Here is a 56,359-nt window from a genome sequence, read left to right as displayed (position 1 = left end):
GCCGTCTCGCTGCCGGTTTCGATCAGCGAACCGAGCCCGGCACCGAGCACGAAAAGAAACAGAAAGGGCTGCGCCAACGAGGCGATCATCCGCGCCGGATCGCGCCGGAACCGGATCAGTTCGCGCAGCCAGACGGTCATGACCGCCCGCATTTCGTGCCCGAGGCCGCCGCGCGGCACCCGCACGGAAGAGATTTCTGTGGCGCTCATCATCGTCTCCTTATCGGGGGAAATCCGGCATGGACCGGCCGGCCCTTGCCGCGTTCGGCATCGCGCAGCGTGGTGCCCGCATGGGCCAAAAACACATCGTCAAGGCTCGGGCGATGCACGCTCACCGAGCGGATCGGCACGCCCAACCGCTCGAAGAGCTGAGGCACGAACCCCGCCCCCTCCGGCACCGAGATCGTCACCTGGCCGTCGCGCATCTGCGCCTCGAGCCCGAACTCAGATTTGAGCGCCGCCATGGCCGCCTGATCGTCGTCGGTCGAAAGCTGCACCCGGTCCTTGCCAACCGCGGCCTTGAGCGCCTCGGGTGTGTCGAGCGCCACGATCTGGCCCTCATTCATGATCGCGATCCGGTCGCAATGCTCGGCCTCGTCCATGTAATGGGTGGTTACGAACACCGTGATGTCCTCGGTCTCGTGCAGTTGCGCGATATAGTCCCAGATCGAGGCACGGGTCTGCGGATCGAGCCCGATGGTCGGCTCGTCCAGGAACAGGACGCGTGGCGAGTGCAGCAAACCGCGCGCAATCTCGAGCCGCCGCCGCATGCCGCCCGAAAAGGTCTGCACCAGATCATGCCGCCGCTCATAGAGCCCGACCATGTCGAGCACCTGCTTGCGCCGCTCCGCCGCCCCCGCCCGGTCGACCCCATAGAGTTCGCCGTGAAATTTGAGGTTTTGTTCGGCGCTCAGGTACCCGTCGAGCGTCGGTTCCTGGAACACGAGCCCGATATGCCGCCGCACTGCATCGCGCTCGGTGGCGACATTGAACCCGGCCACATAGGCCGTGCCCGAACTTGCCGGCACCAGCGTGCACAGGATCTTGATGGTCGTCGATTTGCCAGCCCCGTTCGGCCCGAGGAACCGAAAGTCTCCCCGGCCTTCACGGTCAGGTCGATGCCGCGTACCGCCTCGACATTCTTGTAGCTCTTGGTGAGACCGCGGACCTTCACCGCATCCGCCTGTTCTGGTGCCGCCCCTGGCGAAGACATGGCTGACCGGCGCTCGTCCCGAGATAGTCCGTCCATTGTTCGCTCGTCCTCAGATCGCTCTTTCTCTAACACTGTTAGAGATGCTATACTCTAACAGTGTTAGAGATGCAAGGGAGCCCGTTCGCCCATGGCGCTGACGCGCGACGAAGTGGTGGCTAAGGCCATTGAATTGCTGGATGAAGACGGGCTCGACGCGCTCACCTTGCGGCGCCTTGCCAAGGCTCTCGGCGTGTCCGCGCCCACCCTCTACTGGCACGTCAAGGACAAGCGTCAGCTGCTCGACCAGATGGCCGAATGCATGATCGCACTGCAGCGGGCCAAGGAGCCGCCCCTGCCCAAGGATGGCGAGTGGAAGGACATGATTGCCGAGATGTTCCGCCGCCAGTACCGCACCCTGATCTCCTATCGCGATGCGGCCCGCGTCATGGCCGGCAATCGCCCCACCGATCTGGGCCTGCCCCACATCGAGCGCTGGCTGGGCATGTGGACAGATGCCGGGTTCTCGCCGGGCGAAGCGCTGACCCTGATCATGAGCGTGGGGAACTACGTCATGGGGTCGGCGCTCGAATACCAGGCCGAGGCCGAGCGGGCCCGCTTAAAGGATTCGACCAAGCGCGGCGGCGACCGGCACGACCCGCCCGACCCGGCCCTCTACCCGAACCTCACCGCGGCGGTCATGCAGCGCCGCAGCGGCCTCAACGACCCGCATGACGCCTTCGAAGCCGGTCTCTCGCTGATTCTGTCGGGCCTTGAAGCTCGCCGCCGGGAGATCGTGGAAAGGCGCTGACGCCAAACACAAAGAGGCCGGGCGTTGGCCCGGCCTTTTCAAAACTCGATATGTGACAACCTGCTATTCGGCGGCGGCGGGCTCGTCATCCTTGCCGGCGCCCAGCGGTTCAATGCTGGGCTGCGGTGCACCGGCCAGATCGCCTTGATCGGACGTTGCGGTGCGGCGCGGGCGGCGGGCGCGGCGCTTGGGCGCTTCGGCCTCAACGGCGTCATCGCCGGCTTGGCCATTGGCCTCCCCGGATACACCGCTATCCGCAGCTTGCTTGCCGGAAACGTCCTTGCCGGAAACGTCTTTGCCCGCATCGGCCTTGCCTGCATCGGCCTTTTCAGAGGCAGGCTTGCCGGAAACCTCTTTGCCCGAAGCGTCTTTGCCGGACGCATCACCCTGTCCGTCTTCGGCAGTGTCGCGTTGACGGCGCCGGCGGCCCCGGCCGGACTCGCGATCATCGCCACCGGCCTCGCCGCGATCTTCATTGTCCGCGCCATTGGCAGCGGCGCGGCGGCCATTGCCATTGTCGTTGGACTGATCGTCGGAACCGCCGTCGTCCTGATCGCCATTGTCGGACTGATTGTCCTGCTGGCGCTGCTGATTTTGCGCCTGAGCCGCGGAGATGATGCGGAAATAATGCTCGGCGTGTTGGAAGTAGTTCTCGGCCATTACCGAGTCGCCAGAGGCGGCCGCGTCGCGTGCGAGCTGGACATATTTGTCCGCGATATGCGCCGCGTTGCCGCGCACCTTCACGTCAGGTCCATTGCTCTCGTAGTTGCGCGTCAGCGGATTGACATTCTTGCGGTTGTTACGGCCGCGCGAACGCTTGTTCTGCTGTCCAGGTCTCATGGATCGTTTGTTACTTCACTCTTGTGCGGCGAACCCAAGGGGGTCGGCCAATTCGGTTAACATCACCAGTCGCACCGCGCGGAATGGAGCTATTATGCTCCCACCGTAGCTGCCGCTGCTACCGTTCCGTCACAAAGATTGGGTCGTGCCTTGGTTTGCTGCCCGCCTGCCCCAAAGGGCATCGCCAGAATATAGCTTGCGGGATTGGTGAGGTGCCGTCAAAGCACCCCTTCAGCGGCTCGGACCCTAACCGCTTCGCTTGCCATTTCCAAGCGAAAAATGCGGACATCCCCCAATTCCCGGGCAATCGCGCCTTACGGCAAACGGGCGCTGACCACACGATCGAGACCGGCGAGGTCCTTGGCGACGAGAATATCGGCGAAACCTTTATCTTTCATGAGCGCACCGACCGCCCCGGCCTGGGTCGCTCCGATCTCCAGCGCGAGCATGCCGCCGGGGTTGAGGAACCGGTCCGCTGCCCCGATGATCTCGCGATAGGCATCGAGCCCGTCCGCCCCGCCATCGAGCGCCAGCAACGGATCGTGGCGGCTGACTTCGGGCGCCAGCCCCGGGATGGCCCCGCTCTCGATATAGGGCGGGTTGGAAACGATGAGATCGAAACGGGTCTCCGCCGGCAGCGGGGCAAACCATTGCCCGCACACCACCCCGACCCGGCCCTCGAGCCCGTAAAGCGCCAGATTGGCATTGGCCATGGCGAGCGCGCCGGCGCTGATATCCGTCGCCACTACCTCGGCATTTGGATGGTGCATGGCGATGGCAATCGCAACGCAACCGCTGCCCGTGCCGAGATCCAGGACGCGGGGATGGTCGTGCCCGGCGATCTGACCGAGCCCGGTCTCCACCAGCACCTCGGTATCGGGACGCGGCACCAGCGTGTCGTCATTGAGCCCGATCACAAGCCCGTAAAATTCCTTTTCCCCGATGATCCGGGCCACCGGTTCGCCATCGAGCCGGCGATCCGCCAGTCCTTCGGCATCGGCGATGACATCGGGAGAGACCGCCTCGTGCTCGCGCACGATCAGCCCCGCATCGCCAAGCCCGGCGGCATGGGCCACCAGCAAACGCGCGTCGAGCGGCGCTGTGTCGATACCGGACGCTTCAAAGCGCTGGCGGAGCCGCCGCGCCAATTGTCCGAAACTGATATGCGCTTCTTCGCTCATCGGGTTTCCTGCCGGCTTACGCGTCCTCGTCGAGAGCGGCGAGCTTGGCCGCCTGATCCTCGGTGATCAACGCGTCGATGATCTCGTCAAGCGCTTCACCGGCGATCACCTTGTCGAGCTTGTACAACGTCAGGTTGATGCGGTGATCGGTGACCCGCCCTTGCGGAAAATTATAGGTGCGGATGCGCTCGGACCGGTCGCCCGACCCGACCATGCCCTTGCGGGCTTCGGCGCGGGCACTGTCGCGCTCGACCTTCTGCATTTCGAACAGGCGCGCCCGCAGGACCTTCATCGCGGTGGCGCGGTTCTGGTGCTGGGATTTCTCCGAGGCGGTCACCACGGTGCCTGTCGGGATATGGGTGATGCGTACCGCCGAATCGGTAGTGTTCACATGCTGCCCGCCGGCGCCCGAGGCACGCATGGTGTCGATGCGCAGATCCTCGGGGCGGATTTCGATATCGATGTCCTCGACTTCCGGCAAAACGGCAACCGTTGCCGCCGAAGTGTGGATCCGCCCGCCCGATTCGGTCTCGGGCACACGCTGAACCCGGTGAACCCCCGATTCATACTTCATCCGGGCATAGACCCCGGTGCCAGCGATCTGCGCGGTGATTTCCTTATAACCACCGACATCGCCCTCGCTGGCCTCGAGGATGCTCATCTTCCAGCCGGCCAGTTCGGCGTGGCGCTGATACATGCGGAACAGATCCCCTGCGAACAGCGCCGCCTCGTCTCCGCCGGTGCCGCCGCGGATTTCGAGAATCGCCGAACGGTTGTCATCGGCGTCCTTGGGCAGCAGCAGCAGCCTGATTTCGTGGGTCAGCCCTTCGATGGTCTCGCGCAGCTCGTCGCGTTCCTCATAGGCAAGATCGACCAGCTCCTGATCGCCCCCCGCCTCGATGATCTCGAGCGTGCCCTGGAGTTCAGCGTCGGCACGACGATAGGCGCGGATCTTCTCGACCACCGGCTGAAGCTCGGCATATTCCTTGGACAGCCGCACAAAGGTTTCCGGATCCGGATTGGCCGCCAGATCGCTTTCCAGCGAGACGAATTTCTTCTCGAGAGCCTCCAGCTTGTCAGCCGGTAGTTGCGCCATCTGATGTCCTCTTAGGGGTTGGGCCCGGATTAACGAAGGCGAACCGCATGCGCCCGGGCGCCGGACAATCCGGCACGGGCCCGGTTCATAGCCGGAATTGCGCTAGACCGGCAATGCCTGGCGCGCCGCCAGTTCCTTGATGAGATCGCGCATCGACAGGAACGGATCTTCATTGCCGAGCGCGGCCAGCACTTCCTCGCGGATCGGAGCGAGATTGACCGCCCGCACCAGCTCCTTGATCGGGCCGATTGAAGACGCCGCCATCGACAGCCGGGTAATGCCGATGGCCATCAGCGCCAGCGCCTCGACCGGATGCCCGGCCAGCTCCCCGCACATGGTGAGGGGCTTGCCGTGGTTTTCCGCCGCCTCCGCGATCAGCCGCAGTGCCCTCAGGCGCGGCAGGGCGATGGGGTCATAGCTGCGCGACACCCGCGGATTGGTGCGGTCCGCTGCAGTCAGAAACTGAACCAGATCGTTCGAACCGATCGAGATGAAATCGCTCATCGGCAGCAATCTGTCGAGCTCGAACAGAAGCGAAGGCACCTCGATCATCGCCCCGATCTGGATGCTTTCAGGCGGGGTCTGCCCGTTGCGGACGAGCCGCTCATGCTCTTTTTCGATCACATTCTTGGCCTGCCGGAACTCGAGCGATTCGGTGACCATCGGCACCAGGATCTTGAGCGGCTTGGCCTCGGCCGCCTGCAGCAAGGCCCTGACCTGGGTCCGCAACAGGCCTTGCCGGTCGAGCGCCAGCCGCAAGGAGCGCCAGCCCATCGCGGGATTCTGTTCCGCGGCCGAGCGGATATAGGGCACGACCTTGTCGCCGCCGATATCGAGCAGGCGGAAAACGATCGGCTTGTCGCCGCATGCCGCGATCGCTTCCTTGTACAGCTCGACCTGTTCGCCGAGCCTTGGCAGCTTCGAGGCGATCATGAATTGCAGTTCGGTCCGGAACAGCCCGACCCCGTCGGCCCCGGTCTCCTCGAGCGCATCGAGATCGGCGATCAGGCCCGAATTGTGGAACAGCGCAATTTCCTGCCCGTCCTTGGTGATGGAAGGCTTGTCCCTGAGCGCCGCGAACCGTGCCTGGCGCTTGGCCGAAAGCCGCACCTTGTCGGCATAGGTCGCCTCGACATCGGGGGGCGGACGAAGCTGCACGGTGCCGGTTGTTGCATCGACGATGATGTCGTCCCCGGTCTCCGACAGCGAGACGATGTTGTCGACCTGCCCGACCGCCACAAGGCCCAGCGAGCGCGCGACAATGGCCACATGCGAGGTATTGCCGCCTTCTTCGAGCACCACGCCGCGCAGCCGCGAGCGGTCATATTCGAGCAGTTCCGCCGGCCCCATATTCCGGGCGACAAGAACCGCATTGTCCGGCAGTTCCCGCGCCCCGAACACCTTGAGGTCCCCAGTCAGCACCCGCAGCAGCCGGTTGGCGAGATCATCGAGATCGTGCAACCGGTCGCGGATATAGGGGTCGGACTGGCGCTGCATGCGGGCGCGGGTGTCGTTCTGCACCCTTTCAACCGCAGCTTCCGCGGTCAGCCCGGCGGCCACCGCCTCGCGCATGCGCCGGACCCAGCCCCGGTCATAGGCAAACATCCGGTAGCTCTCGAGAATATCCCGATGCTCGGATTTCATCTGCATGTCGCCATGATTGAACATGTCGTCGATCGAGACACGCAAAGTGCGAATGGCGCGTTCGAGCCGTTCGGATTCGGCGTCCGTGTCCTCGGCGACGAAATTGGTAACGACCACACGCGGGTCGTGCAGTACCACCTGCCCGAGCGCAATGCCTTCGGACAGCACCTGCCCCTCGATCATGCGCGGGCGGCGCAATTCGATATCGGAGCCCGGCTTGATCAGATTGTCGAATTCGGCGGTCGAGACCATCTCCGCCAGCAAGGTGGCGACGGTCAGCAAAACCTCGGTTTCGTCCTCGCGATAGACCCGTGTCTCCGCGTTCTGGACAACCAGCACACCGAGGATCTGCCCGGCCCGCAAAACCGGCACACCGAGAAACGCCACATAGGGGTCTTCCCCGGTTTCCGGGCGATAGGCAAAGGCAGGATGGCTCGGAGCATCTGACAGAGACAGCGGCTCGGCCTCGGCCGCGATCCGCCCGACAAGGCCTTCGCCCAGCCGCAGCGAAGTCATGTGCACCGCTTCGGATTTGAGGCCGTGGGTTGCGAACAGTTCCAGCGCGCCGTCGTCACGCAGGACATAGAACGAGCACACATCGGCCCGCATGTTGTCCGCGATCAGTTTAACGATCTTGTCGAGCCGATCCTGTGCACCCATGGCGTCCGCCATGGTCTGCCGCAGTTCGCGCAGCAAGCCGCGCGGTCCGGCAACCGTTATCGCCATGTTGTTCGGCAGCTTGGTCCGCCGCCCCTCCCCGGATCGGCCCGGTCGATCCCGCTCAGGCCTGTTGGCTATCGAGACCGTAATAAGTGTGCAGTGCCCTCACCGCAAGGTCGGCGAACTCTTCATCGATCAGAACCGAGGTCTTGATTTCCGAAGTCGTGATCAGCTGGATGTTGATTCCATTGTCCGCCAGCGCCCGGAACATCGAGGACGCAACGCCCGCATGCGAGCGCATGCCGACCCCGATCACCGAGACCTTGGCGCCACCCTTGGAGCCCGACAACTCGTCATATTCGAGCCCCTTGGCGTTTTCGAGCACGCGGCTCGCCTTGTCGAATTCGCTGTCCGGCACGGTGAAGGTAATGTCGGTGGACAACCCGTCTTCGGAAATATTCTGCACGATCATGTCGACAACGATCTGTTCGTCGGCCAGCGCGCCGAACACGGCGGCGGCGACGCCGGGATGATCCTTGACCCCGCGCAGCGTGACCTTGGCTTCCGCCTTGGCGCAGGTAACCCCCGAAACGATCTGCTTTTCCACGATCTCATCCTCATCGCAAACGAGCGTGCCCGGGCCCGCCCAATCCTTGCCGCCGCCCGATGCCGGCACGCCGTCCGGGTCATCGAAGCTCGAACGCACTGACAACCGGACCTTCTTGGCCATCGCCAGTTCGACCGAACGGGTTTGTAGCACCTTGGCCCCCAATGAGGCCATTTCGAGCATTTCCTCGAAGCTCACCTTGTCGAGCCGAGCCGCCTGCGGCACCACCCGCGGATCGGCGGTATAGACCCCGTCGACATCGGTATAGATATCGCAGCGATCGGCTTCGACCGCCGCCGCCACCGCGACGGCAGACGTATCCGAGCCGCCGCGCCCGAGCGTGGTGATCCGGCCCTGCGGCGAGATCCCCTGGAATCCGGTGATCACGCAGACCTGCCCGTCGCCCATGCGATCGTTGAGGGTGCGCGCATTGATCGAGGTGATCCGCGCCGCGCCGTGCACGTCATTGGTCAGGATCGGCACCTGCCAGCCGGCAAAGGAGCGTGCCGGCACCCCCATATCCTGCAAGACAATGGCCATCAGCCCGGCGGTGACCTGTTCGCCCGAGGCGACGACGGCGTCATATTCGCGTGCATCGTGCAGCGGCGAGGCTTCGCGGGTCCAACCCACAAGCTCATTGGTCTTGCCGGCCATGGCCGAAACGACGACGCAAATCTGGTGGCCGGCATCGGCCTCCCGTTTGACGTGACGAGCCGCGTGTCTGATGCGCTCGATATCGGCGACGGAGGTCCCGCCGAACTTCATCACGATCCTGGCCATAGGACAGAGGCTTCCCAATTGCGCAGCCTGCAGACCGTTGGCGCAAGGCGACCATTGCTGCGGCGGCTCCCAATGCCACATTCACCGCGCGCGTTCAACACTCACGCGCGGCCCCCGCACATCTGCCGCAGCCCAACCCGCTTGACTTGACCGCGCCTGATGGCCGAACCATACCCGCGTTCTTTGCCCGATGAGCCAGGTCACCATGTCCGACACCACGATCAACCCCGCCGAAATCGACCGTTTCAACGCCATGGCCGACGAGTGGTGGGACCCCACGGGCAAGTTCAGGCCACTGCACAAATTCAATCCCGTGCGCCTCGCCTATATCCGCGAAAAGGTCATCGGCCATTTCGGGCTCGACGGGCTCGCCCGCGAACCCTTCAAGGGTCTCTCCATTCTCGATGTCGGCTGTGGCGGAGGGCTCCTGTGCGAGCCCATGGCACGGCTCGGCGCGACGGTCACCGGCATCGATCCCGGCGACAAGAACGTCAAGATCGCCGCGCTCCATGCCGAGCGTTCGGGGCTTGAGATCGACTATCGCGCCGTGACGGCCGAGAGCCTTGTCGAAAAGGGCGAGCAGTTCGACGTCGTCCTCAATATGGAAGTCGTCGAGCACGTTGCCGATGTCGATCTGTACCTTTCGAGCTGCGCCAAATTGGTCAAGCCCGGCGGGCTGATGTTCGTTGCCACCATCAACCGCACAGCCCGCGCTTTCGCACTCGCCATTGTCGGGGCCGAATATGTGCTGAAATGGTTGCCCCGCGGCACGCACCAATACTCGAAATTCGTCACCCCCGAAGAGATCACCTCGGTCCTCAAGCGCTCGAAAATGACCATCGCCGACCGCTGCGGTGTCTCCTATGCCCCGCTCGAGGACCGCTGGCGCAAATCCCGCGACATGGGCGTCAACTACATGATCCTCGCCGCCAAGCCCCGCGGCAACTGAGGCGCCAGAGCACCGGTTGATCAAGGTCAAGGCACAACAGCGCCCGACCCGTTGGAATGGACTGAAGGCGATCCCCGCCGTGATGAGGTCCGTCCGTGAGCCGTCTGCATACCCATACCGAACGCCACCAGGTTTCAAGGATCGGCTGGTTGCGCGCTGCCGTTCTCGGCGCCAATGACGGCATCGTCTCGACCGCCAGTCTGATTATCGGGGTGGCCGCCGCAGCCTCGGGCCGCAGCGAAGTGTTGATCGCGGGCATTGCCGGTCTGGTGGCGGGTGCCATGTCGATGGCCGCCGGCGAATATGTGTCCGTAAGTTCCCAGTCAGACGCCGAAAACGCAGACCTGGCCCGCGAGCGGGCAGAACTCGAAACCCAGCCGGAGTTCGAACATCAGGAGCTGACGCAAATCTATGTGGAACGCGGCCTCGATCCCGAGCTTGCCGATCAGGTCGCAACCCAGCTCGCCAGGCACGACAATCTGGGCACCCATGCGCGCGACGAACTCGGCATTTCCGAAATCACCGCTGCGCGCCCGGTTCTGGCTGCCGTCGCCTCGGCGCTGGCTTTTGCGGTTGGCGCAGCGCTCCCCCTCGGCGTCGCAATTCTCACCCCTGTCTCCGCGCTGGTCATCACCACGGCGTTGGCATCGCTCGTCTTTCTCGCCGCTCTGGGCATGGTCGGCGCGGCGGCGGGCGGCGCACCGGTTCTCAAACCGACGCTGCGGGTCACCTTCTGGGGCGCCGCCGCCATGATCCTGTCGGCCGCCATCGGCGCGCTGTTCGGGACTGTGGTTTGATCTCAGTTGGAGATGAGGTCCCGATTCAGGCCCGGACCGCATGGCGAATGGAGCGGACTGGTTCGGGACCCTCTGCCGGGATAGGATCAACCCGTTATTGTCGCCAACTGTACTGTACTTGAATGGCAAGGGCCGCTTCGATGTCTAACGCAAATGTCGACGGTTCCCAATCGGCTCCAACAAGAGCTTTGATGTTGGTTTTCTTTCTTGTCGTCGCACCATTCGCGATATCCCAAGACAGCGGCGACTCCTTGCATCAGCAGATGCATGCCGCAATCCGTAGTTCTGACCGCGGTTTTGAATTTCCGACGGAGCTCGTAGAAAAGCATGTCCGTATCGGAATGCCGCGAGACTCCGTGAGATGGTTCATGCGAATTTCCGGCTACCGCCTTCAAGAAATCGGAAATGATGTGGGCGGGGAGCTCAGTCCACGGCAGCAAAACATAGACTCTTTTGTTCGCACCGACGGGTTCTTGTTTGCAACTGTTTACCACATCAACGTGGGTTATCTCGATGGTCGGGTCGATGGTGTATTCGCGAGAGTTGCAGCAAGACCATTTTTGTAGTCGTCATTGCATCACAGCTGAGGGAATTGAGAACCTCAGCAACAGCCGTCACCCCGGCGAAGGCCGGGGTCCAGTAACCAATGAGTTTATAAGCAGAACAAGTGCCGGTTTCACGCCGCGAGCCCCGGGGGTACTGGTTTCCGGCTTTCGCCGGAATAACGGGAGTGTGCGGGGCAGGGCCTGAACCCGATCTCCGACCTCATCCTGAGCTTGTCGAAGGATGGGCCGCCCGGTTTGTCCATTCCGCCCTCGCCCTTCGACAAGCTCAGGGTGAGGGCCTCAGCCAAACCCCAGCCGTCATTCCCGTGAAAACGGGAATCCAGCGGCGGATGTTTCACAGGAGGGATGGCCGCGATTGAAACGCTCTCGCGCCACCAGTGCCGGGTTCCAGCTCAGTTGGATTCCCGCCTCCGCGGGAATGACAATGAGATTCTGGCTTGTGCCACTCCACAACGTACCGTCACCACCCGGCTTGTCCGGGTGGTCCAGATCAGCTTCGGCAAGCCTCAACAGGCCTCAGTTATGCTCTTCGGGGAGATTGGGCAGCGGCATGAACTCGATGCCGTCTTCGAGAAGGCTCGAGACCTCCTCATTGGTGGCCTCGCCATAGATGCCGCGGGCTTCCGCTTCCTGCAGATGGATCTTGCGCGCTTCGTCGGCAAAACGGTCGCCGACATACTCGGCTTCGCTCGTCAGCTTCTGGCGCAGCTTGCGGATTTCTTCGCGGATCTTGGCCTGTTCCGGATGCCCGGACGAAAGCGCCACGCGCTCGGTCTTTTCCTCGCTGCGCAGTTCGGCTTCCTTCGACGCCGCAACCGCCGGCGCCATCAGCGCCTTGTGAATGTCGGCGGAGCCGCAGATCGGGCATTCGAGCGTACCCTGCCGCGCCTGCTCCTCATAGGCTGCCGCGGAGCGGAACCAGCCTTCAAATCCATGTTCGTTCTCGCACACAAGCGCGTACTGAATCACGTCGAGGGTCCTCGTGTTTGCCCTTCAGGATGACAGATCGTGGTTAACGGATAGCGAAAAGCCCCGCATGTTCGCAAGGCTCGGCACGCGCTGGCGCGTCTCGGCGACCACTTCGGGGTCCATATCCGCCACAATCACGTCTTCGCCGTCTATCGCACTTTCGGCCAATACCCGCCCCCAGGGATCGATGATCATCGAATGCCCATAGGTGTTGCGACCATTCTCATGCGTGCCGGCCTGCGCGGCGGCCACCACATAGGCGCCATTCTCGATCGCCCGCGCCCGCAACAGCACCGACCAGTGGGCTTCGCCCGTCGGCACGGTGAAGGCGGAGGGAATGGCGAACAGATCGGCACCCGCTGCCGCCATGCGCGAATAGAGCCCGGCAAAACGCACATCATAGCAGATGCTCATACCGAGCCGCGCTTCGGGGAGGCGCAGCACCACGGCTTCATCGCCCGCGCGATAGGTCGCGCTTTCGCCATAGGCGTCGTCCCCGGCGATATCGGCATCGAACAGGTGAATCTTGTCATACTGGCCGACAATCCGCCCGTCCGGTCCGAACAGGATTGAGCGATTGGCGAACCGCCCGCCTTCGACCGGCACCGCCATCGAGCCGAGATGGAAAAAGATCGAGCGCGCCCGCGCCAGCGCGGCGAGGCGCTTTTGCGCAGCGGCAACCGCTTCGGCGGTGTTCTCGGCTTTGAGGGTTTCGCGGTTCTCCGCAAAGCTGACCGACATCTCCGGGCTCAGCACATAGCGCGCCCCGGCCTCGACCGCGCGTTCGGTCAGCGCCTCGAGCCGGTCGAGATTGGCGCCGGACGACACGCCGGCAGTCATTTGAAGGGCAGCTAGGCGCAAGAGCTTCTCCGTCAGTCCCAGGGATTGGCGCTGGCCCCGCCGGCCAGAAGACCGTCGAGCGCGCCGCGTCGTTCAAGCGCCGCCATGTCGTCGAAACCGCCGACATGCAGATCATCGATGAAAATCTGGGGCACGGTGAACCGGCCCTGTGCACGGGACGTCATGCGCTGACGGCCCTCGGGATCGCCATCCACGGAGATCTCAGTGAATTCGATCTTCTTGCTCGAAAGAAGGTCCTTGGCGGCCATGCAATAGGGGCAGGCCATAGTGGTATAGATCTCGACTTTCGCCATTTCTCACTCTCCACGCTGTTCCCCTATACGGGGTTGCGCGATGGCCGGTCAATTTACTCCCGGTTAATCATCAGCCATTCGCGGGGGAACTGGTGGAAAAATGGGGTCAGTCCCCTTGCCGGACAACCCGGGCGAGGGAAATGACGTCAATGTGATCGACCCCGGCCCGCCTCAGCGCCCGGGCGGCTGCATTGGCCGTGGCCCCGGTGGTGACGACATCGTCGACCAGCACAACCCGCCTGCCTCCGAGCCTTTCGAGCAGCCGCGGCGACACCGCGAATGCCCCGGCGACATTGCGCGCCCGCGCATCGCCTGACAACCCGACCTGCTGGCGGGTATGGCGCACCCGCCGCAACCCGCCGCCCATCGCCGCAAGCCCGGTGCGCCGGCCGATCTCGCGCGCCAGCAGCACCGACTGGTTGAACCGGCGCATGGCCTGACGGCGCCAGTGCAGCGGTACCGGCATCAGCACCGGCGCCTCGCCCCAGAACTCGTGCCCGGCCTGGGCCATCAGCCGCCCGCACAAGGTTGCGAGGTCCGTGCGGTCCCCATATTTGAGCTGTGCCACGAGCGCCCGGGCGAGATCGTTATAGACCAGCGCCGCCCGCGACCGGTCGAATACCGGCGGGTCGGCAATGGCTTCGGCGCTCAACGCACCGGGGCCCAGTTCGATGGCAAAAGGAATGCCGAGCCGGGGACACATCGGCGCGCTGATGAAGCGCAATTGCCCCCAGCATGACGGACACAGCGCATCGGGCTCCGCCAGCGGTGCGCCACAAACCCCGCAGCCCGGTGGAAAGGCGAAATCGGCTGCCCGGCCACCCACTAGGCGCGCACTCCGCACCAACCTTGCCTTGAGCCCATGTTGCCAAGGACGGCGCATCGCATCGCCTTCGGTTTTGACTTCCGTCTCGCCCCTGTTCATAACCGCGACCATAATCCGGCGCTTCGGCCGGCAAATGCGCAATTCCCGCAGTGCTGCGGCAATTCCAACGCCGATCAGGATGATCCCGTGACTGCCACCCCGCCCAGACTTTTCGACCGCGACCTGATGGCCTGGCGTCTCAAGCAGGCCGCGGCGGAGGCCGATTTCGTCACCGAACTGGCGGTCAACGACCTGATGGACCGGCTGGCCCCGATCAAGCGGCGTTTCGAAAAGGCCCTGGTCATGGCGCCCCGCGCAGAAGGGCTGCCCAAGACCGCCGCCACCGCGGACGGCCCGATCAGTTTCGAGACGGCGGCCACCCTGGCCCCCGGCACGGCCCGGCAGGTTGACCCCGAAGCACTCGACCTCGGCGCAACCGATTACGATCTCATCGTTTCGCTGTTCGACCTTTCAACCGTCAACGACGTGCCAGGCTTTCTGGTGCGGTTACGGCAGCATTTGCGGCCAGACGGGCTGTTGATCGCGGCCACGCTGGGCGGCAATTCGCTCACCGAGCTGCGTCGCGCCTGGCTGGCGGCGGATGCCGAAACCGTCGGCGGCGCCGCGCCCCGCATTGCGCCGATGATCGAGGTCAGGGATGCTGGCGCCCTTCTCCAGCGGGCAGGCTTTGCCCTGCCGGTCACCGATGTCGAAACCCATCGGGTGCGCTATGCCGATCCGATCGCACTGATGCGGGAGCTGAAATCGCTGGGCGCGGCCAATCCCCTCGCCGAACGGCCAAAGGGCCTTGTGACCCCCAACCGGCTGGTCGCCGCGGCCCGGCACTATGCCGAGATCGCCGGAGACCCGGACGGCCGCGTCGGTGCAACGCTTGAAATCATCTGGATGTCGGGATGGGCACCGGACGAAAGCCAGCAGAAACCGCTGGCGCCGGGCAGTGCCAAGGCGTCGCTCAGAGACGTGCTGGGCGACAAATCGGATTAGGGGCCGAAATCAGATCTTGTCGGCGGCGCCGTCGATCTGGTCGCCCGCGCCGGTGCCGAACAGGGCCACGAGCCCTTCACCGGCAGCCGAGAAGGCCACGATACACCCCACCGCGATCAGGGCCGCCAGCAGACCGTATTCGATCAGGCTCGCACCGCTGTCTTCCCGTGCAAACCGCTTGACCAGTTTGATGCCATTGCGCATGGCCTGTCCTTTCACCCTCAGAGCAGATCGCAAAGCGTGGCGATCAACGGCTCATCTGCCGGAGGCATGGGATAGTCGCGAAGATCGCGCGGACGGACCCATTTGAGGGCCTGATGCTCGATGGCGCGTGGCGTCCCCTGCCAGCGGCGGCAGACGAAGACTGGCATCAGAAGGTGAAATTTTTCGTAAGAAAACGAGGCAAAGCTAAGCGGCGCAAGGCAGGCATTCTGGGTCGAAACGCCCAATTCTTCCTCAAGTTCGCGGATGATCGCCGCCTCGGGTGTCTCGCCCGGCTCGATCTTGCCGCCAGGGAACTCCCACAGCCCGCCCATCGCCTTCTCCTCGGGCCGCTGGGCGATCAACACGCGCCTGTCGGCATCGACCAGCGCGCAAGCGGCCACCAGAACCAGATTCATGCCGAGACGCCCTCCCCGGGCAGACGATAATGATAGTCATAGCGCGGTTCGAAACCGAGCGCTGTGTAAAGCCCGATGGCCGGTTCGTTGCCCGCAACCACCTGGATCGCGGCATGGTCCGCGCCCTGTTCTTTCGCCCAGTCGAGCGCGGCCACCATCACCTGACGTCCAAGGCCCTGCCCGCGCAAAGGGCCGGCCACCACCACATTGACGAAAATCGCGATCCCGCCCGAGACGGTGGCGAGCGCGGCAGCGACCGGCGCACCGTCACGCCAGACCAGAAGGCCCGAAGCCGCACACGGGATCTGGGTCAACACCGCGCCAAGACTGTCGCGGGTCTGATTGTCATAGCCCGCCAGCGCGGCTTGCGCTTCGAGCCAGGCCGGGTCGGCAGGCGGGTGCAGCGTCACCTTTTCGCTGACAGCGCCCGTCGCGCCGGTCATCTCCGGGTTCACCAGATTCATGGCCAGAACATGCGAGGTTTCGATCCGCACCCAGCCCCGGGCATCGAGAACCGCCGAGACGGCAGGGCTGGCAAGCGGGGTAACCCGGAACACGGGCGCAATCCCGTGCCGGGTTGAAAGGGCGGTCAGCCGGTCGAGGCGCTTGTCGATATCCGCATCGTCATTCGGGTCGAGCGCATTGATCGAATTGGCCCGCTTGGTGTAGCCGCGCGCCCAGCGCCAGACCCAGGACCGGTCATGCACGACCCTGAGCGCCGGCCAGCCCGTCAGGGCCGCCGCCTCAATGTCGAGAATGCCTGGCAGTAAAGACCCGCTCAGCTTCTGTAGTCTCCGTTGATCGAGATATAGCCATGGGTCAGATCGCAGGTATAGGCGGTGAACTGCCCGTCCCCGAGCCCCAATTCGACCCCGATCTCGAGCTCTTCGCCCTTCATGTATTCGCTGGCGACCGCCTCGTCATAATCTTCGGCGCGCTCCCCGTCGCGGGCCAGCACATGCGGGCCGAAGCGTATGGTGAGCCGGTCACGGTCGGCCGGCTCGCCGGCCTTGCCGACAGCCATCACCACCCGGCCCCAATTGGCGTCTTCCCCCGCAATCGCGGTCTTGACGAGCGGCGAATTGGCAATCGCCTTGGCGATCACGGCGGCGCTGGTGTCCGATTGCGCGCCCGAAACGGTGATGGCGACGAACTTGCTCGCCCCTTCCCCGTCGCGCACGATCTGCATGGCGAGGTCGAACAGCACCTCATGCAGCGCCTCCCCGAACAGCGCCGCGCGCGGATCCGTCGGCGCCTCGATGGCGGCCAGGCCCTTGTCCGCCGCCTTGCCGGTCGCAAAGGCGAGGCAGGTATCCGAGGTGGATGTGTCGCTATCGACCGTCACCGCGTTGAAGCTCGTGCCGACCCGGCTCGACAGCAGCGCCTGCAAAACAGGCGCGGCTACCGGCGCATCGGTGAAGATGAAACCGAGCATGGTTGCCATATCCGGTGCGATCATGCCCGATCCCTTGGCGATACCGGCAATGCTCACCTCGACGCCATCGAGAGTGAGCGTGCGGAATGCCTGTTTGGGAAAGGTATCGGTGGTCATGATCGCCTTGGCGGCATCGATCCACGGGCCTTCCGCCATGCGTCCCGCCGTCTCCTCGAGCACACCCGAGAACTTCTCGGCCGGCAGCGGCTCCCCGATCACCCCGGTTGAGGCCAGCATGATCTCCGAGGTCGCACAGCCAAGCGCCTTGGCCGCGATATCCGCGGTCAGCTCGACCGCCACCTTGCCCTTCTTGCCGGTGAAGGCATTGGCATTGCCCGAATTGACCACCAACCCGCGCACCCGGCCACCACCGATATGCGCCTTGCACCAGTCAACCGGCGCCGAAGCGCATTTCGATTGGGTGAAGACGCCCGCAACCTGCGTACCCGCGGCGAATTCGGCCAGCAGCACATCGGTTCGGCCCTTATATTTAAGCCCGGCCTGGGCGGTCGCGAACCTGACCCCGTCAATCGCGGGCAGCTCGGGCTGGGATTTCGGGGCAAGCGGCGAAACGGCAAGCGTTTTCATGATGATTCCCTGAGGGCAAGACAGTGCATTCCGGTTTGCAACAAGCCGCAACGCTGCGCAAGGGGGCGTAAGGGGGCGCGTCAGTCGGCTTGAGGTGTTTGATCCATTCGCGCCGCCCTCGCCCTTCGTGGTTTGACGAGCTCAGGGTGAGGGTGTGGGTAGCTCTTGGCACTGCGCATCTCCACCCACCTCGTCACCCTCGGACTTGATCCGAGGGTCCATGAGGCGCCGCAGGGTGTGCTGCGGTCGTGAACGATCCATACCGTTTGCCGAATGGCACCTCATCATGGATTCTCGGGTCAAGCCCGAGAATGACGAGGGAGATTGTGGCAGCGCACTCGCTTCAGTCTCAAACCTCATCCTGAGCCCGTCGAAGGATGGGCCACTCGGGCCACCTTCGCCCTTCGTGGTTCGACGAGCTCACCATGAGGGCTCAGGGTGAGGGCTTGAGGGCTGCAACCTCCCGGGCGGCCCCGGATGCCTTTTGCCTCGCACCCGGCACCGAATGAAGAGCCGGCCCGCAAAAAAGGGCGGCCCAAGGACCGCCCTTCAAATCATCAATGGCGAAGCGGTTATTCCGCCGCTTCTTCGCCCTCAGCCGCAGTGTCTTCCGCACCCACAATCTCGATCGTGGTTTCAGACCGCAGCTGGCCGACGATCTCCTCGAATTTCTCGTAGAGCATCTGCTGGCGCAGGCCCTGCTCGACTTCCTCGAACGCAGGCGGGGCGGACTCTTTCTTGTCTTCGAGCTTGATCACGTGCCAGCCGAACTGGGTCTCGACCGGTTCGGAGATCTGGCCCGGCTCGAGCGCAAACGCGGCTTCTGCGAATGGCGGCACCATGCGGTCCTTGGTGAAATAGCCGAGGTCACCGCCATTCGGGCCGGTGGGGCCGGTCGACTTTTCCTTGGCCAGCTCGGCGAAATCGCGCCCGGCCTCGAGTTCGGCGATCACCGCCTTCGCATCATCCTCGCTGCCCAGAAGAATATGGCGGGCCCTTACTTCCTGTTCCGGCTCGAAGCCCTGAACGAATTCGTCATAGGCGGCCTGCACATCCTCGTCGGTCACCGAGGTCTGGATCACCTGCTCGAGATAGGCACGCCGCAGCGCCCGCTCCTCGAGATAGTCCTTGCGGGCCTGGTAGGCCTCGGTCTGGTCCATCTCGGCCTCGCGGGCCGCGCGGGCCATCACCTTCATATCGATGAGCATGTTGAGCAGGAAATCCCGCTGCTGGGCCGGCGGCATATTGGCGAGCTGAGAGCCCATTTCCTCGATCGCGAAGCGGAAATCGTCTTCGGTCACCACGTCCTCGCCAACCCGGGCAAGCACGGTCGGGCCGGTCTCGGCGGCAGCGCCGTCCTCCTGAGCCAGGGCAGGAACGCTCGCCACAAGCGGCGCGGCTCCGGCAAGGCCGGCAGCCACCATCAGCGCGGCCAGCGTCTGTCGGGCCCCCGGGCGGGTGCGGCGGAAAGTCTTGCGCGTCATATCAAAGTTCCCTGAAATCTGGTGTTGCGGCCCCAAGCGCGGGCAGGTTTGCGTCATTTGCGTGCCGTTGACAAGCCATGCCGCCACACTTACATCTGCCCACGCCGTGCAATGGACAGGGGCGGTTATCTGCCGCAAAAGAGCCCGAAACATGGCACATGCCGGCCCTTGCGGCCAAGCCCGGGGCCGCTCCGGCTCCCGTTGAATTCAGGGAATACTAGGAATGGCAATAGGCACCTTCGCCCGAAAGCTTTTCGGTTCGGCCAATGATCGCCGGATCAAGCGGTACCAGCCGAAAGTCGACGCCATCAATGCTCTCGAGCCCGAGCTCGAAGCCCTGAGTGACGAAGAATTGAAGGCCCGTACGGCCGAATTCAAGAAACAATACGCCGAAGGCAAGCATCTCGACGATCTGCTCGTCCCCGCCTTCGCCACCGTCCGCGAGGCCGCCAAGCGAACGCTGGGTCAGCGCCACTACGATGTGCAGCTGATCGGCGGCATGGTGCTCAACGACAATTCCATCGCCGAAATGCGCACCGGTGAAGGCAAGACCCTGGTCTCCACCCTCGCCGCTTATCTCAACGCGCTCACCGGCAAAGGTGTCCACATCATCACGGTGAACGACTATCTGGCGCATCGTGACGCCGAGTGGATGGGCCAGATCTACCGGTTCTTGGGCATGACCGTGGGCACCGTGCTGCACGAAAGCTCGGACCTCGACCGCCGCTCTGCCTATGGCTCCGACATTACCTATGGCACCAACAACCAGTTCGGTTTCGACTATCTGCGCGACAATATGAAGTATTCGCGCCAGGACATGGTCCAGCGCGGCCATATCTTCGCCATCGTCGACGAAGTGGACTCGATCCTGGTCGACGAAGCGCGCACGCCGCTGATCATTTCCGGCCCCGCCGAAGACCGCTCGGACCTCTACGAGCAGATCGACACCTATATCCCCGCCCTGACCGATGCCGATTACGAGATCGACGAAAAGCAGCGCGCGGTGACCTTCACCGACGAAGGCGTCGAAAAGATCGAGGAAATGCTCGAAAAGGACGGGCTGCTGAAAGGCGGCGCGCTCTATGACACCGAGAACGTCTCGGTCGTGCACCACCTCAATTCGGCCCTGCGCGCTCACAAGCTGTTCACCCGCGACAAGGACTATATCGTCCGCAACGACGAAGTGGTGATCATCGACGAGTTCACCGGCCGCATGATGCCGGGCCGCCGCTATTCGGAAGGACTGCACCAGGCCATCGAGGCCAAGGAGCACGTCAAGATCCAGCCTGAAAACCAGACCATGGCGTCGATCACCTTCCAGAATTATTTCAGGCTCTACGACAAGCTGTCGGGCATGACCGGCACCGCCTCGACCGAAGCTGAAGAATTTGCCGACATCTACAAGCTCGATGTCGTCACCATCCCGACCAACCGCCCCGTCGCCCGTAAGGACGAGGAAGACGAGGTCTATCGCTCGGTCGCGGAGAAATACAATGCTCTGGCCGAAGACGTGCTCGAATGCCAGGAGCGCGGACAGCCGGTGCTGGTGGGCACCACCTCGATCGAGAAATCCGAGGTGCTGGCGGACCTTTTGACCAAGAAAAAGGTCAAGAACATCAAGGTGCTCAACGCCCGCCACCACGAGCAGGAAGCCCAGATCATCGCCGATGCGGGCGTACCCGGCGCGGTGACCATCGCCACCAACATGGCCGGCCGCGGGACCGACATTCAGCTCGGCGGCAATCTCGAAATGCGGGTCGAGACCGAATGCGAGGGTCTTGAAGGCGAAGCCCGCGACAAGAAGATCGCCGACATCAAGGCCCAGATCGCTGCCGACGCCGAAAAGGCAAAGGCCGCCGGCGGGCTTTATGTGATCGGCACCGAGCGGCATGAATCCCGCCGCATCGACAATCAGCTGCGCGGCCGTTCAGGCCGTCAGGGCGACCCCGGCCGCTCGAAATTCTACGTGTCGCTTCAGGACGACCTGATGCGCATCTTCACCCCCGATCGCATGGAAGCCACGCTGACCAAGCTCGGGCTCGAAGAAGGCGAAGCCATTGCCCACCCCTGGGTGACAAAGGCACTCGAACGTGCCCAGGCCAAGGTCGAGGCGCGCAACTTCGATATCCGCAAGAACATCCTCAAATTCGATGATGTGATGAACGATCAGCGCAAGGTGATCTTCGAACAGCGTCTCGAATTGATGGACGACGACAATGTCGCCGACACCCTCAAGGACATGCGCATCGACCTCGTCGAAAAGGTCGTACGCGACGCCATCCCGCCGCGCTCCTATCCCGAACAATGGAATGCGGAGGGCCTCGCGCAGGCCACCAAGCAGTTCTTCAATGTCGAACCCCCGATCAAGGAATGGTTCGAGGAGGAGGGCGTTGATGAAGAAGCCATTTCCGAACGCCTTTTGAAGCTCGTCGACGAAGCTGCGGCAGCCCGGCTCGCCCAATTCGGCCCCGAGGTGATGGCCTATGTCGAAAAGAACATCCTCCTGCAGTCGCTCGACCGGCTGTGGCGCGAACACCTGATCACCCTCGATCACCTGCAAAAGGTCATCGGCTGGCGTGGTATTGCCCAGCGCGACCCGCTCAACGAATACAAGCAGGAAGCCTACACCTTGTTCGAAGGGCTGCTCGAACAGCTCCGCGAAGTGGTGACGACCCTGTTCTTCCATACCAATATCGAGGTGCGGCCCCGCGAACCCGAGACACCGGATCCCGGCGAGCTCGAGGCCCGGCACAACGATCCGCAGACCGGCCGAAACCAGGTGCGCCCCCGCGCGCTGGCCACCGCTGGCGCTGCCGGTGGTGCCGAAGCGGCGGCCATGGCCAATGGCGCCGGCGCCGCGGCCGACACACTCGATCCGCAGGATCCCTCGACCTGGGGCAAGGTTCGGCGCAACGCGCCCTGCCCGTGCGGTTCGGGCAAGAAGTACAAGCACTGCCACGGCGCCTTCTAGCCGCCTGCGCCCGCTTGCAGGCAAATCGGCCCGTATCGCCCCGCGATGCGGGCTTTTTCATGCATCATGGATACCGGTTTTGAACCGCTTGATTCCATTTGAAATTAAGCTGCGCTTAGGCATTTGGTTTAACCAATACTGAAAATATCCGGTTCGTTTTGACACACTTCGGCAATGGATTGGCCATCCCGGTGTTATAATGCGGGACAGGGAAAGGATTCCCGGACGAGACCTGACGAGGACAGTCAGATGGCGACCGACGGCTTGGGCGCGGTCAAAACGGACTATCTGTTTACCGGCGCCATTCAACGCATAGAAAAGATCCAGGCAGCGAGCGTGGAAACCGCCAGGCCTGTGCAGCCTGTTGCGCCTGGAGCAGAACCCCACACAGAACGCAAGCAACGCTTTGTCGAGCGGCCGCCTTCGCCCGAACGATATGGCGATGGCGACGGGGCGCCGGCCCCGCCGATCGAAGGGGTCGATACCGAGCCTGAGGAGGGCTTGCGCATCCCCACGGACGAGAATTTGCCCGAACGGGTGAACGCGTTCCCCGATTCGCGCTTTGCAGCCCAGCTTGATGTGCAGGCAACCGGGCAGGGAATTCTGCAAGCGGCAGCACCGGACTCCGCGTCCCGCAAGGCCACCTGAAGCCCTGAATATTCAGGCCGGCCCCGCGCCCCTCCCTGGCACGGGACGTTTCTGGCCCCCGGCAAATCGACCGGGGGCGCTTCTTTGCAAACTGTGATATGGTCCGGCATCCAAATCATGAGCCGGAGCCCTATGAACCGATCTCCAAACGACCGGACACACGCTAGTGGGCGGGAAACGCCCGTTACACCGAAACACCGAATCGGGCTCAAAAAGCCCGCCAAACAACCCGTGCCCGGCGCCGCGCCGGTCAAGGGTACCAATCCCGATCCGCAAGCGCCTGAAGCCGACGATACCCCGGCCGGCGCGTATCAGGAGAACTTTGTCTCTCCAAGGCCTTAACCTCGGCCCGGCCCCCCGTTAAGGTCGGCGCGTCTTTGAAGGAGGACGCGTCTTGACCACCGACCAGATTATCCTGTTCACCCTTTTTGCGCTGGTGTTCGCTGCCCTCCTGTGGGGCCGCTGGCGCTACGATATCGTCGCCTTCACCGCGCTGGTGATCGCCCTGCTTTTGCATGTAGTGCCGACCGAGGAAGCTTTTTCCGGTTTCGGTCATCCTGCAACGATCATCGTGGCGCTGGTACTGGTGGTCTCGCGTGGCCTGCTCAATTCGGGCGCGGTCGATCTCATCACCCGCCTGGTGATCGATCAGTCGCGCTCGATCGGCGCCCATATCCTCACCCTTGGCGGGGTCGCGGGGCTGTTGTCGGGCTTCATGAACAATGTCGCCGCCCTTGCCCTGTTGATGCCGGTCGATATCCAGGCCTCGCAAAAGGCCGGCCGCACGCCGGGCCAGACCCTGATGCCGCTGAGTTTTGCGACCATTCTGGGCGGGCTCTTCACCCTCATCGGCACCCCGCCCAATATCATCATCGCCTCCTTCCGGGAAACCGCGCTGGGCGAACCCTACCAGATGTTCGATTTTGCGCCGGTGGGGCTGATCACGGCGGTGGTCGGCATCGCCTTTGTCGCCTTTATCGGCTGGCGGCTGATCCCCGTGCCGCAGGGGTCAAAGAACGCTGCCAAGGACCTGGCGGAGCTCGAGGGCTATGTCGCCGAACTCGCCGTGCCCAAGGGGTCGAAATCCATCGGCATCAAGGTCCGCGATCTCGATGGCGTGGCCGAGGAAAACGACTGCGAAGTGCTCGGCCTTGCCCGCCGTGGCAAGCGACTGCCGGGCCGGGCCCGCGCAGAAGAAATCCGCGCCAATGACCGGCTGGTGATCAAGGCCAGCCCCGATGCCATCAACGCCCTGGCCGGCGCGCTGGGATTGACGATCAAGGGCCAGACGGGTGCCTCCAATGCGCTGTCCGGCGACCTGGTGCTGTCAGAAGCGGTGGTCACCGCCGACAGCCGGCTGGTCGGCCGCTCGGCGATGAACGTCCGGCTGCTCGGCCGCTACGGTGTCTCGCTTCTCGGGATATCGCGTCAGGGCCGCACCATCCGCGAACAGATCCGCAAGACCGAATTGATGGCCGGCGACATCCTGTTGCTGGTCGGCACGCCCGATCGGGTGGAAGACGTCGTGTCCCGCATGGGATGCCTGCCGCTGGCCGAACGCGGACTGCAGGTCATCCAGCACGGCCGCGCCGGTCTCGCCATCGGCCTGTTCCTCGCCGCTATCGTCGCGGCCAGCTTCGGCTGGATCTATCTGCCGGTTGCGCTCGCCGCAGTCGTCGTCGCCTTTGTCTTCACAGATATCGTGCCCCTGCGCGAACTCTATGACACCATCGAATGGCCGGTGGTCATCTTGCTGGGCTCGTTCATACCCCTGGGGGCGGCGCTCGAAGCCTCGGGGGGCACGGACCTCATCGCCAACGGCATCGCAACCCTCACTGGCACCTGGCCGGCCTGGGCCACGCTGACCGTGTTGATGGTCGTTACCATGACCCTGTCCGATGTGCTCAACAACACCGCAACCGCCGTGGTAGCGGCCCCGGTGGCGGTCAGCCTCGCGGACAGTCTCGGCGCCAATCCCGACCCCTTCCTGATGGCGGTCGCGGTGGCGGCAAGCTGTGCGTTCCTGACCCCGATCGGGCACAAGAACAACATGCTCATCCTCGGGCCCGGGGGCTATTCCTTCGGGGATTACTGGCGCATGGGCCTGCCACTCGAGATCATCGTGATCGCGACGGCGGTCCCGGCGATATTGGTATTCTGGCCGCTCTAGGGAGGGCTTCCAGGCGAAGTGGGTACCGGTTCGCCGTCCGGAAACGTGACCGACAAGAGAGCCAGGTGAGGGTGCAAACAGGCCCCGGATCAGGTCCGGGGCAGCGCGGGAGCGGTTTAACCGCCCCCTATTCACTATTCACTATTCGCTACTCGCTAATCCCTATTCCCTACTCGCTCTTCCTCACCGGCTCACCCGCAATTCCGTGATCCGGTTGTGCTCCTTGCGGGTCACCCGGAAGCGGAAGCCGTGGAAAGTGAAGGTCTGGTTGATCTCGGGGATCATCTTGGCCTCATGCAGCACCAGCCCGGCAATGGTGGTCGCTTCCTCGTCGGGCAGGTTCCAGTCGAGCGCGCGATTGAGGTCGCGGATCGGCAAAGAGCCGTCGACCACATAGGAGCCGTCGGGCTGCTTGACCGCGCCCTGCATCACCTCGTCATGCTCGTCCGCAATATCCCCGACGATCTCCTCGAGAATGTCCTCGAGGGTCACCAGCCCTTCCACTTCGCCATATTCGTCGACGACCACGGCGAAATGGCTCTTCTGCTTCAAGAACGCGTTGAGCTGGGCCTGTACCGGGGTGGTCTCGGGCACGAACCAGGGCTTTGAGGCAATGCGCTGCACATTGAGCTTGGCCACATCGCCGCTCGCCTTCATCAGTGCACGCAGAACGTCCTTGGCGTGAATGACGCCGACAATATTGTCCTTGTCCTCGCGCCAGAGCGGGATGCGGGTATAGGGGCTGTCGAGGATCTCCTTGACGAGGTCCTCGAGCGGCATCTCGATATCGAGCGCCATCATCTTGGTGCGGTGCACCATGACATCGGAGACTTCGAGTTCGCGCAAATCGAGAATGCCGCCCAGCATGTCCCGGTCGCGTTTGATCACCTCGCCTTCCGAATGCAGCAGATTGACCGTGCCGCGCAGCTCTTCATGCCCGGTGAAGCCCGAACGCCCGCCCGACGTATCGACCCCGAACAGGCGCAGCATGGCTGCAACGAGCTTTTCGATGACCAGCGTCACCGGTGCGAAGATCACGATCACCGGCCGGATGATCGGCGCCACGCCAAGCGCAAAGCTATCCGGGTTCGAGATCGCCCAGGTCTTGGGCAGCACCTCTGAGAAGATGACGACCAGCAGCGTCATCACCAGCGTCGCCCAGACGACCCCCGAATCCCCGAACAGCGAAATCAGCACCGATGTCGCCAGCGACGAGGCAAGGATGTTGACGAGATTGTTCCCCAAAAGGATGGCTCCGATCAGCCGCTCCTTGCGCACCGTCAGCGCCTCGACAATGCCGGCGCGATGATCCCCGGCATTCTTGAGCTGGTGGATGCGCGCCCGGCTGGCCGCCGTCAGCGCGGTTTCCGAGCCGGAGAAAAAGCCGCTCATCACCAGCAGAACGATGATGGCGGCGATCATGATGATAAGCGAGGTCGCGATCATGTCTGGTCCTTGAGGAAATCGAGCACCGAGGCCGGGTCAACATCCTTGGCGATGAAAGAATGCCCGATCCCGCGAGTGAGGATAAAGGTGAGCGAACCGCGCGTCACCTTCTTGTCTTGGGCGATATGCTCCAAAAGCGTTTCTGCCGGCGGCAGGTCGCCTGGAATATCGGCAAGCGAGACCGGCAGGCCGGCGCCTGAAAGATGCGCCCGGACCCGGCTCGCATCCTGCCCGGGGCAAAGCCCGAGCTTCACCGAGAAGTCATGCGCCAGCACCATGCCGACCGAGACCCCTTCGCCATGGAAAAGCCGGTCCGAATAGCCGGTCGCCGCCTCAAGGGCATGCCCGAAAGTGTGCCCGAGATTGAGCAGCGCACGATTGCCCGCCTCGCGCTCGTCCTCGGCCACCACGCGCGCCTTGGCGGCGCAGGCATGGGCGATCGCCTCGGCGCGCGCCGGGCCGCCCGCAAACACCTCGGCGCGATTGTCTTCGAGCCAGTGAAAGAAAGCGGCATCATCGATCAGCCCGTATTTGGCCATCTCCGCATAACCGGCACGGAACTGGCGTTCGGGCAGCGTATCGAGCGCTCCAAGATCGGCCGCCACATAGCGCGGCTGATAAAAGGCGCCGATCAAGTTCTTGCCGCGCGGCGAGTTGATCCCCGTCTTGCCCCCGACCGAGCTGTCGACCTGGGCCAGCAGCGAGGTCGGTACCTGCACGAGCCCCATGCCGCGCCGTGTAATCGCGGCGGCAAACCCGGCAAGATCGCCAACCACCCCGCCACCAAAGGCGATGACGGCATCGCCGCGCTCGAGCTTTTCGGCAATCAGGAAGTCGACCACCGTGTCGAGCACCGCCATCGACTTCGACCCCTCCCCGGGGCTGACCGTGATGGCGCTGTGGCTGAGGCCCGCCGCTTCAAGACTGGCAGCAAGCCGCGGATATTGCGCGGCTTTCACGTTCTCGTCCATGACGACGCCAAAGCGCGCACCGGGAAACAGGCCGGAAAGCTTTCCGCCCAGCCGGTCGATCACATCGGGGCCGATCTCGATCTCATAGCTGCGCTCGCCGAGATCGATGGGAACGGTGTGGGTGGTCATGCCTCATCCTTTTGAGTGGCACCGGCGGGCGCGGTGAGATAGTCGGCAAGCGCCGCGATGATCTGTTCGGCCACCTTGTCATGCGGCACTTCGGTCGAGGTGACGGTCACATCGGCCGTGGCATAAAGCGGATAGCGCTCCTCGATCAGCTTTTCGAGCGTGGCCCGCGGATTGGCGGTGCGCAGCAGGGGACGCGTATCGCGCCGCGAGACCCGTTCGAACAACAGATCCGCATCGGCCTTGAGCCAGACCGAAACGCCGTCGCGCTTGATCAGGTCGCGGGTCTCCTGCCTGAGCAGCACGCCGCCACCGGTGGCCACCACCCGTTCGCCCTCGCTGAGGATGCGCGCAATGACCCGCGCCTCGCCGGCGCGGAATTCGCTTTCCCCATGCAGTTCGAAAATTTCGGAGACGGCCATTCCGGCGGCGGTCTCGATTTCGCTATCACTGTCGACAAAGCCGAGCCCGAGCTGGCTGGCGAGCCGTTTGCCGACCGTCGTCTTGCCTGCCCCCATCATGCCGACCAGCACGATTGGCCGACCCTTGAGCCCCGCAAGGACAGCGCGCCTGTTTTCCGAGCGGCTCTCCCCGGTCTTGTGCCTCATGTTCAAGCTGGTCTCCGCGTTAGGGCACGAGGTTGAACCGGCTGCGCCCGGACTTGTCAAGCGCCCGCGCCGTCACCCTCAAGGCTTGCAGCCCGTTCTCAAATCGGCGAAAACGGACCGCGAGATCAACCAGGCCGGTCCATGCCCACCCTTATTCGATTCCTTGTCGTGCTGCTCCTGCTTGCCGGTATTGCCGTCGGGGCCATGATTGCTCTCACCGTCATGGTGACACCGGAACAGCACGAGATCGAAAACAGCATCCCCGCCCGCGAGCTGTTCGACCAGTGACCGCGGCACCCGGCGATGCGGCGCTGATCGAAGCTTTCCTTGAAATGATGGCCGCCGAACGCGGCGCCGCGCTCAACACGCTTGAAGCCTATCGGCGCTCCCTTGCCGACTATGCCGCCCATGCTGGCGTTCGCCGGAAAAGCCTGACAAACGCCGGACGCGACGAGGTGACCACCTATCTCGGCGATCTCGCCGCGCGCGGCATGGCCCCGGCTACCGCGGCCCAGCACCTGAGCGCCATCCGCCAGTTTCATCGCTTTCTCGTCGCAGACGGGATCCGCGCCGACGACCCCACCCGCATCGTGCCAGCCCCACGCCGCGCCGCCGCCCTGCCCAAGATCCTCTCGGTCGCCGAGGTCGACACGCTTTTGACCCAGGCCGAAACCGAAGCCGCCAATCCCGATCTGAGCCCGTCGAAAGCGGCCTCCGCCCGAAGGCTCTATCTGATCCTCGAACTGCTTTATGCCACCGGCATGCGCATTTCCGAGCTCGTGGCCTTGCCCCGCGCCGCGGCGCGCCGCGATGCCGAAATGCTTTCGATCACCGGCAAGGGCGGGCGCGAAAGGCTGGTGCCGCTCAACGACCGGGCCCGTGACGCCCTTGCCCAGTGGATCAGCACCTATCCGGCGAACCGCTTCCTGTTTCCGGCCAATAGCGAGGCAGGCCACCTGACCCGCCAGCAGGCAGCGCGCGATATCAAGGCGCTGGCCGCGCGGGCCGGCCTGCCCGCCCACAAGGTCTCTCCCCACGTCTTGCGCCATGCCTTTGCCAGCCATCTGCTCGAACGAGGCGCCGATCTGCGAGTGGTTCAGATGCTGCTCGGCCATGCCGACATCTCCACGACCCAGATCTACACCCATGTGCTTGATGAGCGCCTGACCCGGCTGGTCTCGGAAAATCACCCGCTTGCCGCCCGCCACAAGCCATAAGCGCACCCGCTTGACATTGATCGGGACAATGGCCACCTTCCGCCCCACTTTGCGCTGGGATAGACTGTCCCGAATGCCAACAATCCCGCGAGCTTAAACGCCCGATGCAATCCTATCTCGATTTCGAAAAACCCGTCGCCGAGCTCCAGGGCAAGGTGCAGGAACTCAAGGCACTCGCCGAAAGCGGGGAGGCCGGCGATATCGACGAAGAGGTCACACGGCTCGAAGAGCGCGCCGCCGAGCAGCTCAAGGACATCTACAAGCGCCTCACTCCCTGGCAGAAGACCCAGGTCGCGCGGCACCCGTCGCGCCCGCGCCTGTCCGATTATGTCTCGGGACTGATCACCGAATTCACCCCCTTGGCCGGCGACCGGAAATTCTCCGAGGACGCCGCGATCCAGGCCGGTTTTGGCCGCTTCAAGGGCCAGTCGGTCGCCGTACTTGGCCATGAAAAGGGCTCGACCACCGAGACCCGGCTCAAGCACAATTTCGGCATGGCCCACCCCGAAGGCTACCGCAAGGCGATCCGCATTATGGAAATGGCCGACCGGTTCGGCATTCCGGTGATCTCCTTTGTCGACACCGCCGGCGCCTGGCCCGGGATCGGCGCCGAAGAGCGCGGGCAGGCCGAAGCCATCGCCCGCTCGACGGATGCCTCCTTGATGCTCAAGGTGCCGAACCTCGCTATCGTCATCGGGGAGGGCGGGTCCGGCGGCGCGATCGCGATTGCCACGACCAACCGGGTCCTGATGCTGCAGCACTCGATCTACACCGTTGCCTCGCCGGAAGCTGCGGCCTCGATCCTGTGGCGCGATGCCGCAAAGGCGCAGGACGCCGCCAATGCCATGGGCGTGACCGCCGACCACTTGATGGAGTTCGGCATTATCGACGGCATTATCGAAGAACCGGTGGGCGGCGCCCATCGCCATCCGGCCAAGATCATCGAGGCGACCGGCAAATCGATCTCGACTTTCCTGTCCGATTTCGAGGGCATGCCGGGTGAGGACGTGCGCGAACACCGCCGCGAGAAGTTCCTCAATATGGGTCAGGCGCTGGCCTGACCGTCCCTCCGCCCAGGCCCTGAACAGGCTGGATCAAGTATTTGTTAACCATAATTCTTTGCGCGAAACTAACCGAACCGGTTTAGGCTCGCGAAACCAAATACGACAAGACGCGTCGGGTATGTTGAAAACCATTGTTTCGCTGATCATGGCCGGCGCGCTGGCCCTTTTTGCCGCCGCCTGCACGACCGGGCTCGAGGATGGCAAGGCCAACAAGCCGGTGAGCAAAGTCGCCCAGGCTCACCTCGAAAAGCTTGGCACCGACCAGAAGGCCGCCATGCTGGTGCGCATCTACAAGCAGGAAAACGAGCTCGAGGTCTGGAAGCAGACCCGCGGCGGGCGCTATGTGCGCTTCAAGACCTACGAGATCTGTGCCTGGTCGGGCGAACTTGGCCCCAAGGTGTCCGAAGGCGACCGCCAGGCGCCGGAGGGGTTCTATACCGTCACCCCGGGCCTGATGAATCCGTATTCGGAATATTATCTCGCCTTCAATCTCGGCTTCCCGAACAAGTTCGACAAGTTCCACGGCCGCACCGGCTCGAACATCATGGTGCATGGCGATTGCTCTTCGGCCGGCTGTTTCGCCATGACCGACGACCAGATCTCCGAGATCTATGCCCTGGCGCGCGAGACCTTCAAGGGCGGCAACCGCTCGTTCCAGGTCGAGGTCTATCCCTTCAAGATGACCGAGGCCAATCTCGAAGAGCAGGCCGACAGCCCCAATATCGAGTTTTGGCGCAACCTCAAGCAGGGTCATGACCGCTTCGCGGCGAATGACAGCCGCCCGGCGCAATGGGATGTGTGCGAAGGCAAATACGTGTTCGATGCCGATACCAGTTGCGCGGTCGGCGCCGGCACCCCCACGGGCACCGCCATCGCCGCCCTCAACGACAACCCCCCCGAACGCCCCTCGACGCTTTAGTCGCTTCTGCCTCTCGTCTGCGCCCTTCGAGGCTCGGCTGACGCCTCGCACCTCAGGACGAGGACGGGTTTGTCCGAATTGAGCCATGCACCGGATCACTCTAATCTTGGCAGGCCAATCAACCGCATACGGCAAGCGCCATGCAGGGTTTTGAACGCGCCAGCGTCTATGTTCTTCGATGCGCAGACGGCACCTTCTACACCGGCATCACCAGAAAACCGGTAGAAAGTCGCTTGTGGGAGCACAATCAGGGATTGGGCGACGGGTACACCAGCGCGCGGCGGCCCGTCGAACTGGTCTTTGTCGAAGCTTTTGACCGGATCGATGAAGCGATTGCACGCGAACGCCAGATCAAGGGCCGGTCGAGACGCAAGAAGCTGGCCTTGATCGCGCAGGACTATGAGCGCCTGCCTGCGCTTTCGAGCCGCGTCGCGGCGAAACGCAAGCTGTGACTAACCGAGACAGAACCAACGACCTCATCCTGAGGCGGGAGCGCCATCGGCGCGACCCTCGAAGGAAGGGGTCGGTCATCGCCGGATCGTGATCGGCAAAGGCCACTTGAGGCGGACCGGGGGCTGTCAAGGCGGACAATGTGTCCCGGTCGGACCGAATCGGACTGGACAGGGCAGGGTCAGCCGCCTATTTCACCTCGATCGCGAGCGCGTGCAGCCCGGCGGCAAATTCATCACTGAGGCTATCCATGATCGCCCGGTGTTGTGCCACACGGCTCAACCCGCCAAGCTTGTCCGCCGCGATTCGGATGCGGAAATGGGTACCTCCCCCTTCGCGCCAGCCCGCATGGCCGCGATGCAATTCGGATTCGTCGATGACCTCGAGAGCCGAAGGCTCGAAGGCCGTGTTGAGTTTTGATATGATTTCGGACTTTGTCGTCATCGGATCCTCGATTGTTCAGGGCCGGTGCAGGTGCCGAACCAAGTAGGAGCAGTTGTCTTGGATTCCAAGCTGTTCGACAAGATCAAGATCAAGCGCCGGGGACCGACCGGGGAAAAGCACGAGCCACCACAGCGCATCCAATGCGCCTGGGGCGGTTGCGAAATGCCCGGCACCCACAAGGCGCCCAAGGGTGGCGACAGCGACGGGCAATACGCTTTCTGCCTCAAGCATGTCAGGCGCTATAATCAGGCGTTCAACTATCTGGCGCGCATGAGCGAGGCCGAGGTCGACCAGTATGTGCGCACCGCCGGCGCCTCGGTCGACGAGCAGCAGACCTGGAAGATGGGCACCAACAAATGGAGCCGGGAAGCGGAAACCGGCGATCCGACCGCCCGCAAGTCGCGCCCGCATGACTGGTCGGGCCGGCGCATGCACGACCCGTTCAACACCTTCGCCCGGTCCCAGCGCGCCCGCACCGGCGGCACCGAGGGCCCCAAGCCCCGCTCCCGTGGCCAGCGCGTCCTTGCCGAAGCCGACCGCCAGGCGCTCGAACTGTTGGGGATTGAGGGGCCGCCGGACAAGGAAGCGATCAAGTCCGCCTACAAGGACCTCGTCAAGAAACACCACCCGGACGCCAATGGCGGCGACAAGGGGTCCGAGGAACGGCTGCGCAACATCATCGCGGCCTACACCCATTTGAAGGCCAAAGGGTTTGTCTAGGGCGCGAATTGGCTAGCGCGCGGCCCCTTCGGACGCGGCCGCAGGCCGATCCGCCCAACCGGCAAAATCGACAAAACCCCGCAACGGCAAGGCAGACGGGGATTTTGACCGGGCGGGGGCGTTCAATCCGCCCTAGGCCATACCTATATTCCTTGCTATACCACCGCGCGGCCCGAACCGTGGCCGACCATCCTTGCACGAACGCCCCATCTGGCACGAACAAAGACTGATCCGATGACTGAAGAATTGAGCCTGCCCACCCACGACTACAATGTCCGCGATGTGTTCGATATCGACAGCGACATGGTGGTCAAGGGCTTCGCCGAGCCTGACGAACATGTGCCGGATCTCGACCCGGACTATCTGTTCGACCGCAACACCACCCTCGCCATTCTCGCCGGCTTTGCCTTCAATCGCCGCGTCATGGTGCAGGGCTATCACGGCACCGGCAAATCGACCCATATCGAGCAGGTTGCGGCGCGCCTCAACTGGCCGCTGGTCCGCGTCAATCTCGACAGCCACGTCTCCCGTATCGATCTCGTGGGCAAGGACGCGATCGTGGTGAAGGACGGCATGCAGATCACCGAATTCCGCGACGGCATTTTGCCCTGGGCGCTCAAGAACAATATTGCGCTGGTTTTCGACGAATACGATGCCGGTCGCCCGGACGTGATGTTCGTCATCCAGCGCGTGCTCGAGGTATCGGGCCGGCTGACCCTTCTCGACCAGAACAAGGTCATCCGTCCGCACCCTGCCTTCCGGCTGTTCGCCACCACCAACACCATCGGTCTTGGTGACACTTCGGGCCTCTATCATGGCACGCAGCAGATCAACCAGGGCCAGATGGACCGCTGGTCGATCGTGACGACGCTCAATTACCTGGCGCACGACAAGGAAGCCGGGATCGTTCTGGCCAAGGCCAAGAGCTATGACACCGAGGATGGCCGCAAGACCATCGACAATATGGTCCGGCTCGCCGACCTCACCCGCTCGGCCTTCATGAACGGCGATCTTTCGACGGTCATGAGCCCGCGTACGGTGATCACCTGGGCCGAGAATGCCGAGATCTTCGGCGATCTGGGCTTTGCCTTCCGCCTGACCTTCCTCAACAAGTGCGACGAGCTCGAGCGCCCGCTGGTCGCCGAATTCTATCAGCGCGTGTTTGGCGTCGATCTGCCCGAAAGCGCAGCGAACCTCGCCATCAGCGCCTGAGGCGTCGCCAGGAGCGTTTATGGCCGCCCCGCCCAGCAAAGCCAATCGTCCCGACCCCACGACCACCTTCAAATCGGCCGTGGGCGGGACCATGCGCGCCATTTCCGGCGAGCGTGACCTTGAAGTCGCCTTCACCGCCGACCGCCCCATCCTGACAAAGGACAAGGCGCGGCTGGCCAATCTCTCGCGCTCCCCCACCATCCAGGACATCGCCATCGCCCGCGGGCAGGGCGATGCCATGGCCATGCGCCTGGCCGCCCATGACGATGCCGCCCATCGCCGCATGGCGCCCAAGGACCCCGACGCCCGCGCCGCCTTTGATGCGCTCGAACAGGCCCGCGTCGAAACGCTCGGCTGTCAGCGCATGCCGGGCATGAAGGCCAATCTCACCGAGGCGCTCGAAGACCGGCTGTTCCGCGCCAATATGAACCGCATCACCGACCAGTCAGACGCCCCGCTTGCCGAGGCGCTGGGACTGATGCTGCGCGAAAAGCTGGCCGGCATGGAGGTCCCTTCTTCAGGGCGCAAGCTGGTCGACATGTGGCGCGGCGCGATCGAGGACAAGGCCGGCAAGTCCTTTGACGAACTCGGCGAACTGCTCGAAGACCAGGATGCCTTTTCCAAGGTCGCCCGCTCCGTGCTGCACGACCTCGACCTGATCTCGGACGCCGAGATGGAAAACGCCGAGGGCGAGGAAGAGGATTACGGCGAAGACTCCAATCCCCAGAACGCGCTCGATCAGCAGACCGAAACCGACCAGGGCGACACCGACGGCCAGGACGAGCAGTCCGAGGCCGAAGAAGCCCCCGGCGACAGCGAGGAAATGGGCGAGGTCGAAGGCGCTGACACCGAATGGGCCGAAACCGAGACCGAGGAAGCCGACGATGTCAGCGGCGACGAGCCGCCGCCCCCGCCGGGCGATGCCGCGCCCGCCGACCGCCGCAACATGCCCGACTACAAGCCCTTCACCACCAAGTTCGATGAAGTGGTGATGGCGACCGATCTCTGCCCGACCGATGAGCTCGAGCATTTGCGCGGTCTCCTCGACAAGCAGCTCGAAAGCCTGGCGGGTGCCGTTGCGCGGCTTGCCAACAAGCTGCAGCGTCGCCTGATGGCGCAGCAGTCGCGTTCCTGGGACTTCGACCTCGAAGAGGGCGTGCTCGATACCGCAAGGCTCACCCGCGTGGTCACCGACCCGCTGCAGCCCTTGAGCTTCAAGGCCGAACGCGACACCGATTTCCGCGATACCGTCGTGACCCTTCTGATCGACAATTCCGGATCCATGCGCGGCCGCCCGATTACCATCGCGGCGATCTGTGGCGACATTCTCGCCCGCACCCTCGAACGCTGCGGGGTCAAGGTCGAGATCCTCGGTTTCACCACCCGTGCCTGGAAGGGTGGCAAATCCCGCGAAGCCTGGATGCAGGCCGGGCGCCCGCCCAATCCGGGCCGGGTCAACGATGTCCGCCACATCATCTACAAGGCCGCCGACGAGCCCTGGCGTCACGCCAAGCGCAATCTCGGCCTGATGATGCGCGAAGGATTGTTGAAGGAAAATATCGACGGCGAAGCCCTGCAATGGGCCCATAAACGCTTGCTGGGACGGCCCGAAAACCGCCGCATCCTGATGGTTATCTCCGATGGTGCCCCGGTCGACGACAGTACCCAGAGCGTCAATCCGGGCAATTACCTGGAGAACCATTTGCGCTTCGTGATCGATGATATCGAAACCCGGTCCCCGGTGCAGCTGATCGCCATCGGCATCGGCCATGATGTGACGCGCTATTACCGGCGCGCGGTCACCCTGCTCGACGCCGAGGAGCTGGCCGGCGCCATGACTGACGAGCTCGCGGCCCTGTTCGAGGAAGAGCCGGTCGGCCCCAAGTCAGCCGGTGGCCGAACGCCAAAGGCGCGGCGCGCAGGCTGATGCGACGGTTTCACGGGGGCATTGCCGCAACGATGCTGCTTGCAGCCTCGCTTGCGGTGAGCCTGTCCGGCATAGCGCTGGCGCAATCGCGCATCCTGCCGGAGCCGAAATCGGGTGAACCTGTACCGGCCGCCATCACCATCACCGCCGTTCCCATAGAGCGGTTCCGCGACACGCCCTATGGCGGCACGGTCGATCGCCTGATCTGGCGTGGCGGGCTCGAGCTGCGGTCCGAGTCCCTGGATTTCGGCGGCCTCTCCGGCATCACCTTTGCCGGCGATGCGGATACCATGATCACCGTTTCCGATCGCGGCCAGTTCATTTCCGCGCGCCTGACTTATGATTCCGCCGGCGCGCCCATCGCCATCTCCGGCGGCCAGATCGTCCCGATCGCCAACTCCAAGGGCAATGCCCTGCCGCCAAACTACTCGCGCGACGCCGAGGCGGTCGAAACGATCTTCCGCGATGGGAACCCCGCGGCGGTCCGGGTGGGCTTTGAGAACCTGACCCGGGTCGCCGATTTCGATCTGACCAATGGCCGTCCCGGCGGCGCCGCCCGCGAGGTCACCATCCCCGACTGGCTGGCCGAGCTGCGCTCGAACGAATCGCTTGAAGCCGTGTGCATCGCCTCTCCGGCTTCGCCCATTGCGGGCTCAACGCTGTTGATCACCGAGAATGTCGAGGACGGGGAAAATTCGAGCCGCGCATTCCTGCTCGGCGTGCGCGACCGGGGCCCCTTGAGCTATCACCGCACAGCCGGCCTCAACCCCACCGCCTGCGGCTTTGCGCCCAATGGCGACCTCTATGTGCTCGAGCGCGGGCTCGGGCTATTGACCTTCCGCATGCAGATCACCCGCATTCCCGCCGCAGAGGTTGTGCCCGGCAATCGCCTGCAGGGCGAGGCGGTGCTGACCGCCTCGGGCGGCGAGATCGACAATATGGAAGGACTGGCGATTCACCAGGGTCCGGATGGCGAAACCCGGCTCTCGGTCATCTCCGATGACAATTTCAACGACTGGGAACGCACGCTGATCCTGCAGTTCGCCCTGCCCGCGCAAGATTGATGCAACCCGCAGACCCCGTGGGATCACCGTCTTGAACAGGGCGCGAAACTCGGCAATGTTGCCGCTTTAGAACCCCGCTTGAGGATTTTCTTTATGAATATCGACCTGCTGCGCCGGCTGTGCGAGACCCCCGGTGTCCCCGGCCGTGAGGACCGCGTTCGCGCCCTGATCGAGGCCGAAATCAAGGGCCTGTTCGACGAGGTCACCACCGACCCGATGGGCTCGCTGATCTGCGTGCGCAAACCCACCCGCAAGGGTGATGGAGAGCCCAAAAAGGTGATGCTCGCCTGCCATATGGACGAGATCGGTTTCCTCGTTAGCCATGTGACGCCGGAAGGCTGGGTGCATGTCGACCCGGTCGGCGGTTTCGACAATCGCAACCTCTTCTCCCGGCGCGTGCTGGTATGCACCGACGATGGCGACATCAAGGGCGTCATGAACCCCGCCGGCAAGCCGGTGCACATCCAGGCGCCCGAAGATGCCAAGAAGATTCCCGAGATCGCCGATTTCTTCATCGATCTGGGGCTGGGCAAGAAGACCCGCGACAAGGTGCAGGTCGGCGACTATGTCGTCATGGACGAGCCCCTGTTCGAAATGGGTGACAAGGTCGTCTCCAAGGCGCTCGACAATCGTGTCGCCTGCTGGCTCGGTATCGAGGCTGTGCGTCGTCTGATCGACAAGAAGCTCGACCATGCCTGCGAGATCCATGTGGTCTTCACCACCCAGGAGGAAGTCGGCCTGCGCGGCGCGCGCACCTCGGCTTTCGGGATCATGCCCGATATCGGCATCGGCATCGACACCACGCTCGCCTGCGACACACCGGGCGTACCCGAAAAGCAGGCCGTGACCCAGCAGGGCAAGGGCGTCGGTATCCATGTGAAGGATTCTTCCTTCATCGCCGATATCGGCCTTGTGCGCGAATTCGAAGCGCTGGCCAAGAAGCACGACATTCCCCATCAGCGCACCATCCTCGCCCGGGGCGGGCAGGACGGCGCCGCCACCCAGCAGGCCGGCGCGGGCGCCAGGGCCATCGGTATCGTCGTCGGCACGCGCTACATCCACACCGTGACCGAGACCATCGACAAGACCGACCTCAAGGCTGCGCGCGACCTGCTCTCCGCCTATCTGTCCGAACTCGCCTAGTCGGGACGGTCTCCATTCGGGAAATCAAAAAGGGCGGCCACGAGCCGCCCTTTGCATATCTACAGTCCTTGGCCCTTTCAGGCAGGCGCGCCTTCAGGTATGCGCCGGCGCAGAGCGCCATAGGGCGCCAGCAGGATCGCCGCCATCAAGAGCTTGACGAGGAAGTCACCGACCGCCAGCGAGATCCACAGCGGCACCTCGGCGCCCACCGACAGGAACGGCACGCCAAAGCCGAGCGAACTGTCCTCGAGCCCCAGCGTTGAATCGATACCCGCAAAGAACGGCGCAAAGGCCAGCGAAAAGAAGATCGTGGTGTCGATGACCGAGCCGATCAGCGAGGAGGCAAGCGGCGCCCGCCACCAGCGGCCTTGTCGCAGCCAGTTGAAGATCGACACATCGAGCATCTGCGCGACAATGAAGGCGCTGCCCGAGGCAATGGCGATGCGTGGCGTGGCCAGCCAGATCGACATCGCGACAGCGACAATGAAGCCGGCCAGCACGACGATCCGCGCGAGGCGAGGGCCGAAATGGCGGTTGGTGAGATCGGTGACGAGAAACGCAGCCGGATAGGTGAACGCCCCCCAGGTGAGGATCTGCGCCAGATCGACGGGGCCGAGCGAAGCCTCGACTTGAAACTGAACGAGAAAGTTGGACGTGGCGACAACGGCCACCATGGCGACAAACGCCACGATTAGGCGAGTGAGCATAAGGAATGCACCTCTGTTGTCCGCATTCCGGCAAGTGACCGGCGCGGGATGAACAAAAAACCGCGCGGCGGTGGCCACGCGGTCTTCTCTAAGCATCCGCCAGAGACGGATGCAATCTCGTTTTCCCGGCCTTAGGCGGCGGGCTGGGCCTTCTTGACGGCCTTCTTGACCGCGAGAGCGCGATCGGAAAGTTCGCCGTCACTGGCCTTCAACAGAAACGCATCGAGACCGCCGCGATGCTCGACCGTGCGAAGCGCGGAAGCGGAAACCTTGAACTTGTAGGTCTCCCCCAGCGTTTCGGAGGCGAGCTTGACGGTCGACAGGTTCGGAAGGAACTTGCGCCGGGTGCGGTTGAGCGCGTGGCTCACATTATTGCCCGACATCACGCCCTTGCCGGTGAGTTCACAACGCCGTGCCATGGCTATGTCCTATATCCATCAAAAGGCCGGCAGCCCGTCGAAATCGCGGCGCCGGCACCGGGTTTGTCGAAAAAAGTTGCGCCTAGTTAGTCAAAGCGCCCGTGCGCGTCAAGACCAAGCGCGCTGATTGCCACCCTCTTGCCCTCGAATAACACCATAGTCACCCTTTATACACCATGATTCGGTAAACCGGTCCCCTCGCACGCGAACCCTGGACGCTCCATTGCCCGCTGCCCTTCGTATCGCCGCCCTCATCGCGCTGTGCCTGACATCAAGCCTGGCCAGCGCCGCCGAGCTCTTCGTCAACGCCTCCTATGTCGTGACCCTGAGGGGCACCAATATTGCCTCGGGCACCATCGGGCTCAATATCGAGGGCGACCGTTACCGCATGTCCGTTGATGGCACCGTGGTCGGGCTGGCGAGCCTTGTCGCCTCGGGTACCGCCATCGCCTCCTCGGCCGGGCGGGTGCGCGGCAACGAGCTTCGCTCGGACTATTTCGCCCTCACCACCCGCACCGAGGACGAGGCCTTCACCGTCGAATATCAGGCGAGCGGCGGCAATGTGACCGGCGAACGCGTCATTCCGCCCCTGACCGCCATGGAAGGCCGGGTCGAACTGCGCAATGCCGACCGCCGCGGCGTCAATGATCCGCTGGCCGCCTTTGTAGTACGCACCAATGGCTTCGGCCCCGAGGTCTGCAATCGCAAGCTCGAGCTGTTCACCGGCATCGAGCGCTTCGACATGCAGATGAGCTTCAACGACAATCAGGAAGCCACCTCCCAGCGCACCGGCTACCAGGGACCCGTCGTGCTGTGCAATCTCAATTACAAGCCGATAGCCGGGCACTTCACCAACTCCGAATCGACCGAATATCTCAAGACCAACCAGCGCATGCTGATCTGGTATGCCCCGCTCGGGCGCGAGGGCCTGTCGATCCCCTACCGGATCCTGATCGGCACCGCCTTCGGCGATCTCTCCATGGTGCTGACCGGCCTGACAGGGCTCTAGGCAGTCTTGTAACCGGCGCCCTATAGTCCCATTTGCCTTGAACCAGGGTTTGGGGAGGCCGGTGACATGACAATTCTTACCATCATCGCGATCATTGTGGTCCTTGTCGCGCTGGCACTGGCCGGCCTGTTCTGGGCCATCACCAGGGAACGTCCCCGGTCTCTCAGGACATTGGCGGAGGACGGAAAATCTGGCCGGGCCCTGATTGTCTGCCATCCCGGCCTCAGCGCCTATCCCGAGCGCATCGCGAAGGGGTTCGCCCTCGGGCTTCAGCGAAACGGCTGGGCCGTCGACCAGATCACCCCCAGCCGCAAGGCCGGAACCGGCCTCGAGCGCTATGATCTATTGGTGCTCGTCGCCCCGATCTACATGGACCGCGCCGCCCGCCCGCTGACCCGCTTCCTGGCGCGCCTTGGTGCACTGAAAGGCAACAAGCTCGCCCTGCTCCTCACAGGCGCCGGCACCACAGACCCGGCCATGCGCCGTTTGAGCAACGCCGTCGACACGGCCGGCGGAGAGATTGTCTTCAAACAGGCCTACACCGTCCTGCGCCCCAATGAACCCGACGAACCGATCGAGGGATCGAATACCGACATCGGTGTCGAAATGGCGACACGCGCAGGCGCCGCGCTGCAACTTGAGCGATGAGCCGCTGCCTCATCCCGCATGCCCTGACCTTTAGCCGCCTCATGGCGGCATTGCCGCTGGCCTGGCTGACAGCGACCGGCCAGCACGGCGCTGCGGCGCTGCTGCTCGCCCTTGCCATCGCCACGGACTTTGCTGATGGCCGCCTCGCCCGGCATTTCGGCACCAGTTCCGATTTCGGCGCATGGTTCGACGTCTGGGCAGACTTCGCGCTTATTCTCGCCGGCTTCACCGGTCTCGCCCTCACCGGCATGATTTCGCTCTGGCCGATCCTGGCGATCGTCTTCGCATTTCTTGCCTTTATCGCCAGCAGCGCCAGCGAGCGGCCCGTCTACGACCCGGTGGGGCGCTATATCGGCGGCGCGCTGATGGGGGCACTCATGTTGGTGCTGCTGACGGGCCCCGTACCCTTGGTGGAATTGCTCGTCATCGCCGCTTGCGCCACAACCGCAACACTGCGTGTCGCCGGCTGCGTGGGGATCGGGGCGGGCCGGCCGGCGTAGTTGTTCGGGCGTTCGAAGACTGCAGACGATTCACTGGATCGTCAGCCGGGCTCTGCGCCCTGCCTTGCGAGCATAGCTCTTCGGGCGTTCGCACCTCAATTCGCTCCACCGGAGCAAATTGGCCTCCGGCACGGTGCTCACTCCTGACAGAATGGTGTCAGGAGGGGGTCTGTAGGGTGCGCTCATCCAACCAAGGAGAGCACCCATGACCTTCACCCCTCAATCCTTTACCGCCTGGATCGAAATCCCGGTTTCCGATTTCGACAAGGCCGTGACATTCTACAACACGGTCTTTGCGACCGAACTCAAGATCGACAACACCGGACCCAATCCGATGGCCATTTTTCCGATCGCCGAAGCCGGCCAAGGTATTGCCGGACATATCTATCCCGGCAAGCCGGCCCCGCGCGGCGAGGGTCCGACCGTGCATCTGAATGCCCCCGATGGCCTCGAGACGACGCTCGAGCGCATCACCGAATCCGGTGGCGAAGTGATCTCCCCGGCGATCGAGATCCCGAGCGGCCGCTTTGCCTATGCCTATGATCCCGACGGCAATTCGATTGGCGTTTTCGAAGCCAAGGCTGCTGACATTCGTGCGGCCTGACCGGAGAAACTGACATGCGAAGGGCGGACCGCCTTTTCGAGATCGTTCAGCTCTTGCGCGGTGGCCGGCTGGTCACCGCGCGCATGCTCGCCGAACGCCTCGAAGTCTCCGAACGCACCATCTATCGCGACATCGCCGACTTGCAGGCCTCCGGCGTGCCTGTCGATGGCGAGGCCGGCATCGGCTACATCATGCGCCAGGGCTATGACCTGCCGCCCCTGATGTTCAACCGCGCCGAGATCGCCGCCCTGGTGGTCGGCGCGCGCCTCGCCAAGGCCTGGGCCGGGGCATCGACGGCCCGGGCGGCGGAGGAGGCTCTCGTCAAGATCGAGGCGGTGTTACCCGAAAACCTCCGCCCCCGCCTCGCGGAGACCGCGATCTTTGCCCCCCAATTCAAGCTCCAGCCCATCGCAAGGGCGCATTTCGACCGCCTGCAGGCCGCTGCCGAGGGTCGTGAAGTCATGCGCTTCGCCTATCGCGACGAACAGGGCAACGCCACCGAACGCGATGTGCGCCCGCTGGGCCTATGGTTCTGGGGCAATGCCTGGACCGCGGTGTGCTGGTGCGAATTGCGCGAGGATTTCCGCTCGTTCCGCCTCGACAGGATCGAACTGCTCGAATTCGCCGACCGCCATTTCAAGCCCGAAAAGGGCAAGATGCTGGCAGACTATTACGAGCGCCTGACCTGCGAGCAGGGCATCAAGGCGCCCTTCCGCGACCGATGACGGACCTCGTTTGAAACGGCCACTTGAACCGCGCCGGTTCGACCCGACATTGGGGAAATGACAGACCCTGATCTCTCCAACAGGCCAGGTTTCACCATCGAACCCGGCATCCGCCCCGCGCATCGCGCCCGGGCCATCCAATACTTCTGGGCCGCCTTCGGCCAGAAGCTGCGCGTCCCTCTTGGCCCCGAGCAAAAAGCTGTCCGCTTTCTTGACGGTGCCGTTGATCCTGCCCATGCGATTTCAGCAGTTTCCGATGAGGGCGAGTTGCTTGGCGTTGCCGGCTTCAAGACAGAACAAGGCGCCTTTGTCGGCGGTGGCTTTTCTGATCTCAAAGCCGTCTATGGCACATTCGGTGCCATCTGGCGGGCCGTGCTGCTCAGCCTGCTCGAACGCGACAAAGAGCCGGGTGAACTGCTGATGGATGGCATTTTCGTCGGCGAGGCGGCGCGCGGCAAAGGCGTCGGCACAGCCCTGCTCGATGCCATCGTCGCCGAGGCGCAGGGTCGCGGCCTGCCTGCCGTTCGGCTCGATGTGATCGACACCAATCCCCGCGCCCGCGCGCTTTACGAACGGCGCGGATTTGAGCCGGTCGACGAAATGCAACTCGGCCCGCTCAAATCCGTTTTCGGCTTCGCTTCTGCGACGCGTATGCGTCTCAGCGTGCCGGGGTCACCGAGCTGATCCATTCGGCAATCCCCTCAATGGCCCCGGGCGCATAGGCCCGGCGGCCCGAGACGGTGTAAAGCGTCTGCTTCCAGCTCGGCCAGTCCGAAGCAAGCTGGTAATTGTAGATCGAGGCACGTAACAGCCCATGGGTCGCACCCGGGATGACACGCACTTCGCGCCGCGGGCCCGGCACCAGCTGTTCCGCGTAGATCCCCGAATTGTAGTCCGCCGAAACATTGAGGTCGTCGGCACCCCAGACCGCCAATACCGGGCCCTGCATCGTTGCGATGTCGGCCCGCGCATCCGCGAGGTAGCTGCGCTTGACGAAGGCAAAGCGGTCCGGGCTCATATCGTCCCGTCCCTCGCCTTCCCCCGCCGAACCGAACAGCGCATCGTTGGCCGCCAGTTCGTCGCGGACCGTTTCCGCGATGGTGTCGCTGTCGACCCCTTCGGCTTCCAGCCGGCGGCGGGTGTAATAGGCGCCCTGTTCGCGCCAGCTCACGGCCCCGCCGACGATCACGGTGAAAGCGGGTTCTTCCTGTGAAGCAGCCTTGGGCAACACCCAGCCGGCCTGGGAGAAGCCGAGAAAGCCGATCCGCGCGGCATCGCCCGTCGCATCCGCCACCGCCTTACGCGCGGCCAGTGCCTGATCGGCCCGGTCCTGCATGGATTGATCGAGCCAGTTCCCCGAGCTTTCGCCCACCCCCTGCTTGTCATAGGCGTATATGCCGATGCCGGCATCTATGAGGGTGTTGAACAAGGGCAGATAGCCCCCGCCCGAAAACCGGTCCTGCGCGCCGTCACCATGCACGATAACGGCGATCGGCGGGTTCTCGACGCCAGCCGGCAAGACCAGCGTGCCGGCGATCTGTTCGCCCTTGTGGTCGAAAGCGAGGTCCCGTGCCTCGTGCCGTCCGAGATCGAAATCCGAAAGCCCGGCCAGTGCCGCCAGGCCGCCAGCCACAAGCGCCGCCACCAGAACGCCTGCGGCGATCCATAATCCTCGTCTTTTCATCCACTTGGTCCCCGATTGCCCGTTTGGTCACAAACACATGGTGCCGAAACCCGGGGGTTCAATGCCGGGGGCTTGTCCCAATTCGGCACGTCAAAATCTTTTTCGTAAAGCCGCGATAACCGAAGCCGCGGAAATCGGGGGGAAGGGTGTTAATCGGCAAAATAATCGCCATATGCACCGGTTAAGACAGGTGCAGGATTTCGGCGATTCCCGCGCCGATTAACCGGTTGCAAACAATGATGAACGGGATTTGATGAAAATTTGCCGATTTTGCCATGGGGTGAACCCCGATTGGGTGCTGGCGCCCTCAAGCCTACCAGATAAGGTAGAGAACGAATCTGGAATGGCGCGCTAGTGCCGATTCGATCCGAGTTTGTTCTTTATTTGTACCAAACGTAAATTCGCCGCTGTGATCCATCCATCAACCTGTCTCAATATGAAACGGCCCGGACTGGCAATCGACGTCACCCGGGGTCGAAATCAGGAAACGGGGGACCTGCGATGGATCTGACCGAGGTCAAGCCGTTCACCGATTCGGTGCCCGGCAGTGCCCGCCCGGTGAAGGCGGTGCTCGGCCCCACCAATACCGGCAAGACCCATTACGCCATCGAGCGCTTGCTGGCCCATCGCACCGGCATGATCGGCCTGCCGCTGCGGCTTCTGGCGCGCGAGGTCTATGAGACGCTCGTCAAGCGCGCCGGCAAGGGCGCGGTGGCATTGGTGACCGGCGAAGAACGCATCGTGCCGGACAAGGCCCGCTATTGGGTCGCAACCGTCGAGGCGATGCCAACAGGCATGGCCTTTGACTGCGTCGCCATCGACGAGATCCAGACCGCGACCCATTTCGACCGGGGGCACGTCTTCACCGACCGGCTGCTCAACGCCCGCGGCATCCACGAGACCCTGCTGCTCGGCGCCGATACCATGGCGCCTGTGATCCGGACCCTGCTGCCGCGCGCCGAGATCATCACCCGGCCGCGCATGTCGACCCTGCTCTATTCAGGCTCGAAAAAGATCACCCGTCAGCCGCGCCGTACCGCCATCGTCGCCTTTTCGGCCAATGAGGTCTATTCGATCGCCGAATTGCTGCGCCGCCAGCGTGGTGGCGCTGCCGTGGTGCTCGGCGCCTTGTCGCCGCGCACCCGCAACGCCCAGGTCGAGCTCTATCAGAACGGGGACGTCGAATTTCTCGTTGCCACCGACGCCATCGGCATGGGCCTCAATCTCGACATCAATCACGTCGCCTTCGCTTCGGACCAGAAATATGACGGCAAGCAATGGCGGCACCTGACCCCCGCCGAGCTCGGCCAGATCGCCGGCCGCGCCGGGCGGCACCAGCGCGATGGCACCTTCGGCGTCACCGGCGGCGTCGAAACCTTCGACGATGAACTGGTCGAACGGCTCGAAAGCCATGCCTTCGATGCGGTCAAGGTTCTGCAATGGCGCAACAACGATCTCGACTTCAAGAGTCTCGACGCCCTGACCCGCAGCCTTGAGGCGGTGCCCGAGCATCCAAGCCTCACCCGCGTGCCGGTCGTCGCCGACCAGCGCGCGCTCAACTACCTCTCCCGCCATGACGCCGCGGACGCCGCACGCGGCGAGGCGCAAGTCAAACTGGCCTGGTTGTGCTGCCAGATTCCCGATTATCGGGACATTTCACCGGCCCAGCATGGTGACATCATCACCACTGTTTTCCGGGATCTGACCGGAAAAGGCCGTATCGAAGAAGACTGGATTGCCGAACAGGTACGGTTTTGCGACAATACAGTTGGAGAAATTGATACATTGTCCAATCGGATCAAGCAGATCCGGACCTGGACTTTTATTGCAAACCGTAAAGATTGGCTTGAAGACCCTACCTATTGGCGCGAAAAAACCCGTGACATAGAGGACCGCTTGTCCGACGCCCTGCACGAGAAGCTGACCCAGCGATTCGTGGATCGCCGGACAAGTGTTCTGATGCGCCACCTCCGGGACCGACACATGACCACACCCGAAATCAACGATAAAGGCGAAGTATCCCTCGAGGGCCATGTGATCGGCGCCATCGAAGGATTTCGCTTCACCCTGCAGAAACTCGATGGCGAGGCAGACAGCCGGCAATTGCGTAGTGCCGCCGGTGCCGCCATCGCCCCGGAGATCAAGAAGCGCGCCGAACGGCTGGCGGATTCGCCCAATGACGAATTTATCCTCACCTCGGATGGCTGCATCCGCTGGCGGGGTGATGTCGTGGCCGAACTCGCAGAGGGCGAGGACGTGCTGTCCCCGCGCGTCGTGCTTCTGGCCGATGAGAGCCTGTCCGGGCCCGAGCTCGAACGTGTGCAGGACAGGCTCAACCAGTGGCTGCGCCATTCGATCAACACCCAGCTCGAACAGCTCATCACGCTCAAGAACCCGGCCGAGCTCGAGGGGGCTGCCCGTGGCGTTGCCTTCCAGCTGGCCGAAGCGCTCGGCGTGTTGCCGCGTCACGCGGTTGCCAACGAGGTGCGCGGCCTCGATCAGGATGTGCGCGGCAAGATGCGCAAGCTCGGGGTCAAGTTCGGCGCCTATCACATCTATCTGCCGATGATGCTGAAGCCCGCCCCGCGTGAGCTGGCCCTCATTCTTTATGCGCTCAAACATGGCGGCGTGCGCCAACCGGGCGTTGCCGAACTGCCGCGGATCGTCCTGTCGGGTCGTACCTCCATCGAGGTCGATCCCGAGATCGCGCCCAAGCTCTACGAGATTGCCGGCTTCAAGCTCGCCGGCGGCCGTGCCGTGCGCGTCGACATTCTCGAACGTCTCGCCGATATCATCCGCCCGCTGATTTCCTACAATCCGGGGAACCCGGCCAACCCCGAGGGCATTCCCGCCCCCGAAGGCGCCGCCGAGGGCAATGGCTTCCGCGTGACAGTCGAAATGACTTCGCTGCTCGGCTGCGCCGGGGAAGAGTTCAACTCGATCCTGTCCTCGCTCGGCTATCGCGTGCAGCGCACCCTGATCGAGGAAAGCGCGGAAACCGGCAGCCAGCCGGAAGGCGCTGCAACGGAAACTGCGCAACCTGAAGAGGCCAAAGCGGAATCGGAAAAGGCAGAAGCGGACAAGGTGGAAGACACCGGCACCGACGCAGCCTCTGCAGACGCTCCGGCCAATGAGGCCGCACCGCAGGCAGCACCCGAAACCGCCCAGGCTGAAACCGCAACCGCCGAGGCGGAAGCCGCAACTGAAGCTCAGCCTGAAGCCGCAAGTGCCGACAGCGAGCCTGCGGGGGACGCCGCCGCTGCTGACGAAGAAGACACCGGCCCCAAATATGACGAGGTCTGGTATCCGGCCCGTCGCGATCGCGGCCCCAAGAACCGCCAGCGCAGCAAGCGCGGTTCTCAGGATGCCTCTGGTGATCGGCAGGGCCGCGGCGAAAAACCGGCCAATGGCGACCGGCCCGGTCACAAGGCCGGCCCGCGCAAGGGCAAGGGCGGAAAGCCCGGCGGCGAAGGCCGTGGCGGTGGAAACCGGTCGCGCCAGAATGATCGTCCGCGCCAGAACGACCGTCCGCGCAAAGAGCGGCCGATCGATCCCGATTCGCCTTTTGCCGCGCTGGCTGCGCTCAAGGAGCGGGTGTCCAACTCCGAATGACCGCGCCCGCCCAGCGCCTCGACAAATGGTTGTGGTTCGCCCGTTGCGGGCGGACCCGCGGGGCGGCGCAGCGCCTGATCGGGGAAGGGCATGTCCGCATCAACGGCACCAAAACCACCTCCAACGCTGCCAGCGTCAGGCCCGGCGATGTGCTGACCATCACCATCGGACGCGGCCTGCGGATCTGGAAAGTCCTCGATATTGCCGAGCGGCGCGAAGGCGCAGACAAGGCAAGCTTGCTCTACGAGGACATGTCGCCCGAACTGCCACGCGACCCAAAACCGGCCACCGCCTTCGAACAGGCGATCCGCCCGCAGGGCGCCGGGCGTCCCACAAAGCGGGACAGACGCCGCATCGATGCCATCAAACCGTCGGATTGAAATGGCTTTTTACGGGCTTGCCAAAGTGCGCATAGCTATGCCCCGCGCAGCGCTTGCCCTTGGCGCCAAAACCCGTTAGCAACCACTCGGTATTTCGACGCCCCGGCCCGTGAGGGGTCACGCCGCCAGGCAGACTGCTGGAACACGCTCAATGACCTATATCGTCACCGACAATTGCATCCGCTGCAAATACATGGACTGCGTCGAGGTTTGCCCCGTCGACTGTTTCTATGAAGGTGAGAACATGCTCGTCATTCATCCCGACGAGTGCATCGACTGCGGCGTGTGCGAGCCCGAATGCCCGGCGGAAGCCATCAAGCCCGATACCGATGGCGGTCTCGAGAAATGGCTCGAGATCAACACCAAGTTTGCTTCTGTGTGGCCGAACATCACCGAGAAACGCGACGCGCCCGAAGACGCCGAAAAGTTTGACGGCGAAGAAGGCAAGTTCGAGAAATACTTCTCCGAGGCGCCGGGCGAAGGCGACTGACCGGCGTTCCCGTCCCGCCCTGCCGGGACGTGTCGCCGCTGTGCATCCTGCGCATACCTGCCATTCGCGTGGCGAGGGTGAGGATGTGTGCGCCGCCAAACCCGTATTTTCCGAAATCGTCATTTACGCGCGGTGCTTAAGGTCCGGCATGAAGTGACGCCCGGACTTCTTTTGATTTTTGCCAAAAACTGTGGTATTGTCAGTCATTACAGCAATGGACTTCGCCCCCAATCTCGTGCCCTTGGGCACGTTTTTTTTCGGATGACATTGCGGGACGGTTTTCTGCCAACAGGGAGGCAGGCAAAACCGGACCGGGGCGAAGCTTCTTGCAGACAGGGCGTGGACAAATCCACGCCACACAATCAGGCGCAGCAAAGCGCCGAGGCGTCAAGCAGGAGTACCCAGTTTATGGCGACCAAGAAGTCTGTACAGCGTCAGGGGTTCAAGACCGGCGAGTATATCGTCTATCCCGCCCACGGTGTCGGCCAGATCATCGATATCGAAGAGCAGGAAGTCGCAGGTCTTTCTCTCGAACTGTTCGTGATCAACTTCGAACAGGACAAGCTGACGCTTCGTGTACCGATCGCCAAGATCAAGAGCGTCGGCATGCGCAAGCTCGCCGAAACCGACATGGTGGAAAAGGGTCTCAAGACCGTGACTGGTCGCGCCCGCATCAAGCGCACCATGTGGAGCCGCCGTGCCCAGGAATATGAAGCGAAGATCAATTCCGGCGATCTGATTGCGATCGCCGAAGTGGTCCGCGACCTTTACCGTTCCGACGACCAGCCCGAGCAGTCCTATTCCGAACGTCAGCTTTTCGAAGCGGCCATGGACCGGATGTCGCGCGAAATCGCCGCGGTGAACAAGCTGACCCTTACCGAAGCGGTCAAGCTGATCCAGAAGAACCTCAACAAGGGTCCGCGCCGCGCATCCAAGTCCGAGGAATCCGATGCGGAGGAGGCCGCGGCCTGACCGCAGCGCTTCAGCATTGATGAATTAGAGGCCGGCCTTGCGCCGGCCTTTTCTTTGTTTGATACGGCAGTTTTCGCGCCGGTCACCACCCGCCCCTGCCGGGAAAGGTGTGGGGCGAGATTGTTTCTTTGAAGGGCGTCACCCCGGCGCAGGCCGGGGTCCAGTAACCAGGGAACTCTTGAGGGGCACGGCGTGGGTTCTCCCAACCGAAAACGGGGTTACCGGTTGCCGGCTTTCGCCGGAATCACGCCTGTTGGCTGGAGAGAGGACCCTCACGCCACCGACCCAGGTGCTATTTCAGCGCCACGATCTTGTAGTCGGTGCCCGGCTCGATGGCATCACCCGGGAACAGCCCGTTGAGCACGTAGAACAGCTCTTCACCACCCGTGCGGACATCCATGCGCCGCGCCAGGCTGTCCGCGCTTTCGCCGCTGCGGGCAGTGACCGAGCGGATCACATAATGCCGGATCGAATTGAGATCGGACTGCCGCGCGTCACGGAAGCTGTCGATGGTCTCCGAGAAGTCCGCGCTGAACCGCTCCGATCCCTTATCCGCCGCGAAGATGAAGCGGTAGACCTGGCCCTGATAGCGCACGGCCGCGATATGGAAGGTCCATTTTTCCGTCGCCGCCTCGGCGGTCGCCAGTTCCGCGCCATTGGTCCGGCCGGTTGTGACGCTGTCGGGGTCGAGACCCGCCACCCAGCCCGATTTGAGATAGGCGGCGAGATCGACATCGGCGGGCACATCGGCGCTGTCAAAGCGCATGGCCGCTCCGTCGGTCGCCACCGCCACCACCGCATCGCCGGTGTTGGTCAGTGCATACCGCCCCGGCACCGCGAAGGTGAAATCGAGCCCGGGATGGATATAGCGATTGCCGACCACCGCCCCGTGCGCGGGATTGATGCCAAAGGCGATACCATCGATCGCGGTGAGATACCGGCCCCGGTCAGTCACCCCTTCACCCGGCTCGCCGAGCCGGCGGGCGCTCGATACCGCGGCCTCGATCCGGTCGGGCGTCGAGGGGTGGCTCGACAGGAAATCGTCGCCTTCTTCCACGTCGGTCTCCCCTTGGCGCACAAAGGCGGCGAACCGGCCCATGCGCGACAGGAAACGCCCTGCCGCATGCGGGTCGTAACCCGCCCGCGCCGCGATACGGATACCTTCGCGGTCCGCCTCGAGCTCCTGGCCTTGCGAGAAGGCCGCAAGCGAGAGCTTGGCCCGGGCCGAGGACTGGTCGGTATCGAGATCCGCACCCAGAATGCCGCCCAGCACCCTGTCGACGATCTGGGTGGTGCGCACCTTGTTCGAGCGCGCCCGCGCGTGGCGCAGGGTCACATGCGCCATTTCATGGGCCAGCACCGTCGCCAGCTCGCTTTCGTCATTCGCCAGCGCAAGAATGCCGCGGGTCACATAGATATAGCCGCCTGGCAGCGCGAAGGCGTTCACTTCAGGAGAATCGAGAATGGTGACGGTAAAGTTCTCGTTCGGCCGATTGGCCGCCGAGAGCAGCTTGCCCGCCATTTGCGCCACCATCACTTCGGCGGCGCGGTCTTCATAGACCCCGCCAAAGCTGGCGATAATGCGCGGATGCTCGCGCCGGCCGATCAGCGAGTCGTCAGGGTCGGTGCCTTCGGGCACCACCGGCGCCGGGTTCTCCCCGGTGCGCGAATGGGTCACCCCGGTGCTGTCCCCCAGAAGCGTCGTACACCCGGCAATGGTCAGCGCCGCCAGCGCCGATGCGCCGAGCCGCCAGATCACACCACGTTCTCTCATAGACGCCCCGTCAGCAATTCGATCTGCTCGGGATGGGTGACTTCCATGCGGGGACCGTCAAGCACATTCATCCAGCCGCGCACACGTACGACCTTGTCGTCGAATGCGAGCGGATCAAGACCGGATTTCTCGAACTGCCGCAATCCTGCGGTCTCGATCACCACGGTGAAATCGTCCTTCCATACCCGGCCGAAATTCAGATAGACGCGCCGACCCACGCGCTCAGCCTTGAGCACGCGACCTTCCACCAGTTCATAACGGCCTTCAAGCGGCAAAAGTGTGTCGGGATGGCGTGCATCGCGCAATTCATAATAGGGGTCGTTCCACAATCCGAGCCGCGCCAGCCGGGCGTCACGCTCCACATCGAGCAGTTGAGCAAGACAGACCCGGTTGTCCGGGAACGAATAAACCCGCGCCATGCCAGCGCCGATCATCTCGGCCTGTACCCATTGCCCGGTTTCCGCCAGGACCAGATGGCCCAGCACCCGGTCATGCCGGTCCCGCCGGGTCGGGCCGTAATAAAGAACTGCGGACTGACCAAGGGTCAGCGCTTCAAGTGCCGATTTGGATTCACCGGCCAGCGGCCAGGGCTCGAAGTCGGGACGGCCAAGCGGCAGCTTGGGCGCCTGGATACCGATGAGCCGGATCATCTCGCCACTGTCGAGCATCACCGTATCGCCATCGCGCACGGCGGTGACGACCCCGCGCGGCCCTAGCTCAAGCCCGGCACAGGGCGCGCCGCCCTCTGCCGCGAGGCACGGCGGCAGACTGGCCAGCATCACGACTGACGCCACCGACATGGCGGCCAGAAAACTCATGCCGGACCATCCCCCATTCGCTATCCCCAAATCACGCGCGCCTCTGCCAGCCAACACTGCACAAAGCGGGGGCAAAAATCATCCCGCGCGACCCGGCGGAAACAAAGATTTTTGAAGTGTTGCGCAAGTCTACCCCGCGCCGATGACACACCGGCGCCGCCAATCGACCAATAGCCACAACCAGCGACCCGTCGACACCATCACCTTGCCAGCAACGGCGCGGTCTGCCACATTGTTTTTCCACGTTTGGAGACTTTTCCGCAGCGTGCCTGAGACGCTTCCGGAAGAACACTCCCGAACCCTTTGCGCGTGAGGAGGCGCCGCACCATGCCCTTGAGCCCTGAACTGAAGCCGATCATCGAAGAAGCCGCGAAAATGCCCTTCTTCAACACCATGCCGGTCGAGGAGGCTCGCCGCGCCATTGCCGAAATGTCGGCGGGCGATTCCGGCTGGAGCCTGCCCGCGCCCGAACCGAAAAAGGTTGAGGACCGCGCGATTCCCGGTCCCGCCGGCGATATTCCGGTCCGCATCTACACGCCGGATGGGGAAGGTCCTTTCCCGCTCCTGATGTGGTTTCATGGCGGCGGCTTCGTGCTCGGCAATCTCGATCAGGATGACGCTGCCTGCCGCAAATATTGCGTCGATGCAGGGTGCGTGGTCGTCTCCGTCGATTACCGCCTCGCCCCCGAGCACAAATTCCCTGCAGCACCGGACGATTGCCTCGCGGCCACCGAATGGGCGCGCGGCGAAGGCGCCTCGAGCCTCAATGTCGACCCCGAACGGGTCATCATTGGCGGCATGAGCGCCGGCGGGAACCTGGCTGCCGTCCTCAGCCTGATGATCCGCGATCGGAGCCTCAAGCCCATCAAGGGCCAGCTCCTGCAAGTGCCTGTCACCGATTGCGCCGGCGATCCCGAAACCGCGTCCTACGCCGAATTCGCCACCGGTTACATGCTGCCGGCGATCGAGATGTACTGGTTCTGGGACCTTTACACCGCCAAGCCTGAGGACAAGCACCACCCCTATGCCGCCCCGCTGCGCGCCGAGGATCTCACCAATCTGCCACCAGCCTTTTTGATGACCGCGGAATGCGATGTGCTGCGCGACGAAGGCGAGGCCTATGCCAAACGCTTGCGCGAGGCGGGCAATGATCTCACGGCCAAGCGCTATGCCGGGGTCAATCACCTGATGTGCGCTTTCACCGCCATCAGCGAAACCTCGCGCCAGGCAGTGCAGGATCAGATCGACTGGCTCAAGGCCACGTTCTGAGCCGTTGCGCGGCCGAAACGTGCGAACGGGCCCGGACAGGCCTTTGTCCGGGCTGGGTCCGGGCTGGCGCCGCACGACCCCAACCGGTAAGAACGGTTTGAACCCAACGCAAGTTTTGCTATTGAGCCTATTCGGGCGGTCCCGTAGCTCAGCAGGATAGAGCATCAGATTCCTAATCTGAGGGTCGCAGGTTCGAATCCTGCCGGGATCACCAGCACTTCGATTGGGGCGCCCCATTGCGCCGCCGGTGCGCAAAGGGGGACGCATGCCCACAACAGTCACACCCGAACAGGTCATCGATTTCTGGTTCGTCGAGCATGGCAGTGACGACTGGTTCGCCGGCTCGGAGGAATTCGACCGCAAGATCGACGAGAAATTCCGCGAAACCCGCGACGCCGCAGCGAAGTCCGAACTGTTCGGCTGGCGCACCAGCCCCAAGGGCCGGCTGGCCGAGATCATCGTGCTCGACCAGTTCTCCCGCCAGCTCTATCGCGGTGAGGCCGAGGCCTTCGCCGCTGATCCGCTCTGCCTGGCCCTCGCACAGGAACTCGTGCTGCGCGGCGAGGACAAATCGCTCACCGATGACGAACGCCATTTCGCCTACATGCCCTTCATGCATTCGGAATCCATGCTCGTGCACCAGGAGGCGGTGCGCCTTTACACCGAGCTCGGCAATGAGGACGGGCTCAAATTCGAGATGATGCATTTCGACATCATCAAGCGCTTCGGCCGCTACCCCATGCGCAACAAGCCCCTTGGCCGCCCCTCGACGCCCGAGGAAGCCGCCTATATCGAGGAACGCCAAGGCAAGATGTTCTGAGGCCTCACGGGCCGCACCGCCCGAAAATACCCGCAATCCTGCCCCAACAAGGCGCCAGTCAGCGAAACAGGCTGAATGCCCCCACTCGGAGACCAAATTGCGCCGGATACTCTCATCGATCGCCGTCCTGTTCCTCGCCACCGCGCTGGCTGCCTGCACCGGCACCACCGCTCTGTCTCCGGGCCTGACCGCGCGGCTCGACCAGCCCGGCGCCACCCTCGACCGCAATGCCGCGATCGAACTGGTCAACCAGTACCGCGCTTCCCGCGGGCTCAACGCTGTCACCCTTGATGCGGCGGTGACCAATAGCGCCACCATCGCGGCCAACACCTATGCCCGCACCGGCGAGATCGAAAAGGGCCGCGCCGAGCTCGGCGCCCTCGATGATCGCGTGCCCGGCGACGGCCGCGCGACCGAAAAGGTCTCGGCAGGTTATCCGAGCTTCGGGGAAACATTCTCGGGCTGGCGCAACAATCCCAACGATGCTGAGGCCCTGGCCGCCCCCTGGGCCACCAAGGCCGGTCTCGCCGCGGTCTATAATGCGAGCAGCCCCTATGGCACATATTGGGTGATCATCCTCTCAGAAGGCTGATCTCAAAACGGGACAGGATGCATGACCGACCGGACCGCCTTCAGGACAACTGAATTCGTGCTGGCAGTCCCCGATCCGCGCGCGACCGCCAATTGGTGGATCTCGGTCATGGGCTTTGCCGAAACCCTTGTCATCCATGGCTGGGTGTTCGTTGCAAAAGACGCCTGCCGGATCCGGCTCGGTGCCTGCCCCGATGCGCTCCCCGTTCCCGATCTCGGAGATCACCAGTATTTCGGCTATGTCTGGGTCGAGGATGTCGACGCCTATGCGGACGAAATTCGCGCGAAGGGAGCCGAGATCATCTCCGGCCCCGAGGACCGGGACTGGGGTGCAAGGGAAATGCCCGTGCGCACCCCGGACGGACACCGGGTGATGTTCGCCTCACCAGTGCGGTCACAACAGCCCTAGCGTTTCAGCTTTCGGGCGATATCTGTTCCCCAATGCAGCGCATGTGTCAGCGCACGCTCGGCCTGCACCCGCCAGGATGGCCCCATCATCACCGTGCCTGTGGGCACTGACCCGCCCCAAAACGATCCGAGCGGACCGCCCGGGCGCACCTCCGCACTGTCGGCAAGGCTGATGCGTTCATCGGCGATCAGGTCGGTGGTCAGGTGCCGCGCAAAGATCAGATCCGGCATGAAGTCCTTCATGCGTTCGTCCACGGCCTGCCGGAAAGCAGTAAAGCGTCCGCCCGCAATCAGGCCAATGCCGAGAGCGATGTCATGCTCGCCGGCGCTGAGTTTGTGAATGACCAGGCTCGCCCCGTCCTCCTGGTCGGCGAGCAGGCGGCCGAGCATGCCCGACAGCATGGGATCGGCAGCGACCGCCTTGCCCGCCAGGCCCTTGGCGCCTTCTGCCTCGAGCATGAGGAAATGCTCGTAAGCCGCCGAGAGTTGTGGATCCTCGATGATCCGCTCGAAGCGGATGGGCCCGTATTTTGCCACGAGCCGGTCTTCGGCCTCAACAAGATCCCGGATCTGATCCTCACTCAAGCCAC

Annotated in this window: 58 protein-coding genes and 1 tRNA gene (2 of these 59 only partly in view); 33 read left to right on the top strand and 26 right to left on the bottom strand. The window is 63.5% G+C overall.

All coding sequences use genetic code 11. The features are described 5' to 3' along the window. Positions 1-209, bottom strand: the 5' portion of a protein-coding gene (locus tag G489_RS0116130) for an ABC transporter permease (RefSeq protein WP_029042391.1). It extends 649 nt beyond the left edge of the window; only the first 209 of its 858 coding nucleotides appear in the window; it begins with the start codon at positions 207-209; the stop codon falls past the left edge of the window. Next, complete coding sequence (locus G489_RS21085) at positions 209-1,237, bottom strand: ATP-binding cassette domain-containing protein (protein ID WP_281173322.1); 1,029 nt, start codon at positions 1,235-1,237, stop codon at positions 209-211. The genes G489_RS0116130 and G489_RS21085 overlap by 1 nt, the downstream gene beginning before the upstream one ends. A gap of 102 nt (positions 1,238-1,339) precedes the next feature. Here G489_RS21085 and G489_RS0116120 point away from each other — a divergent pair, with 102 nt between their 5' ends. Then, complete coding sequence (locus tag G489_RS0116120; protein ID WP_029042390.1) at positions 1,340-1,999, top strand: TetR/AcrR family transcriptional regulator C-terminal domain-containing protein; 660 nt, start codon at positions 1,340-1,342, stop codon at positions 1,997-1,999. A 63-nt stretch (positions 2,000-2,062) separates the two neighbouring features. Here the strand turns inward: G489_RS0116120 and G489_RS21080 are convergent, their stop codons facing one another. The 5 genes from G489_RS21080 to G489_RS0116095 all read right to left on the bottom strand — a co-directional run bounded on the left by G489_RS21080 (position 2,063) and on the right by G489_RS0116095 (position 8,807). After that, complete coding sequence (locus G489_RS21080; RefSeq protein ID WP_051332739.1) at positions 2,063-2,839, bottom strand: DUF4167 domain-containing protein; 777 nt, start codon at positions 2,837-2,839, stop codon at positions 2,063-2,065. 314 nt (positions 2,840-3,153) lie between these two features. Further along, positions 3,154-4,020 carry a peptide chain release factor N(5)-glutamine methyltransferase gene (prmC, locus tag G489_RS0116110; RefSeq protein WP_029042389.1) on the bottom strand — a complete coding sequence of 289 codons (867 nt, stop codon included), beginning with the start codon at positions 4,018-4,020 and terminating at the stop codon, positions 3,154-3,156. A gap of 16 nt (positions 4,021-4,036) precedes the next feature. Then, complete coding sequence (gene prfA / locus G489_RS0116105) at positions 4,037-5,116, bottom strand: peptide chain release factor 1 (protein ID WP_029042388.1); 1,080 nt, start codon at positions 5,114-5,116, stop codon at positions 4,037-4,039. Positions 5,117-5,218: 102 nt separating this feature from the next. Continuing rightward, entirely contained in the window at positions 5,219-7,486 is a 2,268-nt protein-coding gene (gene ptsP, locus G489_RS0116100; RefSeq protein WP_029042387.1) for a phosphoenolpyruvate--protein phosphotransferase, read from the bottom strand. Positions 7,487-7,541: 55 nt separating this feature from the next. Further along, complete coding sequence (locus G489_RS0116095) at positions 7,542-8,807, bottom strand: aspartate kinase (protein ID WP_029042386.1); 1,266 nt, start codon at positions 8,805-8,807, stop codon at positions 7,542-7,544. Positions 8,808-9,012: 205 nt separating this feature from the next. Between G489_RS0116095 and ubiG the strand changes: the two genes are divergently transcribed. From ubiG to G489_RS0116080, 3 genes are all read left to right on the top strand, one after another. Further along, positions 9,013-9,756, top strand: coding sequence for a bifunctional 2-polyprenyl-6-hydroxyphenol methylase/3-demethylubiquinol 3-O-methyltransferase UbiG (gene ubiG / locus G489_RS0116090; protein WP_407059837.1), 744 nt, complete (start codon positions 9,013-9,015; stop codon positions 9,754-9,756). A 95-nt stretch (positions 9,757-9,851) separates the two neighbouring features. After that, entirely contained in the window at positions 9,852-10,553 is a 702-nt protein-coding gene (locus G489_RS0116085) for a VIT1/CCC1 transporter family protein (protein ID WP_029042384.1), read from the top strand. Positions 10,554-10,693: 140 nt separating this feature from the next. Continuing rightward, positions 10,694-11,119 carry a hypothetical protein gene (locus G489_RS0116080; RefSeq protein WP_155889422.1) on the top strand — a complete coding sequence of 142 codons (426 nt, stop codon included), beginning with the start codon at positions 10,694-10,696 and terminating at the stop codon, positions 11,117-11,119. A gap of 516 nt (positions 11,120-11,635) precedes the next feature. Here G489_RS0116080 and G489_RS0116075 read toward each other — a convergent pair. The 4 genes from G489_RS0116075 to G489_RS21075 form a co-directional block, all read right to left on the bottom strand. Beyond that, positions 11,636-12,088, bottom strand: coding sequence for a DUF1178 family protein (locus G489_RS0116075; protein WP_029042382.1), 453 nt, complete (start codon positions 12,086-12,088; stop codon positions 11,636-11,638). Between the two features lie 24 nt (positions 12,089-12,112). After that, a complete protein-coding gene (locus G489_RS0116070) occupies positions 12,113-12,949 on the bottom strand; it encodes a carbon-nitrogen hydrolase family protein (RefSeq protein WP_245578944.1) in 837 nt (278 codons plus the stop codon). A gap of 11 nt (positions 12,950-12,960) precedes the next feature. Further along, the gene (gene grxC / locus G489_RS0116065) at positions 12,961-13,242 is read right to left on the bottom strand and encodes a glutaredoxin 3 (protein ID WP_029042380.1); all 282 of its coding nucleotides are present in this window, start codon (positions 13,240-13,242) and stop codon (positions 12,961-12,963) included. A gap of 106 nt (positions 13,243-13,348) precedes the next feature. Continuing rightward, positions 13,349-14,086: a ComF family protein gene (locus tag G489_RS21075; RefSeq protein WP_245578943.1), complete on the bottom strand. Its 738-nt coding sequence runs from the start codon at positions 14,084-14,086 to the stop codon at positions 13,349-13,351. A gap of 168 nt (positions 14,087-14,254) precedes the next feature. Between G489_RS21075 and G489_RS0116055 the strand changes: the two genes are divergently transcribed. Further along, complete coding sequence (locus tag G489_RS0116055) at positions 14,255-15,112, top strand: malonyl-ACP O-methyltransferase BioC (protein WP_029042379.1); 858 nt, start codon at positions 14,255-14,257, stop codon at positions 15,110-15,112. A 9-nt stretch (positions 15,113-15,121) separates the two neighbouring features. Here the strand turns inward: G489_RS0116055 and G489_RS0116050 are convergent, their stop codons facing one another. The 5 genes from G489_RS0116050 to G489_RS0116030 form a co-directional block, all read right to left on the bottom strand. Beyond that, positions 15,122-15,316, bottom strand: a complete 195-nt coding sequence (locus G489_RS0116050) for a Flp family type IVb pilin (protein WP_029042378.1) — start codon at positions 15,314-15,316, stop codon at positions 15,122-15,124. Positions 15,317-15,333: 17 nt separating this feature from the next. Further along, entirely contained in the window at positions 15,334-15,732 is a 399-nt protein-coding gene (gene mutT / locus G489_RS0116045; RefSeq protein WP_029042377.1) for an 8-oxo-dGTP diphosphatase MutT, read from the bottom strand. Next, positions 15,729-16,481, bottom strand: coding sequence for a GNAT family N-acetyltransferase (locus G489_RS0116040; RefSeq protein WP_455423266.1), 753 nt, complete (start codon positions 16,479-16,481; stop codon positions 15,729-15,731). Before G489_RS0116040 ends, mutT begins: the two co-directional genes overlap by 4 nt. A gap of 29 nt (positions 16,482-16,510) precedes the next feature. Beyond that, on the bottom strand, positions 16,511-17,755 hold the full coding sequence (argJ, locus tag G489_RS0116035) for a bifunctional glutamate N-acetyltransferase/amino-acid acetyltransferase ArgJ (protein WP_035873197.1): 1,245 nt from the start codon (positions 17,753-17,755) through the stop codon (positions 16,511-16,513). A 572-nt stretch (positions 17,756-18,327) separates the two neighbouring features. After that, entirely contained in the window at positions 18,328-19,239 is a 912-nt protein-coding gene (locus G489_RS0116030; RefSeq protein ID WP_051332738.1) for a peptidylprolyl isomerase, read from the bottom strand. A gap of 223 nt (positions 19,240-19,462) precedes the next feature. On the opposite strand from G489_RS0116030, the gene secA reads away from it, so the two are divergent. The 3 genes from secA to G489_RS0116015 all read left to right on the top strand — a co-directional run bounded on the left by secA (position 19,463) and on the right by G489_RS0116015 (position 25,028). Then, positions 19,463-22,210 (top strand): preprotein translocase subunit SecA, encoded by a 2,748-nt coding sequence (gene secA, locus G489_RS0116025; RefSeq protein ID WP_029042373.1) that lies wholly within the window; start codon positions 19,463-19,465, stop codon positions 22,208-22,210. Between the two features lie 249 nt (positions 22,211-22,459). Beyond that, a complete protein-coding gene (locus G489_RS0116020) occupies positions 22,460-22,858 on the top strand; it encodes a hypothetical protein (protein ID WP_029042372.1) in 399 nt (132 codons plus the stop codon). Between the two features lie 394 nt (positions 22,859-23,252). Next, positions 23,253-25,028: an SLC13 family permease gene (locus tag G489_RS0116015; RefSeq protein ID WP_029042371.1), complete on the top strand. Its 1,776-nt coding sequence runs from the start codon at positions 23,253-23,255 to the stop codon at positions 25,026-25,028. Positions 25,029-25,211: 183 nt separating this feature from the next. Here the strand turns inward: G489_RS0116015 and G489_RS0116010 are convergent, their stop codons facing one another. Genes G489_RS0116010 through G489_RS0116000 form a run of 3 tightly spaced genes read right to left on the bottom strand, consistent with a single transcriptional unit; the run spans position 25,212 to position 28,179 of the window. Further along, positions 25,212-26,474, bottom strand: a complete 1,263-nt coding sequence (locus tag G489_RS0116010) for an HlyC/CorC family transporter (protein WP_029042370.1) — start codon at positions 26,472-26,474, stop codon at positions 25,212-25,214. Then, a complete protein-coding gene (gene aroB, locus G489_RS0116005) occupies positions 26,471-27,574 on the bottom strand; it encodes a 3-dehydroquinate synthase (RefSeq protein ID WP_029042369.1) in 1,104 nt (367 codons plus the stop codon). The genes G489_RS0116010 and aroB overlap by 4 nt, the downstream gene beginning before the upstream one ends. Then, positions 27,571-28,179, bottom strand: a complete 609-nt coding sequence (locus G489_RS0116000; RefSeq protein ID WP_035873194.1) for a shikimate kinase — start codon at positions 28,177-28,179, stop codon at positions 27,571-27,573. Before G489_RS0116000 ends, aroB begins: the two co-directional genes overlap by 4 nt. 141 nt (positions 28,180-28,320) lie before the next feature. Between G489_RS0116000 and G489_RS0115995 the strand changes: the two genes are divergently transcribed. From G489_RS0115995 to G489_RS0115975, 5 genes are all read left to right on the top strand, one after another. After that, a complete protein-coding gene (locus G489_RS0115995) occupies positions 28,321-28,467 on the top strand; it encodes a hypothetical protein (protein ID WP_029042367.1) in 147 nt (48 codons plus the stop codon). Next, positions 28,464-29,396 carry a site-specific tyrosine recombinase XerD gene (locus tag G489_RS0115990; protein WP_029042366.1) on the top strand — a complete coding sequence of 311 codons (933 nt, stop codon included), beginning with the start codon at positions 28,464-28,466 and terminating at the stop codon, positions 29,394-29,396. The genes G489_RS0115995 and G489_RS0115990 overlap by 4 nt, the downstream gene beginning before the upstream one ends. A gap of 104 nt (positions 29,397-29,500) precedes the next feature. Beyond that, a complete protein-coding gene (locus G489_RS0115985) occupies positions 29,501-30,457 on the top strand; it encodes an acetyl-CoA carboxylase carboxyltransferase subunit alpha (protein WP_029042365.1) in 957 nt (318 codons plus the stop codon). 121 nt (positions 30,458-30,578) lie between these two features. After that, complete coding sequence (locus G489_RS21070) at positions 30,579-31,379, top strand: L,D-transpeptidase family protein (protein WP_081691635.1); 801 nt, start codon at positions 30,579-30,581, stop codon at positions 31,377-31,379. Between the two features lie 140 nt (positions 31,380-31,519). Further along, a complete protein-coding gene (locus G489_RS0115975; RefSeq protein ID WP_029042364.1) occupies positions 31,520-31,831 on the top strand; it encodes a GIY-YIG nuclease family protein in 312 nt (103 codons plus the stop codon). Positions 31,832-32,018: 187 nt separating this feature from the next. Here G489_RS0115975 and G489_RS0115970 read toward each other — a convergent pair whose 3' ends face one another. After that, positions 32,019-32,273, bottom strand: coding sequence for a BolA family protein (locus tag G489_RS0115970; RefSeq protein ID WP_029042363.1), 255 nt, complete (start codon positions 32,271-32,273; stop codon positions 32,019-32,021). A gap of 57 nt (positions 32,274-32,330) precedes the next feature. Between G489_RS0115970 and G489_RS0115965 the strand changes: the two genes are divergently transcribed. The 5 genes from G489_RS0115965 to G489_RS0115945 all read left to right on the top strand — a co-directional run bounded on the left by G489_RS0115965 (position 32,331) and on the right by G489_RS0115945 (position 38,339). Further along, a complete protein-coding gene (locus G489_RS0115965; RefSeq protein ID WP_051332737.1) occupies positions 32,331-32,993 on the top strand; it encodes a J domain-containing protein in 663 nt (220 codons plus the stop codon). Between the two features lie 234 nt (positions 32,994-33,227). Continuing rightward, the gene (cobS, locus tag G489_RS0115960; protein ID WP_051332736.1) at positions 33,228-34,205 is read left to right on the top strand and encodes a cobaltochelatase subunit CobS; all 978 of its coding nucleotides are present in this window, start codon (positions 33,228-33,230) and stop codon (positions 34,203-34,205) included. 19 nt (positions 34,206-34,224) lie between these two features. Further along, positions 34,225-36,132 carry a cobaltochelatase subunit CobT gene (gene cobT / locus G489_RS21060; RefSeq protein ID WP_051332735.1) on the top strand — a complete coding sequence of 636 codons (1,908 nt, stop codon included), beginning with the start codon at positions 34,225-34,227 and terminating at the stop codon, positions 36,130-36,132. Beyond that, positions 36,132-37,196: an esterase-like activity of phytase family protein gene (locus G489_RS0115950; protein WP_029042360.1), complete on the top strand. Its 1,065-nt coding sequence runs from the start codon at positions 36,132-36,134 to the stop codon at positions 37,194-37,196. The genes cobT and G489_RS0115950 overlap by 1 nt, the downstream gene beginning before the upstream one ends. Before the next feature lie 93 nt (positions 37,197-37,289). Further along, positions 37,290-38,339: a M42 family metallopeptidase gene (locus G489_RS0115945; RefSeq protein ID WP_029042359.1), complete on the top strand. Its 1,050-nt coding sequence runs from the start codon at positions 37,290-37,292 to the stop codon at positions 38,337-38,339. 77 nt (positions 38,340-38,416) lie between these two features. Here the strand turns inward: G489_RS0115945 and G489_RS0115940 are convergent, their stop codons facing one another. Both G489_RS0115940 and rpmB read right to left on the bottom strand, forming a co-directional pair. Beyond that, positions 38,417-39,046: a queuosine precursor transporter gene (locus G489_RS0115940; protein ID WP_035873183.1), complete on the bottom strand. Its 630-nt coding sequence runs from the start codon at positions 39,044-39,046 to the stop codon at positions 38,417-38,419. A 131-nt stretch (positions 39,047-39,177) separates the two neighbouring features. Continuing rightward, positions 39,178-39,465, bottom strand: a complete 288-nt coding sequence (gene rpmB / locus G489_RS0115935; protein ID WP_029042357.1) for a 50S ribosomal protein L28 — start codon at positions 39,463-39,465, stop codon at positions 39,178-39,180. A 223-nt stretch (positions 39,466-39,688) separates the two neighbouring features. Here rpmB and G489_RS0115930 point away from each other — a divergent pair, with 223 nt between their 5' ends. From G489_RS0115930 to G489_RS0115905, 6 genes are all read left to right on the top strand, one after another. Then, complete coding sequence (locus G489_RS0115930) at positions 39,689-40,474, top strand: DUF3108 domain-containing protein (RefSeq protein ID WP_029042356.1); 786 nt, start codon at positions 39,689-39,691, stop codon at positions 40,472-40,474. 66 nt (positions 40,475-40,540) lie between these two features. Continuing rightward, positions 40,541-41,122 (top strand): flavodoxin family protein, encoded by a 582-nt coding sequence (locus G489_RS0115925; protein ID WP_029042355.1) that lies wholly within the window; start codon positions 40,541-40,543, stop codon positions 41,120-41,122. Further along, the gene (locus tag G489_RS21055; protein WP_051332734.1) at positions 41,119-41,622 is read left to right on the top strand and encodes a CDP-alcohol phosphatidyltransferase family protein; all 504 of its coding nucleotides are present in this window, start codon (positions 41,119-41,121) and stop codon (positions 41,620-41,622) included. Before G489_RS0115925 ends, G489_RS21055 begins: the two co-directional genes overlap by 4 nt. A 205-nt stretch (positions 41,623-41,827) precedes the next feature. After that, on the top strand, positions 41,828-42,226 hold the full coding sequence (locus tag G489_RS0115915) for a VOC family protein (protein WP_029042354.1): 399 nt from the start codon (positions 41,828-41,830) through the stop codon (positions 42,224-42,226). A 14-nt stretch (positions 42,227-42,240) separates the two neighbouring features. Then, positions 42,241-42,951 (top strand): helix-turn-helix transcriptional regulator, encoded by a 711-nt coding sequence (locus tag G489_RS0115910; protein ID WP_029042353.1) that lies wholly within the window; start codon positions 42,241-42,243, stop codon positions 42,949-42,951. A gap of 57 nt (positions 42,952-43,008) precedes the next feature. Further along, positions 43,009-43,635 (top strand): GNAT family N-acetyltransferase, encoded by a 627-nt coding sequence (locus tag G489_RS0115905; RefSeq protein WP_029042352.1) that lies wholly within the window; start codon positions 43,009-43,011, stop codon positions 43,633-43,635. Here G489_RS0115905 and G489_RS0115900 read toward each other — a convergent pair. Then, the gene (locus G489_RS0115900) at positions 43,610-44,635 is read right to left on the bottom strand and encodes an alpha/beta hydrolase family protein (protein WP_029042351.1); all 1,026 of its coding nucleotides are present in this window, start codon (positions 44,633-44,635) and stop codon (positions 43,610-43,612) included. The two genes, G489_RS0115905 and G489_RS0115900, sit on opposite strands and share 26 nt — an antisense overlap. 501 nt (positions 44,636-45,136) lie before the next feature. On the opposite strand from G489_RS0115900, the gene G489_RS0115895 reads away from it, so the two are divergent. The 4 genes from G489_RS0115895 (at position 45,137) to G489_RS0115880 (ending at position 50,089) form a co-directional block, all read left to right on the top strand. Further along, the gene (locus G489_RS0115895) at positions 45,137-48,247 is read left to right on the top strand and encodes a helicase-related protein (protein ID WP_051332733.1); all 3,111 of its coding nucleotides are present in this window, start codon (positions 45,137-45,139) and stop codon (positions 48,245-48,247) included. After that, positions 48,244-48,627 carry an RNA-binding S4 domain-containing protein gene (locus tag G489_RS0115890; RefSeq protein WP_029042349.1) on the top strand — a complete coding sequence of 128 codons (384 nt, stop codon included), beginning with the start codon at positions 48,244-48,246 and terminating at the stop codon, positions 48,625-48,627. The genes G489_RS0115895 and G489_RS0115890 overlap by 4 nt, the downstream gene beginning before the upstream one ends. Positions 48,628-48,778: 151 nt before the next feature. Further along, positions 48,779-49,117 carry a ferredoxin FdxA gene (gene fdxA, locus G489_RS0115885; RefSeq protein WP_029042348.1) on the top strand — a complete coding sequence of 113 codons (339 nt, stop codon included), beginning with the start codon at positions 48,779-48,781 and terminating at the stop codon, positions 49,115-49,117. Between the two features lie 408 nt (positions 49,118-49,525). Then, complete coding sequence (locus G489_RS0115880) at positions 49,526-50,089, top strand: CarD family transcriptional regulator (protein ID WP_029042347.1); 564 nt, start codon at positions 49,526-49,528, stop codon at positions 50,087-50,089. A 292-nt stretch (positions 50,090-50,381) separates the two neighbouring features. Here the strand turns inward: G489_RS0115880 and G489_RS0115875 are convergent, their stop codons facing one another. Both G489_RS0115875 and G489_RS21050 read right to left on the bottom strand, forming a co-directional pair. Continuing rightward, a complete protein-coding gene (locus G489_RS0115875) occupies positions 50,382-51,863 on the bottom strand; it encodes a M48 family metalloprotease (RefSeq protein ID WP_081691633.1) in 1,482 nt (493 codons plus the stop codon). Beyond that, positions 51,860-52,681 carry a thermonuclease family protein gene (locus G489_RS21050; protein WP_245578942.1) on the bottom strand — a complete coding sequence of 274 codons (822 nt, stop codon included), beginning with the start codon at positions 52,679-52,681 and terminating at the stop codon, positions 51,860-51,862. Before G489_RS21050 ends, G489_RS0115875 begins: the two co-directional genes overlap by 4 nt. A gap of 327 nt (positions 52,682-53,008) precedes the next feature. Here G489_RS21050 and G489_RS0115865 point away from each other — a divergent pair, with 327 nt between their 5' ends. The 5 genes from G489_RS0115865 (at position 53,009) to G489_RS0115845 (ending at position 55,770) form a co-directional block, all read left to right on the top strand. Next, positions 53,009-53,950: an alpha/beta hydrolase gene (locus tag G489_RS0115865; RefSeq protein ID WP_029042345.1), complete on the top strand. Its 942-nt coding sequence runs from the start codon at positions 53,009-53,011 to the stop codon at positions 53,948-53,950. Positions 53,951-54,087: 137 nt separating this feature from the next. Further along, a tRNA-Arg gene (locus G489_RS0115860) sits at positions 54,088-54,164 on the top strand. 51 nt (positions 54,165-54,215) lie between these two features. After that, entirely contained in the window at positions 54,216-54,770 is a 555-nt protein-coding gene (locus G489_RS0115855) for a DUF924 family protein (RefSeq protein ID WP_029042344.1), read from the top strand. Positions 54,771-54,867: 97 nt separating this feature from the next. Then, positions 54,868-55,362 carry a CAP domain-containing protein gene (locus G489_RS22030; RefSeq protein WP_051332732.1) on the top strand — a complete coding sequence of 165 codons (495 nt, stop codon included), beginning with the start codon at positions 54,868-54,870 and terminating at the stop codon, positions 55,360-55,362. A gap of 21 nt (positions 55,363-55,383) precedes the next feature. Next, positions 55,384-55,770, top strand: coding sequence for a VOC family protein (locus G489_RS0115845; protein ID WP_029042343.1), 387 nt, complete (start codon positions 55,384-55,386; stop codon positions 55,768-55,770). On the opposite strand, the gene G489_RS0115840 is transcribed toward G489_RS0115845, so the two are convergent. Next, on the bottom strand, positions 55,767-56,359 hold the 3' portion of the coding sequence (locus G489_RS0115840; protein ID WP_029042342.1) for a GNAT family N-acetyltransferase. It continues 571 nt past the right edge of the window; the window shows 593 of its 1,164 coding nt (coding positions 572-1,164); its start codon lies beyond the right edge, outside the window; the stop codon is at positions 55,767-55,769. The two genes, G489_RS0115845 and G489_RS0115840, sit on opposite strands and share 4 nt — an antisense overlap.

Origin of the sequence: Cucumibacter marinus DSM 18995 (genome assembly GCF_000429865.1) — a bacterium.
Taxonomy (GTDB): Bacteria; Pseudomonadota; Alphaproteobacteria; order Rhizobiales; family Devosiaceae; genus Cucumibacter; species Cucumibacter marinus.
The sequence above is the reverse complement of the archived record's forward strand: the minus strand, read 5'-3'. Positions and strand labels throughout refer to the sequence as shown.

Bases quoted from the DNA above. Each gene is read 5' to 3' on its own strand.
- G489_RS0116120 (WP_029042390.1), top strand. From the start codon at position 1,340: ATGGCGCTGACGCGCGACGAAGTGGTGGCTAAGGCCATTGAATTGCTG.
- G489_RS21080 (WP_051332739.1), bottom strand. From the start codon at position 2,839: ATGAGACCTGGACAGCAGAACAAGCGTTCGCGCGGCCGTAACAACCGC.
- prmC (WP_029042389.1), bottom strand. From the start codon at position 4,020: ATGAGCGAAGAAGCGCATATCAGTTTCGGACAATTGGCGCGGCGGCTC.
- prfA (WP_029042388.1), bottom strand. From the start codon at position 5,116: ATGGCGCAACTACCGGCTGACAAGCTGGAGGCTCTCGAGAAGAAATTC.
- ptsP (WP_029042387.1), bottom strand. From the start codon at position 7,486: ATGGCGATAACGGTTGCCGGACCGCGCGGCTTGCTGCGCGAACTGCGG.
- G489_RS0116095 (WP_029042386.1), bottom strand. From the start codon at position 8,807: ATGGCCAGGATCGTGATGAAGTTCGGCGGGACCTCCGTCGCCGATATC.
- ubiG (WP_407059837.1), top strand. From the start codon at position 9,013: ATGTCCGACACCACGATCAACCCCGCCGAAATCGACCGTTTCAACGCC.
- G489_RS0116080 (WP_155889422.1), top strand. From the start codon at position 10,694: ATGTCTAACGCAAATGTCGACGGTTCCCAATCGGCTCCAACAAGAGCT.
- grxC (WP_029042380.1), bottom strand. From the start codon at position 13,242: ATGGCGAAAGTCGAGATCTATACCACTATGGCCTGCCCCTATTGCATG.
- G489_RS0116050 (WP_029042378.1), bottom strand. From the start codon at position 15,316: ATGCGCAATGGCATCAAACTGGTCAAGCGGTTTGCACGGGAAGACAGC.
- mutT (WP_029042377.1), bottom strand. From the start codon at position 15,732: ATGAATCTGGTTCTGGTGGCCGCTTGCGCGCTGGTCGATGCCGACAGG.
- argJ (WP_035873197.1), bottom strand. From the start codon at position 17,755: ATGAAAACGCTTGCCGTTTCGCCGCTTGCCCCGAAATCCCAGCCCGAG.
- G489_RS0116030 (WP_051332738.1), bottom strand. From the start codon at position 19,239: ATGACGCGCAAGACTTTCCGCCGCACCCGCCCGGGGGCCCGACAGACG.
- secA (WP_029042373.1), top strand. From the start codon at position 19,463: ATGGCAATAGGCACCTTCGCCCGAAAGCTTTTCGGTTCGGCCAATGAT.
- G489_RS0116020 (WP_029042372.1), top strand. From the start codon at position 22,460: ATGGCGACCGACGGCTTGGGCGCGGTCAAAACGGACTATCTGTTTACC.
- G489_RS0116010 (WP_029042370.1), bottom strand. From the start codon at position 26,474: ATGATCGCGACCTCGCTTATCATCATGATCGCCGCCATCATCGTTCTG.
- aroB (WP_029042369.1), bottom strand. From the start codon at position 27,574: ATGACCACCCACACCGTTCCCATCGATCTCGGCGAGCGCAGCTATGAG.
- G489_RS0116000 (WP_035873194.1), bottom strand. From the start codon at position 28,179: ATGAGGCACAAGACCGGGGAGAGCCGCTCGGAAAACAGGCGCGCTGTC.
- G489_RS0115995 (WP_029042367.1), top strand. From the start codon at position 28,321: ATGCCCACCCTTATTCGATTCCTTGTCGTGCTGCTCCTGCTTGCCGGT.
- G489_RS0115985 (WP_029042365.1), top strand. From the start codon at position 29,501: ATGCAATCCTATCTCGATTTCGAAAAACCCGTCGCCGAGCTCCAGGGC.
- G489_RS21070 (WP_081691635.1), top strand. From the start codon at position 30,579: ATGTTGAAAACCATTGTTTCGCTGATCATGGCCGGCGCGCTGGCCCTT.
- G489_RS0115975 (WP_029042364.1), top strand. From the start codon at position 31,520: ATGCAGGGTTTTGAACGCGCCAGCGTCTATGTTCTTCGATGCGCAGAC.
- G489_RS0115970 (WP_029042363.1), bottom strand. From the start codon at position 32,273: ATGACGACAAAGTCCGAAATCATATCAAAACTCAACACGGCCTTCGAG.
- cobS (WP_051332736.1), top strand. From the start codon at position 33,228: ATGACTGAAGAATTGAGCCTGCCCACCCACGACTACAATGTCCGCGAT.
- cobT (WP_051332735.1), top strand. From the start codon at position 34,225: ATGGCCGCCCCGCCCAGCAAAGCCAATCGTCCCGACCCCACGACCACC.
- G489_RS0115950 (WP_029042360.1), top strand. From the start codon at position 36,132: ATGCGACGGTTTCACGGGGGCATTGCCGCAACGATGCTGCTTGCAGCC.
- G489_RS0115945 (WP_029042359.1), top strand. From the start codon at position 37,290: ATGAATATCGACCTGCTGCGCCGGCTGTGCGAGACCCCCGGTGTCCCC.
- G489_RS0115940 (WP_035873183.1), bottom strand. From the start codon at position 39,046: ATGCTCACTCGCCTAATCGTGGCGTTTGTCGCCATGGTGGCCGTTGTC.
- rpmB (WP_029042357.1), bottom strand. From the start codon at position 39,465: ATGGCACGGCGTTGTGAACTCACCGGCAAGGGCGTGATGTCGGGCAAT.
- G489_RS0115925 (WP_029042355.1), top strand. From the start codon at position 40,541: ATGACAATTCTTACCATCATCGCGATCATTGTGGTCCTTGTCGCGCTG.
- G489_RS21055 (WP_051332734.1), top strand. From the start codon at position 41,119: ATGAGCCGCTGCCTCATCCCGCATGCCCTGACCTTTAGCCGCCTCATG.
- G489_RS0115915 (WP_029042354.1), top strand. From the start codon at position 41,828: ATGACCTTCACCCCTCAATCCTTTACCGCCTGGATCGAAATCCCGGTT.
- G489_RS0115910 (WP_029042353.1), top strand. From the start codon at position 42,241: ATGCGAAGGGCGGACCGCCTTTTCGAGATCGTTCAGCTCTTGCGCGGT.
- G489_RS0115905 (WP_029042352.1), top strand. From the start codon at position 43,009: ATGACAGACCCTGATCTCTCCAACAGGCCAGGTTTCACCATCGAACCC.
- G489_RS0115900 (WP_029042351.1), bottom strand. From the start codon at position 44,635: ATGAAAAGACGAGGATTATGGATCGCCGCAGGCGTTCTGGTGGCGGCG.
- G489_RS0115895 (WP_051332733.1), top strand. From the start codon at position 45,137: ATGGATCTGACCGAGGTCAAGCCGTTCACCGATTCGGTGCCCGGCAGT.
- G489_RS0115890 (WP_029042349.1), top strand. From the start codon at position 48,244: ATGACCGCGCCCGCCCAGCGCCTCGACAAATGGTTGTGGTTCGCCCGT.
- fdxA (WP_029042348.1), top strand. From the start codon at position 48,779: ATGACCTATATCGTCACCGACAATTGCATCCGCTGCAAATACATGGAC.
- G489_RS0115880 (WP_029042347.1), top strand. From the start codon at position 49,526: ATGGCGACCAAGAAGTCTGTACAGCGTCAGGGGTTCAAGACCGGCGAG.
- G489_RS0115875 (WP_081691633.1), bottom strand. From the start codon at position 51,863: ATGAGAGAACGTGGTGTGATCTGGCGGCTCGGCGCATCGGCGCTGGCG.
- G489_RS21050 (WP_245578942.1), bottom strand. From the start codon at position 52,681: ATGAGTTTTCTGGCCGCCATGTCGGTGGCGTCAGTCGTGATGCTGGCC.
- G489_RS0115865 (WP_029042345.1), top strand. From the start codon at position 53,009: ATGCCCTTGAGCCCTGAACTGAAGCCGATCATCGAAGAAGCCGCGAAA.
- G489_RS0115855 (WP_029042344.1), top strand. From the start codon at position 54,216: ATGCCCACAACAGTCACACCCGAACAGGTCATCGATTTCTGGTTCGTC.
- G489_RS0115845 (WP_029042343.1), top strand. From the start codon at position 55,384: ATGACCGACCGGACCGCCTTCAGGACAACTGAATTCGTGCTGGCAGTC.